We start from the raw sequence: 57,169 nt of genomic DNA, 5'->3' as shown, positions 1-57,169 counted from the left end.
TGAAGAAGCGGTGCCAGAAAAATTGGCGCCGGATGGGGTCGAAGGTCCAGTTGGATTCCTCCGTGTCCACAAAGATGATGCGCGCATCCTGGTATTTCTCATCCGTATCGCTCCAGACATAGAAATCGCCGTAGGGCCCGGTGGGGTCCTTCCGGGATTCCTGGAACCACGGGTGCTGGTCCGAGGTGTGGTTCAGGGGGAGGTCGATGATCACTCGGACGCCGCGGGCGTGCGCCTCCGCCACCAGGCGCTTGAAGTCGCTGATGGTGCCAAACTCGTCAAGCACCGAGGTGTAGTCGGCAATGTCATAGCCGCCGTCACGCAAGGGTGAATGGAAGAACGGCGGCAGCCAGAGGCAGTCAACGCCCAGCCATTGAAGATAGTCCAGTTTCTCGATCAAGCCGTGGAAGTCACCGGAGCCATCCCCGTTGGCATCCGCAAAGGCCCGCACCAGTACTTCGTAGAAGACTGCCTTGCGGTACCAGTGTGGATCATGCTGGAGACCGGGGGCATTCAGCTCGAAGGTGTTCTTCGGAGTGAAGTACTGGCTGGGGTTTTGCGGAGAAAAACTCACTAAGGCTGCCTCCGGATGCTCAGGATGTGTGCGGGCTCCACGTGTGCGTCGAGCCTGACGTAGTTGTGTTCACCCCACCACCAGCTCTGCCCGCTGATCAAGTCATCCACCAGGAACCGGCCGTCCTCGTTGAAGTCCGCAGGGTCCAGCTGAAGGGCCGCCAAGTCCAGGGAGACCGTGCTTTCGCGGGCGCTGTGCGGATCCACGTTGACCACGATGATCAAGGTGTCCTTCGTGCCGTCCGGCAGCGTCTTGTGCTTGGAGTAGACGATCGTTGCGTCATCGGTGCTGCTGTGCAACGTCAGGTTCTGCAGGTCGCCCAGGGCAAGGTGGTCCTTGCGGATGGTGTTGAGCCTGGTGATGTACGGCGCGAGCGTGCGGCCCGACGCCGCAGCGCCTTCCCAGTCCCTTGCCTTGTACTCGTACTTTTCGTTATCGATGTACTCTTCCGCACCTGGCCGTGCCACGTGTTCGTACAGCTCGTAGCCGGCGTACACGCCCCAGAGCGGGCTCGCCGTGGCAGCCAGGACAGCTCGGATGCGGAAGGCCGCGGGACCACCGTACTGGAGGTACTTCGTGAGGATGTCCGGCGTGTTTACAAAGAAGTTGGGCCGGAAGAAAGCTGCGCTCTCGTGGCTGACCTCATGGAAATACTGCTCCAGTTCAGTCTTGGTGTTCCGCCAGGTGAAGTAGGTGTAGGACTGCTGGAACCCTGCCCTGCCCAATGCGTGCATCATGGGTGGACGAGTGAAAGCCTCGGCCAGGAAAACTACCTCTGGGTTCTTTTTGTTGATCTTTCCAATCAACCATTCCCAGAACCAGACAGGCTTTGTGTGCGGATTGTCCACGCGGAAAATCTTCACGCCATGGCTGATCCACAACTGGACGATCCTCAGGATTTCCTTGGAAAGGCCTGCGGGATCGTTATCGAAGTTCAGGGGATAAATATCCTGGTATTTCTTTGGCGGGTTTTCGGCATAGGCGATCGACCCATCCACACGGGTGGTGAACCATTCCGGGTTTGACGTCACCCAGGGGTGGTCGGGGGCTGCCTGCAACGCCAAGTCCAGTGCAACTTCGAGTCCGAGCTCGCGGGCGTGGGCAACAAAAGCGTCAAAATCTTCAAAAGTGCCCAAATCCGGGTGAATGGCATCATGGCCACCGTCCTTGGAACCAATGGCCCACGGCGAACCCGGGTCCTGGGGGCCCGGTGTCAGCGTGTTGTTGCGGCCCTTGCGGTGCTGGAAACCGATCGGGTGGATCGGCGGCAGATAGATGACATCGAAGCCCATCTCCGCAACCGCCTCCAGGCGCTTGGCTGCGGTGCGGAAGTTGCCCGAGGTCCAGATACCTGAGGCGTGATCCAAAACCGCGCCCTCGGAGCGGGGAAAGAACTCGTACCAGGAACCACGACCCGCGAGGTCACGTTCCACCTGCAGCGGGAACGGCTCCGAAACCGTCACCAGCTCACGGATCGGAACGCGTCCGACGGCGGTCAGCACCTCTGGGCTGAAACCGGCGCCAAGGCGCTCCTCGGCAGATTTGGTGGTGTCGGCGAGGACGACTGAAGCGGCACGCAGGGTGCGCTTCTCCGCCGCGGTGCGGCCGGCGTCGTCGTCGGCTGCTTCCGAAAGGAGGGCGGCGCCCTCGGCGAGCATCAACTCGACGTCAATGCCGGCGCCCACTTTGACTTCAGCGTTGTGGTGCCACGTTCCGTAACGGTCGTGCCAAGCCTCAATGACGARAGAGCACGCGCCCGTGCCGGACGGCGACAGCAAACCCTCCCAGCGGTCCAGGCCTTTCCAGCGCTCATCCTTGGCCGGTGCCATGCGGACCCGCTGGCGCTCCTTGCCCTTGGGATCGAGCAGGACGGCGGAGACGCCGAGTTGATCATGTCCTTCACGAAAGACGGTCGCCCCGATGGCGAGATCCTCACCCGGAAGGGCCTTCGCGGGGAACCGGCCACCCTCAACCACCGGCTGGACGGCCGTGATGGGGAACCGGCCGAAGCGAAGTCCGGCGGTGATGTCCGTTTTCGTCTTGGATTTCAAAGCGGTCATGGTTCGCGAGGTATTCGTCACAACCACGACGTTAGCGACAAAAATCCAAGAATGCTAAGCACACGAGCCATCTTCACGACGCAAGATGACTTTTACCTAAAAGAAACCCAAACAAGTTCCGACTGCCATGTGAGTCCGTTAGTGTGGCGCTCGTGAAGGCAATTCGAAGATTTACAGTCCGTACCGTCCTCCCTGAGCCCATTCGGCCCCTGGCCCGCTTGGCGACCAACTTGCGCTGGTCCTGGCACCGGCCCACCAGGGAACTTTTTGCGAGCCTTAACCCGGCTCTCTGGGAGGCCGCGCAGCACGACCCCATCGCCCTCCTGGGGTCCATCAGCAGGGAGCAGCTGCAGGACCTGGCCAGCAACGGCGAAGTCGTAAACCGGGTGCAGGAAGCTGCAGCCGATCTGGACCGCTACCTCAGCGAGCCCCGCTGGTACCAGGGCCTGGGTGAAGAAGCCCCGGCCTGCATCGCTTACTTCTCGCCGGAATTCGGCATCACCGAGGTTCTCCCCCAGTACTCCGGTGGCCTGGGCATCCTCGCTGGTGACCACCTCAAAGCCGCATCGGACCTCGGGGTGCCGTTGATCGGCGTCGGGCTCCTTTACCAGGCCGGCTACTTCAAGCAGTCGCTCTCCCGTGACGCCTGGCAGCAGGAAACGTACCCGGTACTGGACCCGGACGGCCTGCCGCTGACGCTTCTGCGCCAGCCCTCCAAGGACGGCGTTCCCGGCAAGCCGGTGCACATTTCGCTTCCGCTCCCCAACGGCCGCGAGCTTCACGCGCATGTTTGGCGTGCCGACGTCGGACGCGTTCCGCTGCTGCTGCTGGACTCCAACGTCCCCTCCAACGACGAAGCCGCGCGCGGCATCACCGACCGCCTGTACGGCGGTGGCGGCGATCACCGCCTCCAACAGGAACTGCTGCTGGGCATGGGCGGCGTCAAGGCCCTGCGCGTCTACCAGGAACTGACGGGCACACCCGCGCCGGAAGTCTTCCACACGAACGAAGGCCACGCAGGATTCCTGGGAATCGAACGCATCCAGGAAGCGATGTCCGACGCGACTGATCCCCTCACGTGGGACGAAGCCCTCGCTGCAGGACGTGCATCCACCGTCTTCACCACGCACACCCCCGTACCGGCAGGGATCGACCGTTTCGAGACCCTCCAGATCAAGCACTTCTTCGAAGCCGGGCTCGCCCCTGCTGTGCCTGTGGACCGGATCCTGGAACTCGGCCGGGAAAACTACGACGGCGGCAACCCCTCCGTCTTCAACATGGCAGTCATGGGCCTGCGCCTCGCCCAGCGCGCCAACGGCGTGGCCAAGCTGCACGGCGTGGTCTCACGGGAAATGTTCTCCGGCCTCTGGCCCGGATTCGACCACTCCGAGATCCCCATCACGTCCGTGACCAACGGCGTCCATGTTCCCACCTGGGTGGACCCGCGGATATCGACCCTGGCACGGCAACAATTCGGCCCAGAAGCCGAAGCCCTGGGCCGTTGGGACCTCGCCTACAACGTCAGTGACGAGGACGTGTGGGGACTCCGCAAGCAACTGCGTACCCAGCTCGTCGAAGACGTCCGACGCAGGCTGCGCGCGTCATGGAAGACACGCGGCGCTGCCGACGCCGAGCTTGGCTGGACGGACAACGTACTGGATCCGGACGTGCTGACCATCGGCTTCGCCCGACGCGTGCCCACCTACAAGCGACTCACGCTCATGCTGCGCGACCCCGCGCGTCTGAAGGCCCTCCTCCTGGACCCCAAGCACCCCATCCAGTTGGTTATCGCAGGCAAATCCCACCCCGCAGACGACGCCGGCAAGAAAATGATCCAGGACCTCGTCCGGTTCACCGACGACCCCGAAGTGCGCCACCGGATCGTGTTCCTCCCGAACTACGACATCGCCATGGCCCGCACCCTCTTCCCCGGCTGCGACGTCTGGCTCAACAACCCACTGCGGCCGCTGGAAGCCTGCGGCACATCCGGGATGAAGGCAGCCATCAACGGCTCACTCAACCTCTCCGTCCTGGACGGCTGGTGGGACGAAATGTACGACGGCGAAAACGGCTGGGCGATCCCCACAGCCAACAACGGCGCATCCGCCGACGAACGCGACGACATCGAGGCTTCCGCACTCTACGAGCTGCTGGAAACCCAGGTAGCACCGCGCTTCTACGGAACCACCGTGGCCCAAGGCGCCGGCGCAGCAGGACCCTCCGAATCCAGCCGCGAAACCGTGCCCACCCACTGGGTGTCCATGATCAAGCACACCCTGGCGAACCTGGGTCCGGCAGTCTCAGCCGAACGCATGCTCCACGACTACGTCAACAACCTCTACTGCCCCGCAGCAGTAGCCGGGCGCAGGGCCACCGCAGAATCCTTCAAGGAAGCCAAGGAACTCGCGGCCTGGACCTCCAAGGTCCGCAGCGCCTGGCCCGAGGTCGTCGTGGAACACGTCGACTCCGTCGGGGTGTCCGAAGAACCCCAGGTCGGCGACACCCTGCAGGTCAACGCCTACGTGGCACTGCACAACCTGACACCCGACGACGTCTCCGTGGAAGTAGCGTTCGGACGCGCCGAGGAATCCGACGAGCTCGAGGACATCGTCGTAGCCGAACTCGAGTCCCTGGAAAACCTCGGCGGCGGACGCCACCTCTTCCACGGCGACCTGGTTATCAACCGCTCAGGCTCCTTCGGCTACACCGTCCGCGTGTTCCCGAAGCACTCGGCGCTGGCTTCCAAAGCTGAACTGGGGTTGATCGCGAACGCCTAGTCCGTCCTGTGTCCCAATCGGGTGACCCCGACCCTCCGCGTGTACCCCACCGTCTCCCTAGCCTCGCAAGCTCGGCCAGGGAACCCTGACGGTGTGGGCCCACTTTGCGCTTTTGACGCACGCTTCCGGGTCGGTGTCACCCGATTGGGTTTTGTCTGCCGTGCCGCGCGGTCAATTCCGCTTTTGTGGCGCCTCGTGTCCTTCGGGTTCTCGGAGGTCCTTGCAGGAGTGTGCGGTCTTTCGTTCTTTAATTTTCGAAGACGGCGATGACGGCGAGGTCGCGGCCTGCGTAGCGCTCTGCGTCTTGGAGGATTTCGCAGACTACGGCGAAGGAGCGGTCCGTGCGGTAGGTCGCTGGGACTTGCCAGATCATCGTGACGGGAGTTCCGCCGTCGTCGGACAGGGCGTCGGCGAAGTCATGCAGGGAGTCATTGAGGGCGTCCAGGTTCACGCCGTAGTACTCCGGGAAGTCCAGGACCTGGGCGAAGACTTCCAGGACTGACTGCTTTGTTGCTGCCGGGGGGACCATCACGGTCCTGCGCCCTGCATCTGCTACCTGGTCCTGAAGTTCTTCGAGGGTCCAGGTGTCTGCGGAATAGATCTTCATGGGTTCCTACTTGCCTTCGACGATGAATTTGAACGATTGGTAGTGGTCTGCGGTGTAGTACTTCGCCGTGTCCTTGCCAACAATGATTCGGCGGGCGCCGCGGTTGGACGCACCAGGTGTTTCGACTGTGTATTCCTTGTAGAAGCCGCTGGATTTCTTGGGCAAGAGTCCTTCGAAGTTGCCGAAGTTTCCGTCGTCTTCCCGGTACGGGTAGGGGCCGCCTTTCGCGATCAGGGCAAGCGTCTGTTGCGCTTCCTTGGGCAGCTGCGAGGCGTTGATGGTGGGCAGTGCAGAAGGGTTTGCCACGGACGGCGGCGTTGACGCGGAGCCAGGCTCCGCCGTCGTGGTTTGTGTGCTGAACGCTCCTTGAGGGGCTGTCAGCGGGCCGCCGCCCACCATTGCGACCACAAGCGCGACGACGGCAATCACCAGCGCTGCGAAGGCCAGCAGCTTGCTGCTGCTCCGTTTCATGCAGGGACTCCTAGGTGCGGTAAATGTTGATGGTGTTGGCTTGCAGGATATCCCGCTCGCCTGACGCCACCAGCGCACCCTTCCGGCGTTCATGCAGCACCGAGGTTGTGAACCGGAGTTCGAACATACGCTTGCCGATGCCCGTTTCACTGAGGATCTCGGGAAGCACCATCTTCACGTCCTGGTTGCTGCCGTTCACCACGACCAAACCGCGGATTTCGCTGTCCTCGTGCCCCATCAGGAGCTGGATGGAGCGCGCGTTGGGATCATTCCAACGCGCGGGCGTCATGCGCTTTCCCTTGTCGTCGAACCACTGCAGGCTGGAATCATTAGTGTGGGCCGGGAAGTTCTCGGGCTGGTTGCGCAGGAACCACCGGCGGAGCCTCACAAGCTCCCTGGTGGTCTGGAACATGGCGTTGGCTTCCTGGGTACGGCTCCAATCCAGCCATGCCGTGGGATTGTCCTGGCAGTAAGCGTTGTTGTTGCCGTGCTGCGTGCGGCCCATCTCATCGCCGGCGGTGATCATGGGAACGCCAATGGACAACAACAAGGTAGCCATCAGGTTCCGGACGGAAAGTGCGCGGGCCGCCACGATTTCCTCGTTCTCGCTGCGGCCTTCAACGCCATGGTTGTAGCTGCGGTTGTCTCCGTGGCCATCGCGGTTCTGCTCGCCGTTGGCTTCGTTGTGCTTGCGGTCGTAGCTCACCAAGTCCTTGAGCGTGAAGCCGTCGTGTGCGGTGATGAAGTTGACAGAGGCCAAGCGCGTGCGGCCGGACGGCGCGAACAGGCTCGCCGAACCTGCCATTAATTCAGCCAACGACGCGACTGAGCCGCCTTGGCCGCCAGCCTCCATGGCAGCGCGATCGGAGAGCCAGAAGCGCCGGACGCCGTCGCGGAAATGATCGTTCCAATCGGACCATCCCTGTGGGAACCGCCCTGTCTGCCAGCCGCCGTAACCCACATCCCAGGGCTCGGCAATGAGCTTGACCTCTGACAGCACCGGATCCTCGGCAATGGCCCGCAGGAAGGGATGGTTGGGATCGAATTGGTTGCCAGCGTCCCGGCACAAGGTCACGGCGAGGTCAAAGCGGAAGCCGTCCACGTGGAAATCATTCACCCAGTACCTCAGGGAATCCAACGCCAGGTCCACCACCACGGGATCGCTGAAATCCAAGGTGTTGCCGCATCCAGTGGTATCCAGATAGCGCCCATGTGCATCGTGCCGGTAGTAGCGCTTCTCCGCGAGGCCACGGAAACTCAACGCGGGCCCGTCCGGTCCGGCTTCCGCGGTGTGGTTATAGACCACGTCCAGAATGACCTCGATGCCGGCCGCGTGGAGCAACTTGATCATGCCCTTGAGCTCGTCCTGCACAGCATGCGGTCCGGCGTTCCGCGCAGCCTCGGTGGCGTAGTCGGAGTGAGGGGCAAAGAAGGCCGCGGTGTTGTACCCCCAGTAGTTCGTCATGCCCAGGTCCTGGAGATGGGACTCGTCCAGGTGGAAGTGGATGGGCAGGAGTTGCACGGCAGTGATTCCAAGCTCGGTCAGATGCTGGATCATCACGGGGTGTGCCATCCCGGCATAGGTGCCGCGGAGGTGCTCCGGGATGTCCGGGTGAAGCATCGTCTGGCCACGGACGTGGGCCTCGTAGATCACCGACGTACGCATGGGTGTCCGCGGCGGCGCGTCGTCTCCCCAGTCAAAATCCGATGCCATATGGACACTCGTGAGGAATTCGCCCCGCTGATCCACAGCGCGACCATAGGGATCCAGCAACAGTGACTGTTCGCCGTCGTCATCAACATCCAGTGCCGGTACTGACATCGGCAGCCCGCCCTCAGCTGGAGCGGCGCGGAAACCGTAGCGTGTGCCCGGCGGCATGCCGCTGACGATGCCAAAGTGCACACCGTCCTCCAGATTGGGAAGGGTGTGAACCCGCCAACCATCACCCGGTGCCTGGTACGCCACTTCAACGCGTTCCAGGTCCGGAGCAAACACGGCCACGTTCACGTTGTCTGTCTGCTGGGTGACGGCATCAAAGAAGTCGGGCTGGGGCTTGCTCAGTCCGAGGGGCCTGGGGCGCGACGCATCCAGGGCGGCTGCTGGGTCCAAAATAGGCATAACCATTGCTTGCAAGTTTAGTTCCATACAGGAAGAGTGCTGAGTCAGCCTCCCGTGTGACGGCGCGCACCACGTCAAATTTCCGGTACGTACCGGCCGCGGTCGTAGTTCCGGGCCGCTCACGTGCTGGAACGCTTTGCCGGGGCAACAGCACATTCGTATCGGCTCCCCCGAATGTGTCGCTGCGGCTGTAGGTTGACTGCAGCCTTGCCATACTGGGACTGACAGAACTGGAGGTTCAATCGTGCGCGTTGCACTCGCTCAAGTCATCACCGGCCGGGACCTGGCTGACAATCTGCGGCTTCTGGAAGAGTACGCCCGCCGCGCCAAGGACGGCGGCGCGGAGCTTGTTGTTTTCCCCGAAGCAATGATGCGCGCGTTCGGTAACTCCCTGCTGGACATCGCCGAACCTCTTGACGGCCCCTGGGCAAGCCGGGTGCGCGAGCTCGCCAACGAATTGCAGCTGGTGATCGTGGCCGGCATGTTCACGCCCGGCTCTGCTTCGGATTCCGGCGGGCGCCGCGTGCGGAACACTCTCATGGTCACAGGCCCCGGCGTGGAGACCAGCTACGACAAGATCCACCTCTTCGACGCGTTCGGCTTCGCGGAATCGGACACGGTTGAGGCGGGAACAGACCCAGTGACGTTCAACGTCGGCGGCGTCACCTTTGGTTTGGCCACCTGCTACGACATCCGTTTCCCGGCACTGTTCACAGCCAACGCGTTGCGCGGTGCCGTGGTGAACATCGTGGCGGCATCGTGGGGAGCCGGACCGGGCAAGGCCGATCAATGGCAGCTCCTGTCCCGCGCCCGGGCGGTGGACACCACCACGTTCGTGCTTGCCTGTGGCCAAGGAGATCCAACTACGCAAGGTGTTGAGGTCAAGGGTGCCGCGCCAACGGGAGTGGGGTACTCCGCCGTCGTGTCCCCCTTCGGACAAGTCCTGGAAGCCCTCGACGGCGAACCTGGCCTCCTCTTCGCCGACCTCGACCCCGCCGTGGTGGAAGAAGCCCGCCAGAAGCTCCCGGTCCTGGCCAACCGCCGCGACTTCTGACGTTCTCTCACATCCTGCGGCTTCTGGGCCGATCTTCTCTCACATCCTGCGGCTCCTGGCCGGACCTTCTCTCACATCCGCCCAAAGGGGACCGGACCCCCCGCGCCCGCGCCGGGTGCCGCCGTCGTCGTCATTCCTGAAGAACAGCAAAGGCTCCCCCACGATGACGACGTGAGAGAGCGCTTGCCGAAACGGTCAGGAAGTGAACGAGCATCCGTAAAAAACCCGCGGGAAGCGATAGAGCATCGGCAAAAAAGCCGCGGGATGTGAGAGAACATCCAGGGGTGGCGCAAGCGGCATCCGGAAGCGTGCGTCAAAGCGACGAAGGAGCAGCACGCGGAGGATGGCGCTTGCGGCGCCTTTGTCGCGGACTGGCGCTAGCTGGCACGCTGCCTCGACACCTCGTACAGCGAGATGCCCACGGCCATGGATGCGTTGAGCGACTCCATGGCGGAGTCGATCGGGATCGAGACGATCTGGTCGCAGTTTTCGCGGACGAGCCGGCTCAGGCCCTTGCCTTCTGAGCCGACCACGATGCAAACGGGCTCGGTGGCTACCGTGAGGTCGGGCAGTGAGACGTCGCCGTCGCCGTCCAGTCCGAGCACATAGATGCCCATGTTCTTGAACTGCTTGAGGGCGTTGTTCAGGTTGGACGCGCGGGCCACGGGTACGCGGACTGCTGCGCCGGCACTGGTCTTCCATGCCGATGCCGTGACGCCGACGGACCGGCGCTCGGGGACGATGACTCCGTGGCCACTGAACGCGGAGACTGAGCGGATAATCGCGCCGAGGTTGCGGGGATCGGTGATGCCGTCGAGGGCAACGAAGATCGGGGCGTTGGAGATGTGCCCCTTCTTCCACTTGGCGATGGTGGTCTCGGCGAGGTCGTAAGCGTCCTCGTACTCGTACGGCGGGATCTGCAGTACCAGGCCCTGGTGGACTGCGTCCTCGGTCATGCGGTCCAGTTCGGGCTTGCCGGTTTCGAGGAGCGGGATGCCGCGCTCTGCTGCAAGCTTGAGGGACTCCTTGACGCGGTCGTCCATTTCGATGCGGATCGCAACGTGGAGGGCCTTGGCGGGGATGCCGGCGCGCAGCGCTTCCACTACCGAGTTGCGCCCAGTGACCAGCTCTTCAGTTGCGCGACCCTTGGGGCCGGAGCGGGCGCCGGTACCCGGGCGTGCCGGACCGCGCTTGGCAGCCGAACGCTCGGAAAGCTGCTTGTTCTTGTAGGCCTTGTGGTAGGTCCGCTCCTCGGCCTTAGGGGTTGGCCCCTTGCCTTCGAGGGCCTTGCGACCGTGGCCTCCGGTACCCGTGGAGGGGCCCTTCTTGCTCTTGCGGATTGCACCCGGGCGACCGTGGTTGGCCATTCTGTCCACCTTGCTTGAAATTAATGAGTCTGCATTCCAGTCTACTGACCCAATGCAATTCGGCGGTGGCGGCGGTTTGTCAGTCGCGTTTCAGGCTCCAGGTAGCGCCTTCCGCACCATCTTCGACGACGACCCCGGCGGCCGCGAGCGTGTCGCGGATGGCGTCGGACGCGGCCCAGTCCTTGTTTGCTCTGGCGGCGGCGCGGGCCTCGAGTTGTGCTTCCACCAAAATCTCCAATGCCGCGTGTTCGCGGCTCTGCACGGCCTCCGGGCGCTTCACGGAATCCAAGCCAAGGACAGTTGTCATGGCGTGGACGCTGGAGAGGGCGTCTTTTACGGCGCCAAGGTCACCGGCAGCCAGGGCTGTGTTGCCAGCCCGAACGGTCTCGTGCAGGACACCGAGCGCCTGCGGGACGTTAAGGTCATCGTCCATAGCAGCTACGAAGGCAGCCGGCATCGCGGCCTGGGCACCCTCGGCGTAGCTCGTCGGCTCACTGACCTGCTGCCCCACCTTCGCCGCGGCTTTGGCAATGAAGCCATCAATGCGTTCGACGGCGGCGGCTGCTTCCTGCAGCGACGTAGGCCGGTAGTCCAGCACCGAGCGGTAGTGGGCCTGCCCAAGGTAATACCGGACCACCCGGGGCGAGGCCAACTCAAGCATTTCGGCGGGACTCACCGTGTTGCCGATGGACTTGGACATCTTTTCGCCCTCGTAGGTGACCATCCCGTTGTGCATCCAGAAATTGGCGAATTCGTCGCCTGCAGCCTGGGACTGGGCCATCTCGTTTTCGTGGTGCGGGAAGCGGAGGTCCAGTCCCCCACCGTGGATGTCGAAGCGCGTGCCCAGGTATTTGGTGACCATGGCGGAGCATTCGAGGTGCCATCCGGGTCGTCCCGCTCCCCAGGGGGATTCCCATTTGGCGGTGACGGGTTCGCCGTCCTTGTAACCCTTCCACAGCGCGAAGTCGCGCGGATCCCTCTTCCCGCGAGGGTCGGCGTCGGGAGCGCCTTGCATGTCATCAATGTTCTGCCGCGTCAGCGAACCGTACTTGCTCCAGGAACGGACGTCGAAGTAGACATCTCCGGAGTCGTCCAGCGCTGGGTAGGCATGGCCGCGGTCGATCAGTCGCTGGATCAGCGCGTGCATTTCCGGAATGTGCCCGGTGGCACGGGGCTCGTACGTCGGCCGCTGGACGCCGAGGGATTCGTAGGCGTTCTCGAATTCCTGCTCGTAGCGGTAAGCCAAAGCCCACCACTCCTCGTCTTTCCGCGCCGTCGGCTCGGCAGCCCACTCGGGGCCGAAGGATTGCTCGGACTTGGCCAGGATTTTGTCGTCGATGTCCGTGACGTTGCGGACTACTGTGACGCGAAGGCCACGGAATTCGAGCCAGCGCGTCAGCTGATCAAACGCGATTGCCGACCTGACGTGCCCAACGTGCGGCATGCCCTGGACAGTAGCCCCGCAGTAGTACACGCTGGCCTTGCCCTGTTCGAGGGGAACGAAGTCGCGGACTTCGGCGGAGGCGGTGTCATAGAAGCGCAGGGTCACCGCTCCAGATTAGCCGATGACGCGGCGTGACTTGCCTACTTGCAGTACTCGCCGATTTTGTTGAAATGCACGGTCAGCTGTTGTTGCTGTTCCTGAGTGGTTGCTCCCAGCGAGGAAGCCGCCGCTTTGTCCATGATGGCGGCCATCTCCTTGATGGGATCGCCGATTTCCGGAGCCAGCTTGTCCGCGATCTCGTGATAGTGGGCAGCGATCTGCTTGGACTGCTGCTGTTGGTTGCCGTCGGGTTTGAAGGTGTCATTGTTGAGGAACTCGCAACTGGCCTTCACATCCATCTTCGGCGTCCCTGCACAGCCGCCGAGCAGGAGCGCAGCAGCCACACTCGCGGACAAGAGTACGGCGGAACGCACGACGCCGGAACGCACCTTAGTCATTCAGCCCACCTTCAGTGGAACCGGGCTGGGTTTCTCCTTGGACGGGGTAGACGAGGGCGGTGGCAATCGCAGAAATTCCTTCACCGCGGCCAGTAAATCCCAAACCATCGCTGGTGGTGGCTGTGACGCTGACTGGTGCGTTCGCGGCTTCGGTCAGGACCCTTTGGGATTCTTCGCGGCGGGGGCCGAACTTGGGGCGGTTGGCTACAAATTGGACGGCGACATTGCCGATCTCGAACCCTGCGGCCCTGACTATCCGCGCAGCCTCACCGAGGAGTTTTACCCCGGAGGCACCAGCGAACTCGGGGCGGTCAGTGCCGAAGTGGGTGCCAAGGTCACCAATTCCACACGCGGAAAACAGGGCGTCGGCAGCCGCATGGGCGACGCAATCGCCGTCGGAATGTCCTGACAGCCCCTGCTCGCCTTCCCAAAAGAGGCCACCCAACCAGAGCGGCTGGGGATCGTCCTCCGGTGCGAATGCGTGCACGTCGACGCCGATTCCCGTACGAGGCAGGACCGGGTGTCCGGGAAGGCCTGCAGCTTGCGGAGCCGCCATCAGCCTTCCACCCAGCGCATTCCGAGGGGGCCCTCCAGGAGGCCTTCGGCAATGATGAGATCCAAGGGCGTAGTGATCTTCAGCGATTGGCTGGCCCCGCGGACTGCGTGGACCGGAACGCCCAGAAGCTCAACCAGCATGGCGTCATCCGTGACTGCGGCGGCCTGCTTGTCATCAAAGAGCTCGGCAGCGTCGTGCGCGCGGCGCAACGTTGCGAGGTCGAAGCCCTGCGGCGTCTGAACTGCCCTGAGCTGTTCCCGGGGTGCTGTTCCCGTGACAACTTCCGGGGCGATGCCGGAGTCCGAAGCGCTGGTCTGGGCCACGGTCTTGATGGTGTCCACCACAGGCATGGCCGGAATGACGGCCTTGGCGCCGGAAGCCAAAGCATCGGCTACGCGCTGGAATACGCGCTCGGGGGTCAGCGCGCGGGCTGCGTCATGGACGAGCACGGCTTCGGTGCCGTCTTCCAAAGCAGCCAAAGCAGCGCGGACGGAGTCAGCACGGGTGGACCCGCCGTCGACGACTGTTATTTCGGGGCCGCCGTCCACCAGTTCAACCGTGAACTCAGCAATCAGTTGGCGGAGTTCCGCATCCCCCTTGGGCACTGCAACGCAGATCTGACGCGCAACATCGGCAGCGACAACGCCACGAAGGGCGTGCATCAGGATAGTTTCGCCACCGAGAGGAACTTTGGCTTTGGGCATGCCGTAGCCCAGGCGCTCGCCCGAGCCGGCAGCCACCACGATCACCGCCGTAACAGCGCGTTTGGAAGGAATACTCATGCGCCCAAGGTTATGCGGAATGTGCATGGAAAACCCACATGCCGGGTAATTCCGCTGCTGCGGCTACTTTGTGGCAAAAAGAAACCCGGCGGCGCTTTCGCACCACCGGGGATCAATTCTTAGGAAGCCAAGACCTCGTCAAGAACGCTTGCTGCCTTCTCTTCGTCTGTCTTCTCAGCCAGGGCCAGTTCTGAAATCAGAATCTGCCGCGCCTTGGCCAGCATGCGCTTCTCACCTGCGGAAAGGCCGCGATCGTGATCACGACGCCAAAGATCGCGAACGACCTCCGCCACCTTGATGACATCGCCCGAAGCAAGCTTCTCCAGGTTTGCCTTGTAACGACGTGACCAGTTGGTAGGCTCTTCAGTGAACTCGGCGCGGAGAACGTCAAATACGTGCTCCAAGCCTTCTTTGCCCACTACGTCCCGGACCCCAACAAGGTCAACGTTCTCTGCTGGAACTTCAATGGTCAGATCACCCTGAGCCACCTTGAGCTTGAGATACATCTTCTCTTCGCCCTTGATGGTGCGCATCTTGATTTCCTCAATTTTTGCTGCACCGTGGTGAGGGTAAACTACTGTCTCGCCGACCTCAAAAACCATGTGGACTTTCCCCTTTCCCGCAGACTAGTCTATCACGATTAAGGCATACGACTGGCACCGGACGGGGCCTCCAGCCGCGCCAATAAAGGGAAATAGGCCCCAAACGAGCTCACGATACCCCTTGACGTGAGCCCCGAAAGATGCTTCACGGAAGCAAGCTGCGCGTCGGATCTTCCCGGTCGCGTTCGCCACAATGCCTTCTCGAATCCTTATTTCGGCCGCTTTGCCGATAGGCTATGGCTGAAAAGTGTTCCAATGACTCTTGAGGAGTAGGTGTCGTGCGCATTACTGCGATGAACCCTGTCCAGCGCGGCAAGCTGGCAATTGCGGCGGCTGCAATCGGCGTCGGTCTTCTGTCCGTTACCGGCTGCGGCTTCGTCAACGCCCAGCAGACTTCCCACCAGTACTCAGCATCGGACGGGATCAGAGCAGATCTCGGCCAGCTGCAGTTGCGCAACATGCTGATCGTCGCCTCCGGCGAGAACCAGCCCGGCCGCGTGATCGGCGCAGTGTTCAACAAGTCCAACTCGGATGCAACCCTGACCATCAGTGGTGCAAATGGGGCCCAGACGGAGATTCCCGTCAAGGCCAACTCGGAGACGTACCTGAATAGCGAATCCGACGCCGCGGTCCTTAGCTCCGCGGGCACCAAGCCCGGTGGACTGAGCCCGGTAACCATTCGCAGCGGTTCGGACACCGCAAAAATCAACGTTCCCGTCGTTGATGGCACGCTCCCTGAGTACAAGGAATACTTGCCCTCCTCGAGCGCCTCGGCAACTCCGTCTTCGACTTCCACGGCAACGTCGACTGCAACGCCGACCGCCACCGAATCTGCAGCTGCCGGCCACTAGCAGGCTGGCTACAAGCAAAGACAACAAGGAAGGGTTCCGCTTCGGCGGAACCCTTCCTTGTTGTTGTCTTGACAGTCTGCTGGCTAAATGCCGACTGACTTAGCTTTACGGCTCGAACTTGTAGCCCAGTCCACGCACCGTCACCAGGTACCTCGGAACGGACGGATCCGGCTCAATCTTGCTGCGCAGGCGCTTTACGTGGACATCAAGGGTCTTGGTATCGCCTACGTAGTCTGAACCCCACACGCGGTCGATCAGCTGGCCCCGGGTGAGCACACGCCCGGAATTGCGGAGCAGCATTTCAAGGAGTTCAAATTCCTTCAACGGCAGTGATACTTGCTCGCCGTTTACGCTCACCACGTGGCGCTCAATATCCATGCGGACGGGTCCGGCCTGCACGGTGGAGGTGATCAGCTCTTCGGGTTCACCCTGCCTGCGGAGCACTGCACGCACCCGCGCTACGAGTTCGCGTGAGGAGTACGGCTTGGTGACGTAATCGTCTGCACCCAGCTCCAGGCCAACCACTTTGTCGATCTCCGAGTCCTTGGCGGTCAGCATGATCACCGGCACGCTGGAACGCTGGCGCAGTTGACGGCACACCTCCGTGCCCGGCGTTCCAGGCAGCTGGAGATCCAGCAGGACGAGGTCGGCCCCATTCCGGTCGAATTCCACCAAGGCGTCGGTGCCGTTATCCACTACCTCGACGTCGAAACCCTCTTTGCCCAAAAGGTAGGACAGGGGGTCGCTGAAGGACTCTTCGTCCTCCACTATCAAAATCCTGCTCAAGCGCTGGCTCCTTGCTCTTGGGCGCCGCCGGCGCCCCTTATTGATTCCCGTAATGCGGTTGATTCGCGTGATGCGGTTAATTCGCGTGATGCGGTTAATTCGCGTGATGCGGTTGCTGAGTCGCGTGGTGGGTTTCGACGGCGGCACCCCCCGCTGGTAGCTCCGGGGACTCAGCAGTGGACGCAGCATGAGTCGGGAGGCCGGCGTCGTCGTCCTGGCCTTCCATCTCGGGCAACCGGATGGTGAACGTTGAGCCTTGACCAGGCTGGGACCACACGGTGACCTCGCCACCATGGTTGGACACAACATGCTTAACGATGCTGAGGCCCAGGCCGGTGCCGCCGGTATGCCGGGAGCGTGCAGCGTCCACCCGGTAGAAGCGTTCGAAGACGCGTTCCTGGTCCTCCGGGGTGAGGCCCTCGCCCTGGTCCGTGACTGAAATAGCCACGACGCCCTCCCGCGTCCGGACTCCAACACCCACCCGGGTGTTCTCCGGCGAGTAGCGGATGGCGTTGTCGATCAGGTTGCGCAGGGCGGTGACCAGCAGGTCCCTGTCACCGAACACCAGGGAATCTGAATGGCCACCCACCAGGATCTGGATATTCTTGCTCTCGGCCGGGAGCTGCGAGCGGTCCACTGCCTCGGTAATCACAGTGTTGATGTCCACCGTGTGGCCTTGCTGGGCAACATTTGCGCCCTGAAGCCGGGAAAGCTCAATGATGTCCTGGACCAGCGCTGCGAGGCGTCCGGATTCCTTATGCATGCGTTTGGCGAAGCGGCGTACCGCTTCCTCGTCATCAGGCGAGGCTTCCAATGCCTCGGCCAGGAGCGATATGGCGCCAACCGGTGTCTTGAGTTCATGGGAAACGTTGGCCACGAAGTCGTTGCGGATCTCCTCCGTGCGGGTGATCTCGGTGCGGTCGTCGGCCAGGAGCACGATGTACTCCCAACCGAGCATGGCTGCCCGGACCTGAACCACGATGGTGCCCTTGCCGAGCGGTCCGCGGGGAAGTTCGTACTGCTGCTCCAGGATCACGCCATCGCGGCGGACCTTTGCGGTCATGTCCAGGAGCTGCTTGTGAACCACGGTGTGGCCGCGGACCAGGCCGTAGGCGTACGCTGCGGGACTCGCGCGGACCACGCCATCGATTGCATCGACCACCACAAACGCGCGGCCGACGACGGCAAGCACCTCCGCTGCACCTTCCGGAAGCAGGGGCTCGGTAACATCCAGGTCCACGATCCTGCGTTGCCGCTCGCTGATCCTGAAAGCGAGCATGCCAAAGACGCCCAGCGACAGGCCAACCAAGCCTGCAACGACACCTATAAGCAACGGATCCACGTGTCCAGCTTATGCTCTTGAATCTCGCCAAAGTGTTGATCCGGTGCCAAACGGGGGCGGTTCAACTAACGTTCATCTAAAGGTGCGCAACCGTTCACTGGCTCCTGACACAGTTACTGGTTGGACTGCCAATGGTATTTGAAATCCGCGCCCCACCATGGGACAGGATTTCCAAGGAAAGGACGCCTTAGTGCGCAAGGTTTTTCAGGAGGAGCTCACCCAGGTCGGTGACGACCTCGTCGAGATTTCCAAACTGGTTCACGAAGCAATCACGAAGGCCACTACGGCCTTCGAAGGCGCCGACGTCGATCTTGCCCAGGACGTCATCGCTGCAGACGCACGCATCGACTTCCTGCAGAACAGCCTCGACGAACGTGCCATCGACATCCTGGCATTGCAGGGTCCCGTTGCCAGCGACCTCCGCATGATTGTTGGTTCGCTCCGCATGAGCGCATCGCTGGAGCGGATGGGTGACCTCGCCCGACACGTAGCGCAGCTGGCCCGCCTCCGCTACCCCGCCACCGTCATCCCGGCGTCGCTGACCCAGACCTTCAAAGCGATGGCCCAGCACGACATCGACATCACGGCCAAGGTCATCGAACTCCTCCAGACCCGCAATCTTGAGGTGGCCCGGGACATCCTCAAGATCAACATCGCCGTGGATGACCTCCACCTCAGCGTCTTCAAGGCAATCGCCTCCCCGGACTGGAACGAGACTGCTTCCACCACCGTGGATGTGGCCCTGGCCAGCCGCTACTTCGAGCGCTTCGCCGACCACGGCGTCTCCGTTGCCCGCAAGGTCACGTACCTCGTCACGGGCGAATGGCACGGGCCGCCGTCGTCGATTAAAACCGCTTCGTAGCTGGTGCCGCGGGCGAGCTGCGTCCAAGGGAGGAACGACCGAGCAGCCGCCGCGGCAGTAGCGGAGAACCTATTTCTTGCCCTGGTTGGCTACAGCCAGAATCGCATCTGCTGCTGCCTCGGGGTCCAGGTACGTGCCGCCCGGGTTGATCGGCTGGAAGTCCTCGTCCAGTTCGTAGACCAGCGGGATGCCCGTGGGGATGTTCAGTCCTGCAATGGCGTCATCGCTGATGCCATCAAGGTGCTTGACCAGGGCGCGCAGGGAGTTGCCGTGCGCGGTGACCAGGACAGTCTTGCCAGCCTTGAGGTCTTCCTTGATGTCCGATTCCCAGTACGGGAGGAGGCGGACAAGGACGTCCTTGAGGCATTCGGTGCGCGGAAGGGCGTCACCGAGGTCCTTGTAGCGGACGTCGTGTGCCTGCGAGAATTCGCTGTCGTCGGACAGGGGCGGCGGCGGGGTGTCGTAGCTGCGGCGCCATTCCATGAACTGCTCTTCGCCGAACTCGGCGAGGGTCTGGGCCTTGTCCTTGCCCTGCAGCGCACCGTAGTGGCGCTCGTTGAGTCGCCAGTCGCGCTTGACGGGGATCCAGCCGCGGTCGGCCTTGTCCAGTGCCATGTTGGCAGTGTTGATGGCCCGCTTCAGGAGCGAGGTGTACAGGATGTCCGGGAGGATGTTGTTCTCAACCAGGAGTTCCCCACCGCGCACTGCTTCTTCGCGGCCTTGGTCGTTCAGGTCTACGTCCACCCAGCCGGTGAACAGGTTCTTGGCGTTCCAGTCGCTGTGGCCGTGGCGCAGCAGAATCAGCTTGTAAGTCATGGTTTTCATCCTAGCCGAGGGGTCCCGTGCCTTGCCGGGCGTTACGTTTCTCAACGCGAGGTCACTTATGGCCCATTAGACGGCTCCGAACGGGCCATAAGTGACTCCGCGTTGCAGGATAAAGTGGGGACCGTGGTGCAAAAAGCGGAACGGGTCAGTACTTCCCGAAGTCGAAGTGGGAAGCCTGTTGGCAACGTCACCCGCGGCACCACCAATCCCAACCGTATGCGCCGCCTGGATAGGTGGCTCGCCGGTCCGCAGGCGTGGCGGCTCCGCGCCGCCGTCGACCCTTTGGTTGTGGACCTGGGCTATGGCGCTTCGCCAGCCACCGCCGTCGAACTTTTTGAGCGTCTTCAGGCCGTTCGTGCCGATGTGCGCGTCTGCGGAATCGAGATCGAGCCTGACAGGGTGCGAACCGCTAAGGCGCTGGAACGTCCCGGGCTCAGCTTCCACGTGGGTGGTTTCGAACTGCCGGTTCCCGGTGACCCCATAGTTGTGCGGGCCTTCAACGTGCTCCGTCAGTATGAGGAAGCCGACGTGGCCGGGATCTGGCGGCTGGTTCAATCCCGCTTGGCTCAGGGCGGCCTGTTCATTGATGGCACCTGCGATGAAATCGGCCGGTGCGTTACGTGGGTGGCCTTGGATCGGGAACGGCCCCGGAGCCTCAGTTTCTCAGTGCGGTTTGRCAATTTCGAGCTGCCGTCGGAAGTGGCCGAGAGGCTGCCTAAGGCCCTTATCCACCGTAATGTACCTGGCGAACCCATCCATACATTCCTGCAGGCCATGGACAAGGCCTGGCTGGAAGCGGCGCCGCTGGCATCGTTCGGCAATCGGCAGCGCTGGACAGGAATGTGCCGCTTACTGCGCGACGCCGGATGGCCGCTTCAGGATGGTCCGTCGCGGTGGCGCCTGGGTGAAGTTACGGTGGACTGGGACGCGGTTGCGCCGAAGGCTGTTTACCAGGGGCCGTAAGGACCGACGTTGCGGTTGCCGCCGCTGCCTGCTTCCCGGACTGCTGGACGGACGTCCGCAAGGTACACACAGGAAGCCGTCACCGCGGCGATGCCGAACAGGCCGAGGCCGCTTCCACCGCTCAAGAGGGTCAGCGCGCCGATGGCAAAGGCAACGCCGGTAAGGGCCAACCAGAACGTCTTGGTGCGCTTGGATGCGGCCACGAACAGCGTCGGCCGGTGGCGCAGGCAATCCACAAAAGCCCACAGTTCAAGGACAACGGCCACCAAGCCAAGGATGAAGTAGACCGCGTTGGTGACAATCGCGATCAAGAATTTTCCGTCCACGCCCCTTAGCCTAACTGTCCAACGACTTCAGTGCTTGCTCAAGGTCGGACCAGAGATCTTCCACGTTCTCGATCCCGACGCTCAAACGGACCAGGTTCTCCGGGACACTGACCGGCTCAGCTGCGTGCCGGCGTCGACGTTCGATCAGCGACTCAACCCCGCCCAAGGATGTCGCCGGGAGCCAGAGCTGAAGCGCACGGACCAAGTCGTCGGCAGCTTCGGCGCCAGTGCGCGCATCGTCTCCGGCGATTTGGATGCAGAGGATGGAACCGAAGCCCTTCATCTGGTCCTTGGCGCGCTCATGCCCCGGATCCGTCGTGAGGCCCGGATAACGGATGGACTCGACCCTCGGATGGGTGCTGAGGCGCTCGGCCAGCACTGCCGCAGACGCCTGCGAACGCTCGATCCGCAACGCGAGGGTGCGTAGTCCCCGCAGCGCCAGCCACGCTTCGAAGGGGCCGGCGATGCCGCCGTGGATGATGCGGTGGTGAAGGAGCGTGGCCCGCAGTTCCGGGTTGGAGGTCACCAAGGCGCCCAGGACGACGTCGGAATGGCCCGCCAGGTATTTGGTCACCGAGTGAAGCACGACGTCGGAGCCCAGGCTCAGCGGCTGCTGCACCAACGGCGTGGAGAAAGTATTGTCCGTGACTACGATCGCGCCTACAGCATGGGCGGCGTCGGTGAGCGTCCGGACATCGGCAATTCCGAGCATGGGGTTGGTGGGACTTTCCAGCCAGAGCAGGTCCGCGGCTTTGCCATCTGCCGGGCTGATCAAGGCCTTCACTGCGTCCGTGTCCGTAATGTCCACAATCCGGAGGTCCAGGAAGCCCTTCTCCGCGAGTTCGGTCGCCATGACCAACGAGCCCGAGTAACTGTGTGATGGCATGACAACAACGCCACCGGCAGGTACCAAGGAGAGGGCCGAGCTGACGGCAGCAAGCCCGGATGCATACAGCAAGCCGGGCAGCGCAGCGCCTTCCAGCTTGCCCAGGGCGTCCTCGAACGGGTCCCAGGTGGGGTTGGCGTAGCGACCATAGCCGCGATCGCCGTCACCCAGAGAACCAGTTCCAAAGTATGTGGAGGACAGGACGATGGGCGGATTGACCGGCTCATCGTGTTTACGCTCGGGGCGGCCCGCAGCCACCACAACGGTTTCCGGGGACAAATCGGCAGCGCGCTGATCGGAAAGGCTCATGGTTTCAGGGTAGTCGTGGGCGAGCCTGTGGATGAAAGCCGTTACGGTTTGCCCCTGATCGGTAGGCTAGACAAGTGAGTATTCAGAGCCCCGGTCTTTTCATCGCGTTCGAAGGCGGAGATGGAGCCGGCAAGTCCACCCAGGCTGCCCGGCTCTGCGACGCCCTCGAATCACGGGGCCTGTCCGTGGTGCGCACCCGTGAACCCGGCGGGACTCCCATTGGTGAAAAGCTGCGCTCCCTTGTCCTGGACCATGGCCACGGCACCATCGACGCCCGCACCGAGGCCCTGATGTTCGCGGCGGCCCGGGCAGCGCACGCCAGCCAGGTGATCCGCCCGGCGCTTGCAGCAGGGCGGGTGGTCATCACGGACCGCTACATTGATTCGTCTGTTGCCTATCAAGGTGCTGGCCGTGGGCTTGGAGCAGAGGGTGTGTTGTCCCTTAACGAATGGGCCACGGAAGGCCTGCATCCGGACCTGACTGTACTGCTCGACGTCGAGCCCTCCGACGGCCGCGAACGCCGCACCGCCGGCGCGGCTGCTGAGGATCGTTTGGAATCCGAACCCGACGCGTTCCATGCCACCATCCGCCATGCCTTCCTCGACCTCGCAGCCGCTGCTCCCTCGGGTTACCTGGTGCTGCCGGCCAAGTCCGACATTGCCTCGCTGGCCGCGCAGATCCTTGAACGGGTGGAGGCCTTGCTGGCTGAGCGCGGGCTGGGCGAGCGGGTTTCAGGGAACCATCTGTGAGCGTCTGGGACGACCTCCAAGGCCAGGCACCGGTCGTTGCCCAACTGAAGCAGGCAGCGCAGGGCGAATCCGGCCTCACTCACGCCTGGCTCTTTACCGGCCCTCCGGGATCGGGCCGTTCCAATGCCGCCAAGGCTTTCGCCGCCGCGCTGAACTGCGAGCAGGACGACATCACTTTGCGGGGCTGCGGCGAGTGCGCCGCATGCCACACGATCCTCGGCGAGACCCATTCTGATGTCACGTTCGTGCGGACCGAAAAGGTCACCATCACCATTGACGAGGCCCGCGAACTTGTTTCAAAGGCTGGTGACCGCCCCGCCACTGGCCGTTGGCGGATCATCATCGTTGAGGACGCGGACCGCATGGCGGAACGAACCACCAACGTCCTGTTGAAGGCCATCGAGGAACCGACTCCGCGTACCATCTGGATGCTGTGCGCACCATCGCCCGCGGACGTATTGGTCACCATCCGTTCGCGCTGCCGTCCCGTCAGTCTGCGCCTTCCGCCAGCCTCCGACGTCGCCGCACTGCTGGTGAGGCGCGACGGCATTGATCCCGAACTCGCGGACCGGGCAGCGCGTGCCGCGCAAAGCCACATCGGGATCGCCCGCCGCCTGGCCCGGGATGCGGACGCCCGCGAACGCCGCCTCGAAACGGTTCGCATCCCGCTCGGACTCCGCGGGGTTACGGCAGCGGTGATGATGGCGGAGAAGCTCGTCAAAATCGCCACCGATGAAGCCAACAGCTCCAATGATGAGCGCGACGCCGCCGAAAAAATCGCGCTCCTGGCAAGCCTTGGTGCCCCGGAGTCGGGCACACTGCCACCGTCCATGCGGAGCCAGGTGAGGCAGCTTGAGGACGACCAAAAGCGCCGTGCCAAGCGCTCCATCACGGACTCGCTGGACCGCACGCTGACAGATCTGTTGTCCTTCTACCGGGACGTCCTGATCATCCAATTGGGGAACGCGGTAGAGCTGGTCAACGTTGAGCTCAAGAGCGATCTTGAAGAATACGCCGCCCGCTCCACCCCGGAAGCGACCCTCGCCCGGATGGACGCGATCAACAAGGCCCGTGTCCGCATTACCACCACCAACGTTGCGCCGCTGTTGGCGGTCGAGTCCATGGCGACGAGCCTCATCCAGCAATAGGAGAATCCATGAAGTCCGCACCTCGCCGGCCCGCCGGTACCCCCTCACGGGACCGGTCTGTCCAGCCTGCTGCGGCCGGGGGTGGCCGGCGGGGTTTCGCGGCCCTCTGTTTGGCCCTTGCTTCCGTGCTGGTGCTCAGTGCCTGCTCCTTGCCGTTCCTTCCAACACCAACTGCGAAGCCGAGCACCAGCACCGTCGACCCGTCCATTGCAGCGTCCGCGCCTAAAGGCCTCGAAAAGTACTACTCACAGTCGGTGAAATGGAGCTCGTGTGAGGACGGTTTCCAGTGTGCTGAGGTCAAGGTTCCCTTGGATTACGGCAATCCGGACTCCGCCGAGATCACGCTGTCCGCCATCAAATTGCCCAGCACTGGCACCAAGAAGGGCTCCATCCTGGTCAATCCCGGAGGCCCGGGCGGCTCGGGTGTCGATTTCGTCAAGGACGCGGGAAACACCCACTTCACTGAAAAGCTCCGCGGCAACTTCGACATGGTGGGCTTCGACCCCCGCGGCGTCAAGCGGTCTGCTCCGGTCACGTGCCTGTCAGATGCAGAACGCGATGCCGCCCGTGCGAAAGTATTCCGGGAGGACACTGACGAGGGCCTGGCCGCCGCTTTGGCCTTCAACAAGTCCCTGGCTGAGAAGTGCGTAGAGAAGACCGGACCCGTGCTGGAGCACATTGATACCGTCAGTGCTGCCAAGGACCTGGACGTCCTGCGTGCCGTTGTCAACGATGCCAAGCTCAATTACCTTGGCTATTCCTACGGCACTTTCCTCGGCTCCACGTACGCGTCGCTGTTCCCAGAGAACGTCGGGCACCTGGTATTGGACGGCGCCGTTGATCCGTCCATCAGCAATGAGGAACTGACTGCGGGGCAGGCAAAAGCGTTTGAAAAGGCCCTCCGCACGTACGTTGACGACTGCCTTGGTCAAAAGGACTGCCCCCTCAGTGGGTCCGTTGACAACGGGGTCCAGGAAATCAGGGATCTCATCAACGCAGTGGACCAGAACCCCCAAACAGCCAAGGACGGGAGGCTGGTGACCGGGACGGAGTTTGTCAACGGGCTCTTCCTCCCGCTCTACGACAACCAAAGCTGGCCAGCATTAACCCAGGCCCTGGACAGTGCCTTCTCCGGTGACGTCTCGCAGATGATGCGCATCGCCGATCTCGGCGCGGACCGCGAGGCCAACGGTACGTACAGTTCAAACTCCGCATTCGCGTTCCAGGCCATCAACTGCCTCGACTACCCGATGGTCACTGACACCGCGGGGATGAGGGCCGAGGAAGCCCGGCTCAAGCAGGAATCTCCAACTTTCGGCGCATTCTTCGCCTACGGCGGGGTCACCTGCAAGGACTGGCCGTACAAGAACACCCGCACACCTGCCCCGGTGGACTACAAGGGCTCCGCCCCTATCGTCGTTATCGGCACCACTGGAGACCCGGCCACTCCCCTCGAGTGGGCACAGTCCCTGCGCAAACAGCTTGAAAACGCCGCGCTGGTCACGTGGGAAGGCGAGGGCCACACAGCCTACGGTCGCTCGAACTCCTGCGTCAGCACCGCCGTCGACGATTACTTTGTTGACGGCAAGCTGCCGCAGGACGGGCTCCAGTGCTAGGTCCGCGTTGACCTAAGCCGTGCCGTTAGAGGTGCCTGGCTTCGCGTTTCTCCAGCAGGAGCGGGAGCTGCTTGATGGAATCCACGACGACGGTGGCCCCCGCTGCGCGGAGCGTCGCCTCCGAGTGGGAGCCTGTGAGGACGCCGGCAATCAGCGACGCGCCTGAGCGAACCCCAGAGAGCATGTCCGAGCTGGTGTCTCCGATCACGGCCACCTCACGAACATCGTCCAGGTCCAAGGCCAGCAACGCCGTCAGGATCATGTCCGGGTAGGGCCGGCCACGTCCGGCATCTGCCGGGCACAAGCTGAGATCAGCCAAGCCCATCCAACCCAGGGATTCGAGGACCATGTTCTGCGTGTGGCGGCCAAAGCCCGTGGCGAGGCAAACCTGCATGCCGGACTCCCGCATCCAGATAATGGCGTCCTCCGCGCCTGGAATCGCGCGGATACCACCATCTTCAATCAACTCGTCGTAAGCCTTCTCGAAGACCTTGTTTGCGCTCTCGGCCACTGTGGGGTCGCCAAAAAGGTCCCCGAAGACGGCCATTTTCGAAAAGCCCATGGTGTCGCGTGCGTAACCGAGCATGCTCTCGAAGCGGCTGCTGCCGGGTTCTACGCCGTGCTCGGCCAAGGCACGGGACAGGGCCCGCTCCGTGCGCCCCTCGTCAGTAATGGTTGTCCCCACCATGTCCACCACGGCCAGCCTCAGCCGGGTGGGAGTGTTGTTGGTGTCCCTGGTCATTGCATCCCCGGTCATAGAGCGGCTCCTTCGGCTGGTTTGCGTGGCTGGATGTAACCGGCCATCGTTGATTTCCCAGCCTCCGGCGGCGGAGAGAAGGCCGCCTGAACCCGGCCCGACGTGCAGGTGAACATCCCCGCAACGGCCGCCACCGCCCTCGTTTTGACCCGGGCGCGGTGCCTCTATTACAGTTATGTCTTGCGTGATCGCCCGGGAAACCGGTGATGAACGCGGTGCTTCCTTAGCTCAGTCGGTAGAGCGTTTCACTCGTAATGAAAAGGTCATCAGTTCGATTCTGATAGGAAGCTCGGTAGAGAACCCCCGAAAATCACGGATTTCCGGGGGTTCTCGTTATTTTCGCTGGCGACACCCGTATTCGTGCGCGCCACACCAACGGGCCGGCGCCCCCAAAATCCAAGCGTCCTCAGTCCGTTTCCGGGTCCTCAGGGAATTTGCGTCTCATCAGCCAAGCGCACTCCGACTGTCAGATGCCTACGCAACGGTTTGTGGCAGCGAGTGGACCGGGACAAACCCCTTCCATTGGGTGGCGCGCTCATAGGCCTGGGCGATCGCGAGCACTGTGGCATCGGTGTATTCCGGTCCCAGAATGTGCAGGCCAACGGGCTGCCCGTTGGCGAAGCCACAGGGAACACTGACCCCCGGCATACCGGTCAGGTTTGCAGCTGAAAGCATGCGAAGGGCTGCCGATAGGGAACCCTCTTCTGGAGAGCCTGTGAGTTCAGAGGACATCGCCTGGGCCAAGGGGGCGATCGCCGGAAGCGTAGGTGACACCACTGCCTGCACCCCGGCCCGTGCCATGGCCCGCGGCAAAAACGACCGGAGGTGCTCCCTTACCTGCCACGCGAGATGAATGTCCTCCTCCGAAGCCAGTGCACCTGTTTCGATCATGATGCGGGTGGCAGGCAAGTATCGTTCCGCCGCGCTTTCCAGCCTGGCACGGTGATGTTGGGCAGCTTCGGATAAGGAGATTGCGACGCTGGCATGCAGGGCAAGGTCAAGCTCGGGAAGCGGAAGTTCCACGACCTCGAATTTAAGGTCCCTGAGTACGCACAGGGCTCCTTCCACAGTTTCCCTGACTTCCGCCGTAACTCCCCACTCCGACCACATTCTGCGATCAACCCCAAGCCTGACCGGAACAGTAGCTTCACGGATTTGCGCTGATACAGGTCCCCCGAGCAGGGCCATCCCGTGTGGCTCCACCATGCCGTCCAGCAGCGCCGCGCAGTCCTCGACGCTCCGGGCAATAGGTCCCACTTGATCCATGGTGTGGCTTACGTGAAGGATGCCGGAGGAAGACACGACGCCGTTGCTTGGCTTCAGCCCTACCAGACCATTGACGGCAGCCGGGTTTCGGACGGAGCCACCGGTGTCGGTTCCCAGCGCTCCGGGAATTGATCCCACAGCCACGGCAACGCCCGATCCAACCGATGAGCCGCCTGCATACCGGTCAGGACCCCAAGGGTTTCGCGACAGTGGAGTTCCTTGTCCAAAAGCGAACTCGTGTGTTTGAAGCTTTCCGAGGATCACGGCACCGTTGCCACGGAGTCGGCGTACCACTCCAGCGTCGTCCAGAGCGATATTCCCGCGGAGGCTTTCGGAGCCGGCCTCCGTCGGCATCCCCCGGACGTCGATGACGTCCTTCACTCCAAGGGGGATCCCGTGAAGGCTGCCAGCGAATTGACCTCCGACGGCCAGGTCATCTGCGACGCGGGCAGCTTCACGCGCGCCGCGTTCGTCTATATGCGCCCAGGCTTGGGCATACTGCTCTGTGGCCCGGGCCCGGTCCACAACAGAGTCGAGCAGTTCAACTGCTGACACATGACGGCGCCGGATGAGGACTGCTGCCTCCGCGATGCCCAGCTCCCATGCTTCGGTCAAGGATTAGCCTCCCGTTTCACGCCACTCTCCTTTTCCAGAAGAATTTGCTGTTCAAAGGCAGCCTTCAGGGATTCCATCCCGGTCCGGAAGTCGCGGTACGCGCTCTCCAGCGCTGGAAGGTCCTGCTGGGCAATCGAAGATCCAACCAGATCACGGAGGATGGCCAGATGGTGACTGCTTAGCGGGAGCGCCTCGTTGACTGGCCGGCTCATCGGTGGGCCTCCGGGGTAAGTTGTCCATCCCGAACCACGCAGACGCCGTCCGCCAGGACAACACGCACATCGCGGAAATCCTCGGCGCTAGCGACAACTACATCCCCGGCTCTCCCTGCCTCGAGCCGCCCACTGCCGGGTGCGATGCCCGGGACGAGATCAGCCACGGCAGAGGTTGCCATGGCAACGGCACCAGCCAAGGAACGATGTCCACGCGCCGCGATGTCCTGGACGGCAGAAATCAGCTCGTCATGATCGCCGTCGTGTCCATAATCGGTCCCGATGACTGAGATCAGCCCGGGTTCCTTGAGCAGCAAGTCCCAGTGCTCACGCGTCTTAACCGTTCGCCTGCGGTGCAGGAGATCAAAGACGGAAGCCTCGGCAGGCCAACCCATTTTGTTGCCCAGGACAGCCAGTTCGTGGGCCTCGGCCGGCGTGTGGGAAGGGTGGTTCGCGTGCGCAGCGATGAGCGTGGCTCCGGTTCCTTCAAGCTCGGGCATTAGTTCCCTTAAGACGCTGGCGGTCGCCGATGCACTGTGGACGATGGCCGGAACGCCGAACTTCGACGCCGCACGGACGCCCTCCCGGATCCCTTCTATTGCGGGGACAAATGATGGCATCACCGTGTCCCTGACGAGCTTGGCCAATTGGGTAGCTGTGAAGGCATCCGCCAGTCCTGCATCCTTGGCGGCCTCGGCCAGCGCGGCCGGATCGAAGGCACGGATGTCGATAAACCTGCCCAGGACTGCTTCCTTGATGCGGCGGGCTTGGTCGATATTGACTCGAATACCGGAGGATTTTTGGATAGCCGCCGGGATATAGACAAGGTCCTGCCCTCCCCCACCCAACGTTTGGCCACCGCCCAGCTCCCCGATGGCGATAGCACCGTCGTCGAGCATCCCCTCAACGGTGAGGTCCCCTACCTCCGCGGTAAGACCCTTCCCGTCCGCCAATTCAGCGGCCTGCAAGCAATGTGGCAAATGCGTCGTCGCTCCGCGAACGTGCACGGCATGTCGCTTGTCGGCTTCGCGGACATCGTCCATCGAAGCGAAACCACACAGGCTAAGGACAGTGGTGGTTCCGGCTAGAAGGTGCCTGTCGAGATTCGCCATCCATCGCTCGGCGGGCAGTGCCGCTGCCGCGCTCGGGAACAGCGGGCCGGGCGTCACTCCGTGGGTGTGGATATTGATGAGACCTGGCATGACGACGCAGCCGGCCGCGTCGATGACATCGCCGTCAAATGCTTGTCCTGCATCCCAGCGGCGGAGCACATCTGCAATCCGGCCATCACGGATGACTACTGCTCCGCCGTCGATGACTGTCTCGCCGGAGGCCGTAATGACCGTGCCCCCGCGAATGAGCGTAGACATTTGCGCCCCTCTCGACTAGTTTCATCATATCGAAGTTTGCTTCACTATAGCCGTAAGGCTGCGGCGCCGGAACCCCCGAACGGAGAAGCCAATGGCACAGATGCCCACGCAGCGGGATTTCATCGGATATGGCGAAACTCCGCCACAATTCCGCTGGCCGGGCAATGCCAAGGTGGCGGTTTCCTTGGTGATCAATGTTGAAGAGGGTGCTGAGCGCAGCATCGCCCGCGGCGACAAGGCCAATGATCTTGCGGCACATTGGATTCCCGCCCAGGCATCAGCGGAACGGAACATCACCTTGGAATCGGCGTTCGAATACGGCTCCAGGGCTGGGATCTGGCGCTTACTAAGGATCCTGCGGAAGCATAGCGTCCACGCCACTGCATTCTGCTGTGCCGCAGCCTTGCAGCTCAACCCTCCAATCGCTGCCGCATTGGTCCGCGACGGACATGAGATCGCAGATCACGGGCACCAGTGGGACACGCACACAGACCTCGACGACGAAGCAGAGCAGCGCATGATCGTTGCCTCCAGGAATGCGATAGAGGCCAGCACAGGCCAGGCTCCCACGAGCTGGTACTCGCGTGATGGACTCAAGCCGGGGACGCGCCAGGTGCTCGCCACTACCGGGTTCACCTACGAATCGAACAGTTTCAACGACGACCTGCCGCACTGGGGCAGCGGTCAAGGAAACCCGCGTCTTCCCGTGCTGCCATACGCAGGCGACACCAACGATTCGGGGCTGATCAAGCAATTTCCCACCGCGACTGCGTTCGGCAACCACCTGATCGCTGCCTTGGACATGCTGCTCGAAGACCCCCGCGGCGGCCCCTCCGTGATGAGCGTGGGCCTCCACCCGCGGCTCATCGGACGGCCGGCGTATGCAGTGGCGCTTGAGCGATTCATAACCTATGCACAGCAGAAAGATGTCTGGTTCGCGACCCGGCAGGACATCGTCAATGCCTGGCTGCGCGTTACGACGGCGGAGCAGACGACGGCGGGCGGACCTCCGACGTCGTAGGGTCACCTAACTGGCGAACCGCGAAGCTGGCTTCGAGGCCGCTTCTACTCCAAAGCCAGCAGCGCTCCCCATCCCGGGATCGGGCGGGCGACTCCGGCGACGCGGAGCAGATGCCATATGGTGGCGATAGCACTGTCCACCACGGGAATGCCGAACTCCTGCTCGAGACCGGACACGTAGTATCCCGAGCGAAGGTTGGTTCCAATACACACCACGGCATCCACGTCCCGAGTGAAGGCGGGCCTCATCAGGCCCACCACTCCGGACTGGTCAAGCCTGGCTATTTCCGGGTTGGTCATCACAACTTCCGGAACCGAAATACCCTTAACGTCAATGCCGTGCGCGGCATACTCCTCCTGAATCAGCGACGCGATACCTCCGGGCCCCGGAAAAACGAGGCCGATGCGTGTTGCCTGCAATGCAGCAAGGGCCTCGACGACGGCCAAGGAGGCTGTGGTGGCCGGCGCCCCGCACATGGACTTGAGCCCGGCACATAGATCCTGATCGCCGGCGATACCCGTCCAGGAGCCGGAAGTGCCGTGGAAAGCAACGCCTTGCAGTTCGGCGTCGTTCAACAAGGAAGGAGCCTCTCCAAGGACGCCCAGATCAACTGGATCATCAAGACTTGGAGGCAGACGGAAGCGTGTGTAGTGCACTCCAAGGTCGGGCTGTTCCGCAACGATCGAGGCTGTGAGCGTTTCTGCATTCGAATTGCTCGATGGGACCAGGATGCCAAGCCTGGTCGCCGGGCCAGGAACGCCCACGATCAGTGCGCTTTGCCGAGCGAGGGTGGTGTGGATATCGCGAGCATGACTGCGGCCGAATTCGTTTGGTTGCTCCACCAGTGTGGCAAGGAAGCGTCGTACGTGAGGCTATCGCCCGCTTCAAGGACAAAATCCTGGCCCCCGATGGTCGCCACCAGGGTGCCTGCTTGCAGAATGACACACTCCTCGCCCTCGTGGGAATGCGGAACGTGTGCGCCCTCGAAGTTGGCCGGAATGGTCATGCTGATGACACCCAGCTTTCGCTCTGAATCCGGAACGATCAGCTCCATGATGATGCCCTGGGAAGGAATTTCGATTCGCCGCCTGTCCGCCCGGCGTACCAGCATGTGGTCCTGGCCCTCATTGGGGTCCATGAACATGCTTGCCAGCGGAAGGTCCAGCGAGTTCGCCAAACGAAGAAGCGTCGCAAAGGAAGGATTGCCGATTCCGCGCTCGATCTGACTGATGAGCCCCGCGCTGACACCTGCGCGTTCAGCAAGCTCCTCCACCGTGAAGCGGCCGAGTCGCTGCTGCTTGATCATGGCCCCAAGATGGGCAATCCAGAAGTCGCGTTCCAGGGACTCGGTTACTTCGCCTTGTGCTGTGTCCGTACCGTCCACGACGACTCCTTCATTAGTCCTCGGTTTTGCGTCAGTATATCGAAGATGATTTGGCTTGGATGCCTTTTTAAAGACACTGGATTCAACGGCCCCAGCGGCCCTGGCAAAGTTGCTCACGCCGCCCGCAACCCGGCGTAACCGGTCAACATGGAAGCAACCTCTTTCTCCCAATAGACGGCACAACGGTCAGCGCCACGGCGAAAAACAGTCGCCGCTGCGGCCATTGCCGGCGCCGGAACTCCGATGCTGTAACCGGCCCCTGCAACAATGTCCACCACATGCTGGATGGCTTCCTGCAAGGCTTCAGGGCGCTCTTCTCCCTGTCGACGGAGGTCCGCCCCCAGGTCAGTCGGGCCCACCCAGCCTCCGCCAAACGCGTCACTGTCAACGAACTCCTTGACGCGTTCCACAGCTTCCGCTGTCTCGAACAAGACGGTGAGCAACGGAGAAGAAGAATAGTCCATGCCAAATGACGAAGCGGGTGTTACTTGGTGGGGGCGCGATCCCAGGGGCGCATACCTCGTGGCCTCGTAGGCCTGTTCGAGTTGGTCCACCGTCCGGACCTGCGGAAGGACGATCTCGGCTACACCGGTGTTGGCGAAAGCCACCAGGGTGTTCGGTTCCAAATCCGGTACCCGCACTGCCACGTGCACCCCGGAGCCAGCCAGGCGCTGCACTACATCGCGGCACTGCCCGACGGAAATCCCTGTCTGTTCAGCATCGAGGACCAGGAAGTCCACGTCGGCGTGCGCCAGGAGGGCCAGCAAAGTGGGAGTGGGATCGGCGGTAATGATGCCAACGCTGCGTTTAAGGATCGAAGACTGTTCCTGGGTCACGTGTGGATCCTCCTCACTCATCCGGGACGAATTGCCAGTCAGCAGGCTTGCTCACGCCAACAACGAGTTCCACGTTTTCGGAGCCATCGTTGGTAAGTCCGTGCGTAGTTCCGCGTGGGATGTAAATGCCATCGCCCGGTTTTGCCCGGTACGTGGTGTCGCCAAGATGGACGATCGGGGTTCCGCTAAGGACAACGTAGAACTCTGACGCGTCCGGGTGATGGTGGCATAGATGGTGCTGACCGGGAAGGATCCGACCCCAGCTGACGCACAAATCATCAGAACCACTGAGGTCCCGGGAAATGAGCGTGCTGACCAGGCCTTGGTCGCGCTGACCGTTGAGTCCTATCTTGTCCAGGGCAGTAAAGCCTTGCTCGTGGACGTTGTGCACCAGGCGATCGATGTTGACCGTGGCTGTTTGCCCGTCTCCTGTTCCCATCACGCCGCCCCCTCGAAAGCAGCCTCGGCCGAACTGGCGTTGGCCTCAACAGGCGGGTGCTCCATCCACCAGCGTGCGATCTCCTCGCGGGTGGCGAACCACACTCCCTCTTTGGAAAGGGCGTACTCCAGAAAACGGCGCACCCCGTGGGCGACGCTGGGCCGGCCGCCGATCCTCAAGTGCAGCCCTACGGACATCATCTTGGGCACGGTTTCGCCCTCAATCAGCAGGCAGTCCAGAGAGTCCTTCAGCACGTTGAAGAAGTCCTCCGCGGTCCCCAGGCTCCCGTTTCCCCAGAAGCGGGCATCGTTCGTGTCACCCGAATATGGCACCACCAAGTGATTGTGGGTGCCGGCCTTCACATAGTAGGGAAGGTCGTCTGCGTAGGAATTGGAATCGTAAAGGACGCCTTCCTCCGCCAGGATGGTCCGCGTGTTCTCGGTGATGCCCTCACGGACATACCAGCCCACCGGCCGTACTCCGGACACAGCCTCGACGGCGGCCAAGGACTTCCGTATTTCGCGCCGCTCTTCATCCGGCTCCATTCCCACGGTTCCGCGCCACTTGTAGCCGTGGGCACAGATCTCATGACCGTCCCGGACAATAGCCAGCGCCGCGTCCGGGTTCCGTTCCAGGGCAGCTCCGCAAGCCATGACAGTTGCTGGTACGTGGTACTCCCGCAACATTCCCAGGTACCGCCAAATGCCGACGCGGCTGCCGTATTCGAAGAAGGACTCCTTCATAAGGCTGCGCCGCGAGGGATCAGAGGACCACCCGCCAAAGATCGAAACGTCCTCGTCCCGCTCATCGCCGGCTTCGATGGAACTTTCAGCGCCTTCCTCGTAGTTCAGCACCAAGGAGACGGCAACCTTGGCGCCATGAGGCCAAGTGACAATCGGGGGGTTCTCCCCATATCCAATCAGGTCCCGCATTGACTCTCTCCTTGCTGATCATAGTGACGGGGGTTCATTTAGAGCCTCCGCCCTTCGTAAACCTTGCGATGGGCAGCCAGCGATGTCGTGAGCATGCCCTGGACGTCGTCAATGACGTTTCCGTGGGCAGGCCCTATCAAGCTGGTTGGGTAGTCCTCCAGGGCTTCCTCGATGCTTCGGAACGCCGTGCCCACATCAACGAACTTGGTCCAGTAGAGGGCACGGCCCGTACCATACGCCGCCTGTTCCACGGACGGCGGTTCGGGCATTTCGGTGGAGAGCAAACGGCACTGCCCGGGCAGATGCACGGGTTCATCGTCCTCATCCGGTCCTGGTATGTCGTGGATGTAGGAAAAGCCATCGGAAACGAACATGATCCCCGCACCGGAGTCGTAACCCCAGAGAGTGTTCTCCAGGTCACGAATGTAGGCCGGAAGGAAGTGGAACTCCCTGTCCCCGAGGGCGACCGACTCCCCAGCATGCTTGGCCGTCAGACGGTCTGCATACTCGGGGAAATGAAGTGCATAATCACGAACGTCCCCAACGACGACAGCCGACGGATAACGTTCCAACAGAACCGGAAGATTGCCAGCATGCGGGATTTCCGGATGCGTTGGGAAGACGTAGTCCAGTGATCTGCTTCCAAGCGCATTCTCCAGTTCGGCCAGGACGGTATCCCGATGCGCGGGATCTCCCGTGTCCACCAGGATGGATGCTTCGGAGCCCATCACCAGATAAGACGAAACGTGGTAGTGGACTTCCTGTCCCTCGGCGCTGGCGGACAGGCATCCGCCCAGCCAATACACCCCTTCTGCGATCACGCGGCCCTTGGTTGGCTCCGCGCCCGGAACGTCGGCACTCACTGAAGACCCACCTTCCTGATCGCCTCGGCCAGGGCGCCGGCCTCGGAGGCAGATTCGCCTGCGCCGACGATCGGCTCCCCGTACCCGGGGCCGATGGCCGCAACCTGTCGCCGAAGGATTACTTCTTCAACGTCCCCTGCAATGTCCCTCGTATCCGCCTGGGCAAACCATTGGAATTTCTGCAGCCCCGCCTCAGCAGTCGAGCTGCCCGGGTAACGATGGGTGAAACCGTCCGAGGTCAGGAGCACCTTGGAGACTGGATCGAAGATCCAAAGCGTCGGCAGCAGCCGCATCAACGGCGACACGAACTCCAACGTCAGGCCATCGATAACCTCCACCTCACGCGAGGTTCCAGGATTGACCATGATGCGCTGCGGTGACGCACTCATCCTCGGCACCGTAATTCCGCCCGTGTACCAGACCGATTCGACGTTGAACCGTGCTTCGATGGCCGGAAGGTTCAGGCAACATTCCATTTCTGTTCGTGTCAGCACCACAGCCAGCCGTTCGCCCTGTTCCAGGAGTGAGTCCAACTGCTGGATGATTTCAGCTTCATGTAGCCGGATACCCGTATCCACCAGCACTGAGCCGTTGTCTCCCTTAATGAGGTAGCAATTCACGGGCTGGATGGTCCGGGTCCCGGGCGGACACCAACTCACGTTTTCGTCCAGGACGATGTTTGCTCCCAAACGGTGAACTCGGTCTCCAATGAGGCGGTGCGCGTCGGTGGCCACCGCACGCTGGGCTGTGCCTGGATTCAACGGCTTCTCCTCTCCATGATTCTCGTCAGTCGAATCAGGAGCCGGCGCCGGCCGAGTCCCAAACCTCAATGGCCTGGTCCAGTGTGCAGACATCGTGGCGGGCCCTCATGACAGTCAGCGCAGCGTCGTGGACCACGGTGTCGTACGCGCCCACAGCGTCCTCGATCAGGACTGCGTAGAAATCGTTGTGAACCGCGTCCCGCAGGGTAGCCTCGACGCAACCGCCTGTGGAGACACCCACCAGAGCGACCGATTCAATGCCCTGGCTCCGGAGAAGGAGGGCCAATTCCGTGCCTACAAATGCGCTTGGGCGGCGCTTTGTGATGATGACTTCGCCCTCTTCGGGCATACATTCGGCGCAAAACTCCGTAGCCGGATCGCCCTTGAGGCTGAGCCTGCCAAGATCGATCGGCCGCCCGTTGGCAGCCGTGTACAAAGCCCGCAGCCACGCTGGAGGCGAGCTGGCGCCGTCGGGAAGGTTTTCGACCCGGATGTGGAAGATCGGAACACCGTTCTTCCGGGCCGACTCAATTGCCCTGCCGCAGCGCTTGGCCACGGAAGGCATCATGCTCAGGTCGTGGCCGGAATCGCCAATGGCACCGCCGGCGTAGACAGCCCCTTCCTGCATATCGATAACCACAAGGGCCGTAGTGGCTGGATCCAGTAACTCCTGCAGGGTGTCGCGGACCTGCTTTCCGCAAATTTCAATCATCGGAAGTCCTTCTTCTGTAAGGTGATGCCGGCCGGGTTTCGACGGCGACCGACCGGCACCACACGTAACTACTGGCGGCCTAGCGGCCCAGGGAATTGAAGTAGATTTGGCCATTGGTCAGTGGAACCGCGCCTGTGAGACCTTCCCTCGTGACCAGCACTCCCCTGGTCTCGACGAGCGACAGAATGGCTGCACCCTCATCCACCAGCCCGGCCATCTTCTTCAGGAGGCCATCGCGCTTCTCCGTTTCCTGGTCCGGAGTGGCTGCGAGTTCGCTGCGTGCCTTATCGAATTCAGGGTTGGACCACCCGGTGCTGTTGCTGGGGGCGGCACTGCCGTAGAACGCGTAGCTGTAGAAGGCGGGATCGGCAATGACGATCGGCTCCGAGTACAGCACTGCCTGGTAACGGCCGTCGATGAGCGCCGTCGAGAAGTCGGTGGAGCTGGCTACATTCTGCAACTGGACGTCGATGCCGACTTCCTTGAGCATGGACTGGATCAGGACCGCGGACTTGGCAGCTACAGGCCCAGGACGCGTAACGCTGTAGCTAAGGGTCATCGGGAAGCCATTGCCGTATCCTGCCTCACTGAGCAGTTTCTTGGCTTCGTCCTTGTTGAACTTGTAGATCGCAGACTCGTCAACATTGGGGAAGATCGATTTTGCGGGTTCACCGAAGCCTGCGTAGGCACCCTTAATCAGTGCTTCGCGGTCGATAGCCATGGAGACTGCGTGCCGAACCTTGGGATCGGCAAGTGGACCGGTCTTGGTGTTGATCATCATAGTGTCGCGGGTCTGGCTGGGGCAGTTCATGACAGTCACGCCCGGAGACTTCTCCAGTGACTTGTACTGGTCGTATTCAAAGCCATTGGCTACCTGTACTTCGCCGGTTTCGACCAGCTGGCTGCGGGTAGCGGTGCTCTGGACAGCCTTGACGGATACACGCTTCACGGTGCCGCGAGTGCCCTCCCACTGAGGATCCGCCGTCACGGTCAGGGATGCACCGGGAGTAAATTCTTCCAGCTTCCAGCCGCTGTAGTCGGCGAGGTTCTTCGAAAGCCAGGCGTTGGCCGTGGGGTCATCCGCCGTGGCATGCTTCTTTGCCTCCGTGCTGTCGTGGATGTAGAAGAGGTTGTTTTGCAATGATTCTTCTGTGTAAGAGGTAAGTCCGGTGGTGTTCAGCTGGAAAGTGTGCTCGTCGATCACCTTGACCAGGTTGTCAACATTGAAGCCGCTGCTCTTCAGCGTCCCCTTCATAACCGGCTGACGCTTCATGCCGATGTCGAAACTCCATCGGACGTCCTCGGCCGACAGGGTGTTTCCAAACTGACTCGTCAGCTTGCGAAGGGTGACAATCACGCCCGTTCCATCAGGGCTTGGTTTGGCGCTTTCGGCCAGGCGACCCGATACTTCTGTGGACGGCGCGGGGCACGACTTGCCGTCGCTTGTTCCCATCTTGTATTCGAGGAGTTGCGAGCCGAGTCCACTGAGCACTACGTGCGAGGCGCTGCCTCCCCAAGGCGCCGGCGTCAGGCTGTCAGGCAGGGCGCCCAYGGCAACAACAACGTTTTCTATGGATTTGGTAGCTGCAGTTTGCGGGGCTGGACCTCCGCAGGCAACAAGGGATGTGGTGAGGGCAATTGCAGCGCCTCCGGTGAGCAAACGCAGACTTTTCATGAAGGTGGCTCCGTTTATTGGGGGGAAGCTACGACTGTGCAGTCTCGTAGCGGTATGCCCGCTTGTGGCCCGCCCGAATGATGGGCTCCACGTCGCGGATGTTGCTGATGAAGTTGCCGTGGGTGGGGGCCACGGAGGTGACGCCGAGTTCATCAATAAGATGAAGAACGCGATCGTAAACTGCGTCTGCGTCGTTTGCGAAGCGCGCCCAATAAAGGGCGCTTCCGGTGAAGAAGGCGGCGTTCTCGACGGCGATGGGAACCTGCAGTTCGCCGGTGGTCAAACCGCATTCGCCGGGGAGGTGTACTGGGTCTTCGTCGTCGAGTTCGGGACGGTGCATGTAACAGAAGCCGTCCGCAGTGAAGAGCACGCCTGCTCCAGGGGCAAATCCCCATTGCGTGTTGGGCAGGTCCCGGATGAGGGCCTCCACAACCACAAACTCCTGCCCACCCAGATCCACTTTGTCGCCAGGCACCTTTGCGTGGAGATTCGGAACGATCTGCGGGTAGAACAAGTGGTAGTCGCGGGTGTCGCCCACCACCTGGATGTTCGGATACTTCTCCACCAGCCTGGGCAGGTTTCCGGTGTGGGGAAGCTCAGGGTGCGTGGGGAAAACGTACGTCAGCTCGCGTCCATCCAGCAGCTCGTCCAGAGTGCTTGAAATGATCGGCCAGCTGGACGGGTTGCCAGTATCGACCAGGATGGACGAGTGTTCTCCCTGGACCAAGTAGGTGGAGTTATGGCCGTGGATTACGCGGTCGGCCAAGTGGAACGGGAGGCAGGAACTCATCCACGTGACGCCCTTCGCGACGCTGCGTGGGAGGTCGCTGCTCATCGTTTCTACGAGTTGTTCTTCCATGATTCTCTCCTAAACCAACTGCGGGGTGAGGGCGTCGAGCATGAAATCCAAATGCCGCCGCACCACGTCGCGGCCCTTGAGAACGCAACCGCGGGAAGGGGCAATGATCTCGGGGTCCAAGGTTTGGAACTTTTCCTGCAGCCATTCCCTCAGGGGTTCGCATGTGGAGCGCGGGATCCACTCGTACTTCGCATACAAGTGTCCGGCCACCTGTTCCACCGTGGTGGTGTCCTCCACGGTGGAGTCGATGATGCGCTGCCCGTCGGGCCGATCCATAACACCGTGCGTGAAGGTATCCGAGGTGAACAGCGTGCCTGTCTCCTCGTCCCAGCCCCAGAATGTGGGAAGGAGGCGCAGCAGGGGCGATTCCACTTGGAGCACGCGACCGGGCGCTATCTCGATCTCGGCAGCCCGGGCAAGGGAGTCACCCTCTTCGGTCCTGTGTGCGTCGATCTGGTGGCGCCTGCCTCGAAGTGCCATCCGGCTCAGGTCATCGAAGGCATCGAAGGGGTTGATTACCCCGCCAGTGAAGAGCCGCTCGATGTCGAACCGCCCGGCGATCGGTTCGAGGTTGGACACACAATCCATCTCGCTCCGGGTGAAGAAGATGGATACTCCCCCGCCTTCACCAATAAGCTCCGCCAGGTCCTCGAGGATCTCTTCGCTGTGGACAGCCAAACCTGAATCAACCAGAAGGCGGGAAGTTCCTTCGGTCAGGAGGTAAGCGTTCGACGGCTGGAAGCCTGTTGCACCTTCTGGAACCCAGCTCACGCGGCCGTCGAGCGGGATGTTTCCGCCGAGGACCGTCAACTTGTCTGTATGCAATGAAGTGAACATATCTTCAATCTATTGAATCTGAAGGTTTTGTCAAGGATTTTCTTGGGCTAGCCCTGTTGCACAACGGGCTCCACCGCTGGCTGCGCAGCAGGGCCCAGCTTCGAGGGACGCTTTACCCCGTGGACGACGTTGTTTCGAGTCCTCGGATCGAGGAGCGTGATAAGGGTGTCCAGCAGCACGTACCCAAGGAGGCTCGTGGCACCCATGATCAGCACAAATCCTTGGATGACGGGTACATCGCCCTTAAGCACTCCGTCCAATGACCAGCCACCAACGCCTGGCCAGGAGAAGACACTTTCCACAATTGCCGCGCCGCTCAGTGCAGCAGCGAACAACAGCACCATGTAGGTCATCAAAGCCCCGCGCACGTCGCTGAGCGCGTAACGGAATACCTGCAGCGGCTTCAATCCGCACGCCCTCGCAAACTCGATCTGCGGTGAGTTGAGCACTTGAAGGAGACCTGTCCGAACGGTCTTTCCAAAAGGAGCCGCAAAAAACAACCCCATGGTAATGATCGGCAGCACCGCCCTGCTGAAAATGGACTGCAGGGTCCCCCATTGCCCGGCGAGCATGGCATCCAGCGCCAAAGATCCCGTGACTTTGGGGGGAGGGATATCGGAGCTGGACAACATACCCAAGGGTGCGGGGGCCAAATGGAGTTGTTGGTAGAAGATAAAGAGGAGAAGGAGCGCCAGGACAAACTCCGGCATGGCCATCAGGACAGAAACGCCGGCAGTGAATGCTTTGTCTGCCGGGCACCCATATCGGTAGGCCGCAAGGGTGCCCATTCCCATGCCTATGAGCAGGGCAAGCAAAAGCCCAGGCACAAGATAGACAAGCGTGTTGGGCAACCGTGTCCAGATCTCACTCGAAACGGAGCTTCCCGTGAAGAACGAATTCCCCAGGTCCCCACTCAAAGTACGGCCAATGTAGTGGAAGTAGCGTTCCCAAAATGGCTGGTCCAACCCAAGCTGGGCATTGATGCGGGCGATATCAGCTTCAGTGGCATACTCGCCGAGGAGGGCCACCGCCGGGTTGCCGGGGAGCAAGGAAACCAGGCCAAAGCTCAGGCTAATGAGCCCCAACAGGAGCAGGAACGCAATAACAAGTCGGGAGAGGATGTAGCGGATCATGCCATGGCCTCCTTGGCTCCTGGGTTATAGGGAATGGGAGGCATCGCCGCGGACATCAGGGTCTGGGTGTAGGACTCTTGGGGATTTGAAAGAACGTCATCCGTGGAACCCGTCTCGACGAACCGTCCTCGATGCATTACAGCCACGCTCGTACAAAAGTGCCGGACTGTATCGATGTCGTGGGACACGAAGACGTAGGTCAATCCCCTGGCCACTTGGAGCTTGGCCAGCATGCGCAGGATTGATGCCCGGATCGTCAGGTCCAGCGAGGACGTCGGTTCATCCAGGACTATCAACGTCGGGTCAGTCACCAGGCAGCGGGCGATTCCCACCCGTTGCTGCTGGCCACCACTGAGGTTCGCGGGACGCCTGCTGAGGAATTCCTGAGACAATCCCACTTCTTCGAGCGTTTCCGTGACACGGCGCAGACGTTCAGCCCGCGAGCCGTATGTCTTTGCAACGATCAGAGGCTCCTCGACAATCTGGCGGATCGTCAAACGGGGGTTCAGTGACGCGAAAGGCTCTTGGAAGACTATCTGCCAGCGCCGGCGTCGTTTCCTCAGCTGTGCTTTCGACAAGCCCCGGATGTCCTCGTCTTCCAGGAGGATGGTTCCGGAATCTGCTTCAATGAGCCTAAGAATCAGGCGGCCCAGCGTGGACTTGCCGGAGCCGCTTTCACCAATGATCCCCAAGGTTTCGCCCCGTTCGACGGCAAGTGAAACTCCGTCCACCGCCGTGACAAGCTGCCCTTGGGGGCTTCGGAACGTTTTCCGAACATCCTTCAGTTCGATGATGGGCATGGCTAGGCACTCCTGGACGGGGAGAGAACGGTGGGTTTCGTTATGTCGGCACTCTTCGGCTGTGTGCCGTCAGGCCTCTCGGCTCCTGGCTCTGCTGTGGGAGTCGCAGCGGCTTTCGGCTGTACAGCGGCTTTCGGCTGCACGACAGAATCAAGCAGGGACACGGTGTAAGGATCCTTTGGGTGGACAAAAACCTCGGACACAGGACCATGTTCAACAATCCGGCCGCGGTACATCACGAGGACGCGATCGCAGTAGTTGGCCACCACTCCAAGGTCGTGGGTGACGATCAACATCGATCGGCCACTCCCCTTCGTCAACCTCGTGAGCGTGTCCAGCACTTGCCGCTGCACAGTGAGGTCCAGCGCCGTCGTCGGTTCGTCGGCAATGACCAGGCGCGGGTTGAGGTACAGCGCCATGGCGATGACGACGCGCTGTGCCATGCCGCCACTGAGTTCGTGCGCATAGCCACGAATAACGCGTTCGGGTTCGTTGACGCCGGAGGAAGCCAACAATTCGAGCGCACGGCCACGTAATTCACCGTCCGCTTTCAGCCCGTGGGCCTTGGCAATGTTCGCGAACTGCTTCTCTATGCGGACAACGGGGTTCAGTGCGCTGAAGGGGTTCTGCGCCACGAAGCCGATCTCCTTGCCGCGGATATGGCGGATTTGACGCTCCGGTAAGCGGATCAGATCCTGGCCATGGAATTCGGCAGTACCTTCCATGACACGACCGGGAGGCATCAGCAGCTTGATTACCGAGCGCACCACAGTGGACTTCCCTGATCCCGACTCGCCCACGATGCCTACGACTTCGTTGGCGCCGACATCGAAGGAAATACCGTGCAGGGCCCGCGTTACGCCGCCCCGCGAGTGGAACTCGGTCACGAGGTCCTGTACGTGGAGTCCTGTCATCATCGTGCCCTTTCCACTCGCTCGATCTTGGTTTCGATTCCCCCTGCGATCACGTTGAGTGAACCAATGGCCAGGAGCATCGCAAGGGTGGGAAAGGCAGCAGCCCACCATTCCCCGCGAATCAGCATGCTGACACCGTCGTTGATCATTGCCCCCCACGTGGGTGTGGGAGGTTTCACGCCTACGCCAAGGAAGTTCAATGCGGCAATGGTTCCGAGCGCGTTGGCAGCGGTAAGCGTTGCCTGCACCAGGACCACACCATAAGCGTTGCGGAAGATGTGGTTGAAGGCGATGCGGATGGGTGAACAACCAATCGCTGCCGCAGCCTCCACATAGCGTGCGGACCGAAGTGCCAGGGCCGCAGCGCGGGAAAGTCGCACAAATCTGGGCGCAGCCACGATAGCGATCGCAAGGACCACATCCGTGGGCCCGCCGCCCATGAGCTTGATGGAGACCACGGCGATCACGATGATCGGAAGGGCTGCGAAGGCGTCAATGACGCGCATGATGACATCGCCGAGCTTGCCGCTGGTTGCGAACAGACCCAAAGGAACGCCAACCACCAGCGACAACGCTGTGGCGGCGAGCGCAACTGGCAGGTCAAGCTTCGCGGCCTCGATGGTGCGGGAGAAAATATCCATGCCGTTTCCATCAGTTCCGAACCAATGGGTTCCGTTGGGTGCAATACCAATGGCGTCTGTATCCGGACGTAGCGGGTCGTGCGGCAGCGGAGCCACTATAGCCATCAGCGGTAACCCCACAATGATGGTTACGGCGAGGGCAACCATGATGGTGCTGGACCGGTTCATCAAGAGGTTCTGGCCCCGGCGGGCCCACCCGGTGACTCGGAGGCCGGGCGATGTGCGCGGAAGACCTTGAATGCTCATGGAGCCTCCTCGCGGAGTCCGTGCGTGGTTGAGAGGCAATCCCCGGGCTTGCTCCGGTTGAGCCCACTCACAATGTATTGAAGATCGTCCTGACTGCGGACCGGTGGCTGGTGCATGTTCAGCTCCTGTTCGGACCTTGACGGGCCACAGCCTCATATCAAAGTCTCATCACTTTATTGAATTTGACTGTAGCGCCAAGTGTGACGAATTGCACTCCTTTTTTGGAAAATCCCCGGATTGGCGCAGGTTGGGAGCCCGGATGGCAGAGTCTTCGGTGATTGCGACTCCTTCGACTACGCGAGGCCAGAGGGGCGTCACAACACACGTACGGATCATTGACACCGCCGCCAACTGACTTCAATATAGTGATTAAGTGCCGCTTGAGATGAAGCTGGCTGCTGTCGACGCCGCCAGCGCAGATGAAGCCGCCAGCGCAGATGAACGAGGAACGGAACCTACAATGGACGACTTTCAAGAAGCAACAGCCGCAGTTGCCACTCGGCAGCCAGCTCCAGCCCAGCCAGTGAAGTACCTTCTCCACGACGGCGAGCTGGTGGACTATGCCGATGCCCGCCTCCATGTGCTGAGCACATCGCTGAAGTACGGCGTCGGAGTATTTGAGGGCTTCCGCGCCTATTGGAGCGAGGACGATCAGCAACTGTACGCCTTCAGGGTGGCCGACCATATGAAGCGGCTGATTGATTCCATGCGGGTTGTGGAAATTGACGGCCCGCAGGACATCCACCAGCTAGGCGATCAGCTGCTTGGACTCATTCGCGCCAACGATCTGCGGGGCAATCTCCATATGCGGGCACAGGTATTCGTCGACTCCAAGGATGGCAAGCCGGAAGACACGGGTCCCTCCACAGTCTTTATGGCAGCCATTCCCATGGGCAACTACTTCGGCGCTACCGGCCTGGATGTGCAAATCAGCAGTTGGGCCCGCCTCTCCGATCGGTCCATGCCACCCAGGGTCAAGTCCATTGCCAATTACCAGAACGGGAGACTGGCCCTGTTGGAAGCCAAGCGAAACGGCTATGACGCGGCATTGCTTCTCACCGAAAGTGGACATGTGGCTGAAGGCGCCGGTTACAACGTCTTCATGGTCCGCCAGGGGAGGCTATGCACGCCCCCTGTAACCGACAGCATCCTTGAGGGAATCACCCGGGACAGCGTCCTGCACCTTGCCCGGACCGAATTGGGCCTGGACGTTGACGTTCGACCCGTCGACCGCACAGAACTGTACTCAGCTGACGAGGTCTTTGTCTGCGGAAGTGCGGCAGAGGTTAATCACGTTGCCTCGGTTGACCGCACCACTATCGGCAACGGAACTGCCGGGGACCTCACCCGCAGCCTCCAGGATCTCTACCGGAGGGCAGTGATCGGGCAGGTCGCCCAGGACCAGAAATGGGCAACCCCCGTCTACCCGTCCTGAATGGAGGCACCAATGAATGAAACGAAGACGCTGCAAAAAGTGCCGCGCGTCGGATTTGGCAACGCCTCACTCTTCTTTGAGTCCGCAGCCAAACCAGAACTTACCGTCGACCAGGGCGAGCATTTCTGGCTGGAAGCGCGCAGCCTGCTCACTGGTGGCCTCTTCGAAGAGACCGGGGAGTACGAAAAGCTCTCTATCCCTGTCACGGGTCCGATTGCGGTTCGCGGAGTGAATCCAGGCGATATTTTGCGAATAGACATTCACGAAATCAGGATCGACCGTCGCGGTGCGATGGTGACGCTGCCAGGACGCGGCGGGTTCACTGATGGCCTCGGGCGGGCAGGCCACGTGGTGGAGATCGTGGACGGGCATGTTGTGTTCGACGAGGACACGATCATTCCTGTCCGACCCATGGTGGGCAAAATCGGAGTGGCACCTGTGGGCGCCGGCCCGAACTCCAGCACCGTGGGAATCCATGGAGGCAATATGGACTGCAAGGACGTAACAGCAGGTTCCGCCGTCGTGATCCCTGTCCAAGTAGCCGAGGCGATGCTGTATGCCGGTGACCTGCACGCCGCGCAGGGTGATGGCGAGTGCTCGCTGACTGCGGTGGAGGTCGAAGGCAGCGTCCGGCTCTCCTGCACAGTCGTTCCCCGCTCTACAGTTCCAGCTGGAGCGAAATCGGCCGCCGGCAGCCAGCGGCCAGTGGTCCTCAGCGGCGGTTCGGTCATCACAATTGGCGACGGCGACACTCTGGATGAGGCGGCGAGGCTCGCCTTGGACGACATGCTGGAACTGCTCCAAACCGACAGGCAATGGTCGCGGGAGAAGACCGCAATGCTGCTGAGCGCCGCCGCGGACGTGTCCGTTTCACAGCTGGTCAACGCCCGGGTCTCGGCCAAGGTCACGCTTGCCTCCCGCTATTTCAGCACCGAACCCTTTTCCTTGGAAACTCCCGACACTACGAATGCGCAGGTCTGATGATGTTTGATCTCCTCCTGACCAATGGACTGGTTGTCACGCCCTCGGGTGCTGAACGCCTGGACATCGGCATAGCCCAGGGCAAGATCGTGTCCCTCCGCGCCACCGGAGTCGGCACGCCCGATGAAGCCCGGCGCGTGGTGGACCTCAAGGGTCAGCTGGTGGTTCCCGGCGGAGTCGATCCGCATGTGCACACGAACTCGGTGCTTCCCACGGCGGCCGAGAGCGGCATCATGTGCTTCGGCCCTGACCGGGTGAGCGAGGGCGCCATCTATGGCGGCACAACCACGCTGGTGGACTTCGCCCACTGGAAGCCAGGCGACGAATTGTCTGAGTCGTTCGCCCGGAAATCGGCCGAGTGGGCCGGTTCCACCTACACGGACTACGCGCTGCACGGAACATTCAAGGAGCCCGAAATCCCCTTCGAGGTCCTGGAGCAGATCCCCGACGCAGTGGCTGGGGGCCATGGCAGTTACAAAGTGTGGATGACGAATACGACGCCGACGCGGCCCAAACAGAAAACTGACCTGGGCAACATGTGGGGGCTGATGGAGCAGACTGCAGCTGCCGGAGCAATGCTTGCCGTACATGCCGAGGACGATGACATCGTTATGTACTCGTACAAGAAGCTGCAGCGCGAGGGCAAGATCGGCATCGAGTACATGCACCATGCCCACAACAACTTGTCCGAGAAGCTCTCGTTCCAGCGCGCCATCACGCTGGCTCATCATGTTGGGGCCCCGATCTATTTGATGCATGTCAGTGCCCGTGAGGGCGTCGATGCAATCCGCGAGGCACGGGGACGCGGCCAAGCTGTTTATGGAGAGATCCTTCCGCACTACGCCTATTTCACCGCTGACGATTACCGGCAGAAGAACGGCGCCATCTATCACACGTATCCATCGTTGAAGTCCGAGACCGACCGGGATTCGATGTGGGAGTCGCTGCTGGAGGGCTCGCTCAGCACGCTGGCGACTGACGGCGTCTGCACAGACCTCGACGTCAAGACTCGCGGAAAGACGATTCTGGACGCAACCGGAGGTCATGCCGGTGTGGAGATGCGCATGGCAGTGGCGTACACAGAGGGCGTCTCCAAGCGTGGCTTGGACCTGACACGTTTCGTTGACATCACCTCGGCCAATGCCGCGAAGATCCTCGGCCTCTACCCACAAAAGGGCGTGATTGCCATTGGCAGCGACGCGGACCTGGCAGTTCTGGACACCACCGTGGACCGTCGGATCACCGCCTCCGACCTCCACGAGGCGGACTACACGCCGTGGGAGGGCTACCAGGTGGCGGCGTGGCCAAGCATGACCGTACTCCGCGGAACTGTCATGGTGGAAGACCGGAAGTTGCAGACCGGTCCTGATGGCTCACTGCTCAAACAACGAGTCTCCAGCGACGTGCTCAACCGGCCGGCTTGCTGACGCGGATTTGAGGTGCCGCGCGCGGCCAGGCGAGTACCGCCGTCGTGCTTTAACGGCAGGTGCCCCGCCCCAGGTAAGGGAGCGGGGCACCTGGTTCAGGCTTCGGGCTTAGGCGAAGTCGGAGACTGCGGGGTCGGGGCCGATGCGGCCTTCGGCGCCGCGGTCCAAACCATTGATTGCCTCGACGTCGGCCTCGTCCAGTTTGACGTCCAAGGCGGCGAAGTTCTCCTGGATACGGGATTCCGTAACGGACTTGGGGATCACGACGTTGCCGATGGCCAGGTGCCAAGCTATGACTACCTGGGCCGGGGTGGCGTCATGCTTGGCTGCGATTTGGGCCACCGTGGCGTTCTCCAACAATTCCCCACCTTGACCAAGCGGCGACCAAGCCTGCGTCAGGATGCCCTTGGAGGCGTTGAACGCGCGCAGTTCGGCCTGGTTGAAGAACGGGTGAAGTTCCACCTGGTTGATGGCCGGAACAACACCGGTTTCATCGATGATGCGCTGCAGTCCCTCAACCGTGAAGTTGGAAACACCGATGGACCTGACCCGGCCGCGCTTCTTCAGCTCGATCAGGGCCTTCCAGGTGTCCACGAACTTGTCCTGCTTGGGCTGCTGCCAGTGGATGAGGTAGAGATCCAGGGTCTCAAGGCCCAGGCGGTCCATGGATTCCTCGAACGCGGCCAGAGTGGACTCATAGCCTTGATCGGCGTTCCAGAGCTTAGTGGTGATGAAGATTTCTTCGGTTGAAAGGCCAGAGGAAGCAATGGCGCGGCCTACTCCGGACTCGTTCCCGTAAATCTTTGCCGTGTCAATGTGGCGGAAGCCCGCTTCGAACGCCTGGCGCACAACTTTTTCGGCTACATCGTCTTCAACTTGCCACACCCCGTAGCCGAGCTGGGGGATGGTGTTGCCGTCGTTGAAAGTAAGTGTTGGTGACGAAGTCATGTGTGCCATCCTGCCAGCAACGGGTTGCCTGAGGCACCGAATATTACAGAGATCAGCTATCCGCTTAACTGCTTGCAATCTAGAAATACAGGCGAGCGCCAGTATTTGCAAACGCTTCCTTTATTTATTGGATCCCTTGCGCCCGCAGCTGGCGTTCGGCGTCGGCCACCTGCTCGAAGACCGACTCCGCCCGGCGCCTAACGGACAATGCGCCCACCGGTACGGGTCCAACGGCGAGCCGAAGCATGGCCGCCGCTTCTGCCGTAGTGGCCAAGGAATTTCCAGCCTTGGACAGAGCGCGGTGAACACCGGCGAGTGAACCAGGAACGTCCAAGCCATCGCTCGGCGCCCTCTTTTGGGCTTCCACGCAGATGGTCCTCACACGAGGAGACAACTCAGCCAGCTCATTCGCGATCTCCACGAGCTCGTTGTAGAGCTGGTCGTCGTCGACACCCTCAAGGACCTGGTGGTACCGGTCCAATCCGCGGTGAAAGCGATCGTGGGCGCGGCGCCAGAGCCCCTTACCCAGCTCAAGATCGTCCTTCCGCCCTTGCCGGACGGCCCCAAAGAAACCCACAGTCAAGCTCAGAGGTACTGGCCCGGGCCATGGTCCGGATCTTCGGGCCGGCCCTGGGGCACGGCGCCGGGCGCGCCTGGTGCAGCGGCCCGCTGGGGTTGACCGTTTTCGCCGATGACAATACCGGGCGCAATGACAGTTCCCGGGGGAAGCTGACGCAGTTGCATCTGTGCCTTGGCGGCCTGCTGTGCCGCTACAGCAGCCTGGATGCCATGGAACAGGCCCTCCAACCAGCCGACAAGCTGGGCCTGGGCGATACGAAGCTCTGCATCCGATGGTGCCTTCTCATCGGGGAAAGGAAGACTGATGCGTTCCAGCTCTTCGATGAGCTCCGGAGCTAATCCATCCTCGAGTTCCTTGATGGAGCGCTCATGAATCTCTGCCAGCCTGCCCCGGGCGGCATCGTCCAGCGGCGCACTCTTCACCTCTTCAAGGAGCTGGCGGATCATGGTCCCGATCCTCATTACCTTGGCCGGCTCGTCAACGAGTTCCTGGAGGTTCGTGCCCTTGGGCTTGCCATCCTTGACAGGGACTCCCTTGCCAGGCTGCTGTTCGCCAGGTGCGACTGTGCCCTCCTCCAAGGTGGTTCCCTCCACGGGGGTGTCGTCCGAAGCCTCATCCGTGGGCTGAATGTCGTTCAGATCGCTCATCCGTTCATACTCTCATGCGGTTTATGGGAACCAGGGTCCAGGACCGGATTTTGGACTTCGTTCGTAGCGAAACTTCAGCAGCAGCGGCCCTGCGGATTGCTGTCCTGCCGATCCATCCGGTCCCGCCAGAACTCGCGTTCTGTCATGGCAGGACCGGAGTGGCCCGTGGACGTGAAGTGCTCAAGGTACTTCCGGTAAGCGTCAGCGCCCATGAGTGAGCTCATGTACGCGGCAAAACCTCGAAAACCCTTCAGGCCCTTTGCTATGGAAATCACTGGTGATGCCCGGCCTTTTGTGTCCGCTGCGCGGCCGGCAAGGCATTCCATTCGGCCAGCAAATCCTTCTCTGCGGAGGTCGGGAACAGCCCGGCAGGGGCAAAGACCTTGGAAGGCAAAGCCGGATCCTCGTGGTCCTTCCCGCCACCGGCACGGAGAGCCCTGATTGTCGCCACTACTGCAGTGATGATCACAATGATGCTCAATGCGACAAAGACGACCGAAAGCACGCCTTGAATCGCAGTGTTGCGGACCACCGCTTCCATGGCCGCGACTGTCTTTGCCGTCCCGAACTGCGTTTTGCCATCTGCCAGGGCTTTCGCAAATGCCTGGTTGTTTGCGAAGTAACCCACTGCCGGAACCGGCGAGAAGATTTTGTGGAAGCTGGCCGTAATGGTGACGACGGCCGCGAAGGCCAAGGGGCCCGCCACGTTCCACAGGTAACGGAAGGCCCCGCGCTTGGCCGCGATGGCCATGCACACCGCCAGGGCAATTGCGGCCAGGAGCTGGTTTGCGATGCCGAACAAGGGGAAGAACGTATTGATGCCGCCCAGTGGATCCGTCACGCCCAGCAACAGTACCGCGCCCCAGGCTCCCACCATGATGGCCGTGCACAGCCAGGCGCCCGGGCGCCAGGCGGGCTCCTTGAACTTGGGCACGAAGTTACCAATGGAGTCCTGCAGCATAAAGCGGGCAACGCGGGTTCCGGCGTCAACGGCCGTAAGGATGAAGAGTGCCTCAAACATGATGGCGAAGTGGTACCAGAAGGCCATCATTGCCGGCCCACCAATGAACTGTTGCATGATGTGGGCCAGGCCGACCGCCAAGGTAGGGGCCCCACCCGAACGCGAGATGATGCTCTCTTCTCCCACGTCCTTGGCAGTCTGCGCCAAAAGGTCAGGAGTGATGTTGACGTTGGCCAGGCCAAGGCTGTTCACCCACTGGGCAGCCGTTTCAACCGTGCCACCGGTAAGTGCCAGTGGCGCGTTCATGGCGAAATAGATGCCGCGATCGATCGAAATGGCAGCTACCAGCGCCATGATGGCCACGAAAGACTCCATCAACATGCCGCCGTAGCCGATGAAACGGGTTTGACGTTCCTTCTCGATCAGTTTGGGCGTGGTTCCCGACGAGATGAGCGCATGGAAACCGGACAGCGCTCCGCACGCAATGGTGACAAACAGGAACGGGAAGAGCGCCCCGGAGAAGACAGGCCCGTTCTCACGGCCCGCGAATTCACTGAACGCCGGGACGCTGATTTCCGGACGGACCACGATGATGGCGACGGCGAGCATCACGATCACGCCGATCTTCATGAACGTGGACAGGTAGTCGCGCGGTGCAAGGAGCAACCACACGGGCAGGATGGCCGCGATGAAACCGTAGACGATGAGGCCCCAGGCGATGGTGACCTTGTCCAGGTGGAAGAAGGCCGCGCCCCATTCGGTGCCAGCCACGGCACCGCCACCAATGATGGCTGCCATCAACAGAACGAAGCCGATGATGGAAACTTCCATGACCTTGCCCGGACGAAGATAACGCAAGTAGACGCCCATAAAGAGTGCGATGGGAATCGTCATGCCCACCGAGAACACGCCCCACGGGCTCTCGCTCAGGGCGTTGACCACCACGAGGGCAAGAATGGCCACGATGATGATCATGATGAGCAGCGTTGCCACGAGGGCCGCTGTGCCACCAATGACACCGAGTTCCTCACGCGCCATCTGGCCCAGTGAACGGCCACCGCGGCGCATGGAGAAGAACATGACCAGGTAGTCCTGCACCGCACCGGCAAGAACGACGCCGATGATGATCCAGATAGTGCCGGGGAGATAGCCCATCTGGGCTGCAATGATCGGACCCACCAAGGGTCCAGCGCCTGCGATGGCCGCGAAGTGGTGGCCAAACAAGACGTTGCGGTCAGTACGGACGTAATCCTTCCCGTCGGCCTTGTATTCGGCCGGAGTGGCGCGGCGGTCATCGGGCTTGAGGAGGTACCGCTCAATGACCTTCGAGTAGAAGCGGTAGCCGATCAGGTAGGTACACACGGCTGCAAAAACAAACCAGATGGCGTTGACGGTCTCGCCGCGGACCAATGCCAGCATGAACCAGGCCACGGCCCCCAGCAGGGAAATCGCCGCCCAGATTGCGATCCTCGCCGGAGTCCACCTCCGGTCATCGGCTTCCAGAACAGACTCGTCCACGGCGGTTGGGGGCAGCGTACGATCGGCGCCCTTCACTTCTTCTGTTCGATCAAGTTCTGTTCGGTCAAGTTCCGTTTGGTCAGGTTCTGTATGGTCAGGGGTCATGCCCGTGTCTCCTCCTTGAGAACTGCTGCGGTGGTGGCCGCGGGTGCGCTGAACAGTCAGGGCACGCTAACAAAGAGGACATACAGAACGTGCAGGTGACACCGGAACGCCCATGGTCCTGCGATAAGCGGTAGTACCCCTGCGGTGGGCGTACTAACTGAGCCCTCTGTTGCCCTGCGACTGAACCATGCGCGCCTCGCAAAGATCCAGCCAGCGCACTTCCGCCTCGGCTTGAAAGATCAGGGAATCGAGCACCAGGAGCCATGCGGTGTCTGAGGAGCGTTGGTTGGCTGAGACGGCCTTCCGCGTTTGCGTATGTTCCTGCAGGGCGCGAACGGAAACTTCGCGTTGGGACTGGATGACAGCCGAGGCGTCCACGCCCGGCAGTGTCACGGCGAGCGCAAGCTTGATCGCAATTTCATTCCTCGGCGGGTTGTCGCGGTCAACGGCTCCCTCAAACCAGGCCGCAACTTCCTCGACCCCGGCGTCAGTGATGCTGTAAACCACGTGGCCGCCGCCGTCGTCGCCGTCTTTGCTGACAAGGCCATCGCGCTCAAGCCGGTCCAGCGTGGTGTACACCTGACCGATGTTCAGTGGCCAGGCAGCACCCGTGCGGTCCTCGAATTCCACGCGCAGCTCATAGCCATACCGGGGCTGGTCCTGAAGCAGGGCAAGCAGACTGTGCCGGATGGACATGAGGCTCCTTGCTCCTGGGGAATTGGTTTGTGGGGCGTCCTGCGTGGAAAGGGCTTCTGTGACTGGTTAGAGGAGCAGGAGGACCTTTCCTACGTGCTCTCCGGAATCAAAGTACTCGTGTGCCTCGCGAACACGATCCAGCGGAAATGATTTGGCCACCAGGGGCTTGATGCGGCCATCTGCGAGCATGGGCCACACGGACTCCCGTACGGCGGACATGATGATGCCCTTTTCGGCCACCGCGCGGGGTCGAAGGGCCGTAGCGATCACGGCGGCGCGCTTGCTGAGCAGTTGCCCCAGATTTATCTCGGCTTTGGTTCCGCCCTGCAGGCCGATGACGATCAGCCGGCCGTAGTCGGCGAGCGCTTCGATGTTCTGTTGCAGGTACTTGGCGCCCACGACGTCGAGGATCACGTCCGCGCCTTTGCCTCCGTTTTGAGCCTTGAGGCTTTCTGGGAAGTCTTCCTCGTTGTAATTGATGGCGATGTCGGCACCGAGGAAGGCCTTTGCTGTGCCAACTTTTTCGTCAGAGCCGGCGGTGGTGGCTACCTTTGCCCCGTACGCCTTGGCGAGCTGGATGGCCATGGTGCCGATGCCGCCGGTGGCGCCGTGGATGAGCACAGTCTCCCCCGGTTGTAGCTGGGCCGTCATGACGAGGTTCGAGTACACGGTTGCCGCCACCTCGGGCAGTGCCGCAGCGGTGACCAGGTCTACGCCGTCGGGTAGTCGCAGTACTTGCTCTGCGGGCACGGCGACCTGCTGGGCATATCCCCCGCCCGACAACAGCGCCACTACTTTGTCTCCCACTGAGAAGGCTTTGGTGACTCCTGGCCCGAACGCGGCGATGCGGCCGGATACCTCCAGTCCGGGAATTTCCGAGGCCCCTGGCGGTGGTGGGTAGAAGCCACGGCGTTGCTGGACGTCGGCACGGTTGAGGCCAGCAGCTACGACGTCGATCAGTACTTCGCCCTCGCCCGGCACCGGTGCCGGTACGTCACGGACTTCGAGGACTTCGGGTCCGCCTGGTTCGGAAATAAAGACGGCTTTCATGACGAACTCCCGGTTTCTTGCTTGTACATCCAGGCCCGGGGCAGGGACTGGAGCACGTGATGTTTTGGAACAGCCAACTCCCTATGAAACACTACTAGGCAGGGAAGGTTGTCCGAGCGGCCTAAGGAGCTGGTCTTGAAAACCAGTGTGCGGTAACCCCGTACCAAGGGTTCAAATCCCTTACCTTCCGCCAGCAGATGCCCCGGGTTCACGAACCCGGGGCATTTTTGGCTTAAAACCGGGGCCAGATGTTGGACTCTCATCCGGATCTGAGAACTGACACCCAGAAAATCATTGAAACTGTCATAGCCCCCGCATAGTGTTCTGCTTGTCCTCACAACCGCCGACAAACAGCCGTGGCTTTCGCCGCGGAGCAAACACAGGAGCCTCACTTATGCCTACGCCTGACATCACCACCGGCGCACCGTGCTGGATTGATCTGATGACATCCGATACGGAAAAAGCCAAGTCCTTCTACAGCGCACTCTTTGGCTGGACTTACCAGACGGGCGATCAGGAGAAGTACGGCGGCTACATCACAGCTTCCAAAGATGGGCGCATGGTTGCGGGCATCATGCAGAAGCAGGAAGACATGGGTGCCATGCCGGATGTGTGGTCAACCTACTTGCGCACAGACGACATCAAAGCCACCACCGAGGCCGCTGCCGCCAACGGAGGCCAGGTCTACCTCGAGCCCATGGATGTTCCCGAACAGGGCAGCATGGCCATGTATGGCGACTCTTCAGGTGCCTCAATCGGAGCCTGGCAGTTCGGTGAAATGAAGGGCTATGAGGTCGCCGCAGAGTCCGGTGCCCCGGCATGGCACGAGCTACTCGCGAAGGACTACGAGTCGGCCGTCAGCTTCTACCAAAACGTCTTCGGTTGGGATACTGCGGTCATGAGCGATACCCCGGAGTTCCGCTACACCACTCTGGGCGCTGGTGACGATGCCAAGGCCGGCATTATGGACGCTGGCGGTTTCCTTCCGGAGCAGGTTCCGTCCATGTGGAGCGTGTATTTCGCGGTTGACGATACCGACGCCACCGTGGAACAGGCCACAGCCCTGGGCGCTACCGTTATGGAAGCTGCAGAAGATACTCCCTTTGGACGGTTGGCCACGTTGTCGGACCCTACAGGTKCCGTCTTCAAGGTGATCCAGAATATGACGCCAGCCAGCTAAACCACTGAACGCCCGGTTCCTGCCGGCTGCCTCCCGACCAGACGCAGCCGGCAGGATCCGCGCAGGGCCCGTTACTTCTTAGCCAGCTCGGGTTCCTCCGCGCGCTTGGCGTCCTTCTCGAGCCGCGCTTGGAACTCCTTATAGCGAACCAGATGTGCAGCAAAAGCAGCTAGCTTTCCAGAATGCTACGAGCGATTTCGTCCGCATCCCGCAGGGTTCGCTGGCCGCTGGCGAAGGCCTTCCCTGTCGCTGGACGCGCCTCCGCGGCAATGGCTGTTCCCCACTGGGTGGCCGACAATTGCAGGCCCAAAACATACATCCCCCGGGTCACAGAGCCGTTGGACGCCACAGGCCGATACGGGTGCGGTTCCACATCCAGTCCGGTTGTCTGCACCGGCGTACCCTCGGCGCTCATCATGATTTTGGTTCGGACAAGGCCGTCGGCCATGAGTTGTTCCAGGAGCGGAGAAATATTCATGCCCACCCGGTTGGCCGGCGACATCGCTTCAATTAAAGTGGGCGCCTCGGCTGGCTTGTCGTGGACCCACGGCGAGACCGCCCGGAAAACCTTGGCGCTTCTATCCACACTGAATTTCGGGTCCGGCCCAACGAAACCAACGACGCCGGCACGCGCCAAAGCAGCCAGCTGCTCCGAACGCAGTGCCGGCGCCCCGCTTGCAAGGCCTTCGACGAACGATTCGAACCATCCGCGCAATTCAGCGACCCACGATTCGTCCGTGATACCACCATCAGCCACAACGGACTTCAGGATCGCCCTGCCAGTGTGCAGGGCGCCAATTGCCATTTTCACGGGATCCGCTTCGCCCAGTGCGGAGCGTCGTGCATCGTCGTCAAGATATGCCGTTACGGCCAGATCCAGTTCCCGGCGGGACGCGAACGTCCGGCCGGCCAACGGCGCAGCGAGCCCGCGGACATTGAGTCGGCGGGAGGCAACCACATGCTTGTCCACCAAGGCTGCGACATCGCTTTCCCACTTGGCAGTGGTGTGGGCGTGGGGCTGCAAAGCATCCACGAGGTCTGCGAGGAACTGCGCCGCATCGCGAATAGCGGCAGGCTGCGACCTTGCCAGGGTGGAGTAATAGGCCCACAGGGCGTCGCGGTGCAGCAGTGGCCAAAGATCATGGTCGAATCCGGGCTGGATACCGGCTGCTCTGAAACGGTCCACCGCTGCCTCAGTCAGATAACGCATGGTGATGCTGCGGGGGTAATACCCTGTCAGGCCGGCCTTTGCCCGATACGGGGTGCCCCGCCGGGACGCTGCGATGATCCGGGGTTCCCTGCCAGAGGGCCGGTACTCGAGAACTCCGGCTCCCGGTACGCCGGCTTCGACGAACTTGCCCCCGCGCCCCTCAGTCAGCTGGCCCATGACATCGAAGAAATTCAGTCCCATCCCACGCACCAGGACGGGCTCGTTATCCGGCACCCGCTGCCAGTCGACGTCGGCCGGCGGTGCAGGCGGGAAATAGAGGAGGCCGTGTTCATCGGCCGCCCGTTGGAACGAACGCTGCTCGGGATTCAAACGGGACTCGATATGCCCCAGCGCGAGGACCACGGAGCCGACGGTGAGCGTAGAGCCGTCGGCGAGTTCGACGTCGAACGCTTGCCCAGTTGTGATGCCTGAGCTGGCCGGGACCGGGCGTGCCGCTACGGCCGACGTGTCATGGAAGGTGACCTCCACGCCGTCGGGTATTCGCTGAAGCAGCTCTGCCAAAGTCTGCCGCAGGTACCGTCCGTAGAGCGCCCGGCTGGGAAAATCGTGGGACTCGAGTGTGGC

At 61.7% G+C, this 57,169-nt stretch carries 56 protein-coding genes and 2 tRNA genes (2 of these 58 running past the window's edge); 15 read left to right on the top strand and 43 right to left on the bottom strand.

Features of this window, described 5'->3' with window-relative positions; genetic code table 11:
• A protein-coding gene (treS, locus tag AB4Y87_RS13255) for a maltose alpha-D-glucosyltransferase (protein ID WP_442004791.1) crosses the window boundary here: on the bottom strand, positions 1-574 show its beginning. It extends 1,223 nt beyond the left edge of the window; the window shows 574 of its 1,797 coding nt (coding positions 1-574); it begins with the start codon at positions 572-574; its stop codon lies beyond the left edge, outside the window.
• Positions 574-2,634 (bottom strand): alpha-1,4-glucan--maltose-1-phosphate maltosyltransferase, encoded by a 2,061-nt coding sequence (locus AB4Y87_RS13250; protein WP_442004802.1) that lies wholly within the window; start codon positions 2,632-2,634, stop codon positions 574-576. Before AB4Y87_RS13250 ends, treS begins: the two co-directional genes overlap by 1 nt.
• Before the next feature lie 152 nt (positions 2,635-2,786).
• On the opposite strand from AB4Y87_RS13250, the gene glgP reads away from it, so the two are divergent.
• Entirely contained in the window at positions 2,787-5,411 is a 2,625-nt protein-coding gene (glgP, locus tag AB4Y87_RS13245; RefSeq protein WP_442004790.1) for an alpha-glucan family phosphorylase, read from the top strand.
• Positions 5,412-5,658: 247 nt separating this feature from the next.
• On the opposite strand, the gene AB4Y87_RS13240 is transcribed toward glgP, so the two are convergent.
• Genes AB4Y87_RS13240 through glgX form a run of 3 tightly spaced genes read right to left on the bottom strand, consistent with a single transcriptional unit; the run spans position 5,659 to position 8,614 of the window.
• Complete coding sequence (locus AB4Y87_RS13240; RefSeq protein WP_442004789.1) at positions 5,659-6,018, bottom strand: barstar family protein; 360 nt, start codon at positions 6,016-6,018, stop codon at positions 5,659-5,661.
• A 6-nt stretch (positions 6,019-6,024) separates the two neighbouring features.
• Positions 6,025-6,489, bottom strand: a complete 465-nt coding sequence (locus AB4Y87_RS13235; RefSeq protein WP_442004788.1) for a ribonuclease domain-containing protein — start codon at positions 6,487-6,489, stop codon at positions 6,025-6,027.
• A gap of 10 nt (positions 6,490-6,499) precedes the next feature.
• Positions 6,500-8,614, bottom strand: a complete 2,115-nt coding sequence (gene glgX / locus AB4Y87_RS13230; RefSeq protein WP_442004787.1) for a glycogen debranching protein GlgX — start codon at positions 8,612-8,614, stop codon at positions 6,500-6,502.
• A 238-nt stretch (positions 8,615-8,852) separates the two neighbouring features.
• On the opposite strand from glgX, the gene AB4Y87_RS13225 reads away from it, so the two are divergent.
• A complete protein-coding gene (locus tag AB4Y87_RS13225) occupies positions 8,853-9,662 on the top strand; it encodes a carbon-nitrogen hydrolase family protein (RefSeq protein WP_442004786.1) in 810 nt (269 codons plus the stop codon).
• Positions 9,663-10,039: 377 nt separating this feature from the next.
• On the opposite strand, the gene rlmB is transcribed toward AB4Y87_RS13225, so the two are convergent.
• The 6 genes from rlmB to AB4Y87_RS13195 form a co-directional block, all read right to left on the bottom strand.
• Complete coding sequence (rlmB, locus tag AB4Y87_RS13220; protein WP_442004785.1) at positions 10,040-11,029, bottom strand: 23S rRNA (guanosine(2251)-2'-O)-methyltransferase RlmB; 990 nt, start codon at positions 11,027-11,029, stop codon at positions 10,040-10,042.
• 79 nt (positions 11,030-11,108) lie between these two features.
• Entirely contained in the window at positions 11,109-12,578 is a 1,470-nt protein-coding gene (cysS, locus tag AB4Y87_RS13215) for a cysteine--tRNA ligase (RefSeq protein ID WP_442004784.1), read from the bottom strand.
• Positions 12,579-12,613: 35 nt separating this feature from the next.
• The gene (locus AB4Y87_RS13210) at positions 12,614-12,970 is read right to left on the bottom strand and encodes a hypothetical protein (RefSeq protein WP_442004783.1); all 357 of its coding nucleotides are present in this window, start codon (positions 12,968-12,970) and stop codon (positions 12,614-12,616) included.
• Positions 12,963-13,526: a 2-C-methyl-D-erythritol 2,4-cyclodiphosphate synthase gene (ispF, locus tag AB4Y87_RS13205; protein WP_442004782.1), complete on the bottom strand. Its 564-nt coding sequence runs from the start codon at positions 13,524-13,526 to the stop codon at positions 12,963-12,965. Before ispF ends, AB4Y87_RS13210 begins: the two co-directional genes overlap by 8 nt.
• On the bottom strand, positions 13,526-14,308 hold the full coding sequence (gene ispD, locus AB4Y87_RS13200) for a 2-C-methyl-D-erythritol 4-phosphate cytidylyltransferase (protein ID WP_442004781.1): 783 nt from the start codon (positions 14,306-14,308) through the stop codon (positions 13,526-13,528). Before ispD ends, ispF begins: the two co-directional genes overlap by 1 nt.
• A 119-nt stretch (positions 14,309-14,427) precedes the next feature.
• Positions 14,428-14,910 (bottom strand): CarD family transcriptional regulator, encoded by a 483-nt coding sequence (locus AB4Y87_RS13195; RefSeq protein WP_011690592.1) that lies wholly within the window; start codon positions 14,908-14,910, stop codon positions 14,428-14,430.
• 293 nt (positions 14,911-15,203) lie between these two features.
• On the opposite strand from AB4Y87_RS13195, the gene AB4Y87_RS13190 reads away from it, so the two are divergent.
• Positions 15,204-15,761, top strand: a complete 558-nt coding sequence (locus AB4Y87_RS13190) for a hypothetical protein (protein ID WP_442004801.1) — start codon at positions 15,204-15,206, stop codon at positions 15,759-15,761.
• Between the two features lie 105 nt (positions 15,762-15,866).
• On the opposite strand, the gene AB4Y87_RS13185 is transcribed toward AB4Y87_RS13190, so the two are convergent.
• Together AB4Y87_RS13185 and AB4Y87_RS13180 are read right to left on the bottom strand one after the other, a co-directional pair.
• Positions 15,867-16,547, bottom strand: coding sequence for a response regulator transcription factor (locus tag AB4Y87_RS13185; protein ID WP_216921232.1), 681 nt, complete (start codon positions 16,545-16,547; stop codon positions 15,867-15,869).
• 94 nt (positions 16,548-16,641) lie between these two features.
• Positions 16,642-17,880, bottom strand: coding sequence for a sensor histidine kinase (locus AB4Y87_RS13180; RefSeq protein ID WP_442004800.1), 1,239 nt, complete (start codon positions 17,878-17,880; stop codon positions 16,642-16,644).
• A gap of 199 nt (positions 17,881-18,079) precedes the next feature.
• Between AB4Y87_RS13180 and phoU the strand changes: the two genes are divergently transcribed.
• Positions 18,080-18,751: a phosphate signaling complex protein PhoU gene (phoU, locus tag AB4Y87_RS13175; RefSeq protein ID WP_442004780.1), complete on the top strand. Its 672-nt coding sequence runs from the start codon at positions 18,080-18,082 to the stop codon at positions 18,749-18,751.
• A gap of 69 nt (positions 18,752-18,820) precedes the next feature.
• On the opposite strand, the gene AB4Y87_RS13170 is transcribed toward phoU, so the two are convergent.
• Positions 18,821-19,567, bottom strand: coding sequence for a phosphoglyceromutase (locus AB4Y87_RS13170; protein ID WP_431118414.1), 747 nt, complete (start codon positions 19,565-19,567; stop codon positions 18,821-18,823).
• A gap of 132 nt (positions 19,568-19,699) precedes the next feature.
• Between AB4Y87_RS13170 and AB4Y87_RS13165 the strand changes: the two genes are divergently transcribed.
• On the top strand, positions 19,700-20,539 hold the full coding sequence (locus AB4Y87_RS13165; protein WP_442004779.1) for a class I SAM-dependent methyltransferase: 840 nt from the start codon (positions 19,700-19,702) through the stop codon (positions 20,537-20,539).
• On the opposite strand, the gene AB4Y87_RS13160 is transcribed toward AB4Y87_RS13165, so the two are convergent.
• Positions 20,524-20,865 carry a DUF2516 family protein gene (locus AB4Y87_RS13160; RefSeq protein WP_216921243.1) on the bottom strand — a complete coding sequence of 114 codons (342 nt, stop codon included), beginning with the start codon at positions 20,863-20,865 and terminating at the stop codon, positions 20,524-20,526. The genes AB4Y87_RS13165 and AB4Y87_RS13160 overlap by 16 nt on opposite strands.
• A 10-nt stretch (positions 20,866-20,875) precedes the next feature.
• A complete protein-coding gene (locus AB4Y87_RS13155; RefSeq protein ID WP_442004778.1) occupies positions 20,876-22,060 on the bottom strand; it encodes a trans-sulfuration enzyme family protein in 1,185 nt (394 codons plus the stop codon).
• A gap of 74 nt (positions 22,061-22,134) precedes the next feature.
• Between AB4Y87_RS13155 and tmk the strand changes: the two genes are divergently transcribed.
• The 3 genes from tmk to AB4Y87_RS13140 are packed head-to-tail and all read left to right on the top strand — an operon-like array spanning position 22,135 to position 25,573.
• Complete coding sequence (gene tmk, locus AB4Y87_RS13150; protein WP_442004777.1) at positions 22,135-22,809, top strand: dTMP kinase; 675 nt, start codon at positions 22,135-22,137, stop codon at positions 22,807-22,809.
• Complete coding sequence (locus AB4Y87_RS13145) at positions 22,806-23,957, top strand: DNA polymerase III subunit delta' (protein WP_442004776.1); 1,152 nt, start codon at positions 22,806-22,808, stop codon at positions 23,955-23,957. Before tmk ends, AB4Y87_RS13145 begins: the two co-directional genes overlap by 4 nt.
• A gap of 8 nt (positions 23,958-23,965) precedes the next feature.
• On the top strand, positions 23,966-25,573 hold the full coding sequence (locus tag AB4Y87_RS13140) for an alpha/beta hydrolase (RefSeq protein ID WP_442004775.1): 1,608 nt from the start codon (positions 23,966-23,968) through the stop codon (positions 25,571-25,573).
• A gap of 25 nt (positions 25,574-25,598) precedes the next feature.
• On the opposite strand, the gene AB4Y87_RS13135 is transcribed toward AB4Y87_RS13140, so the two are convergent.
• Positions 25,599-26,330 (bottom strand): HAD family hydrolase, encoded by a 732-nt coding sequence (locus tag AB4Y87_RS13135; RefSeq protein ID WP_442004774.1) that lies wholly within the window; start codon positions 26,328-26,330, stop codon positions 25,599-25,601.
• A 217-nt stretch (positions 26,331-26,547) separates the two neighbouring features.
• Here AB4Y87_RS13135 and AB4Y87_RS13130 point away from each other — a divergent pair.
• Positions 26,548-26,620: transfer RNA gene (locus AB4Y87_RS13130), tRNA-Thr, on the top strand.
• A 184-nt stretch (positions 26,621-26,804) separates the two neighbouring features.
• Here AB4Y87_RS13130 and AB4Y87_RS13125 read toward each other — a convergent pair.
• Genes AB4Y87_RS13125 through AB4Y87_RS13115 form a run of 3 tightly spaced genes read right to left on the bottom strand, consistent with a single transcriptional unit; the run spans position 26,805 to position 29,793 of the window.
• Positions 26,805-28,211, bottom strand: a complete 1,407-nt coding sequence (locus AB4Y87_RS13125) for an amidase (RefSeq protein WP_442004773.1) — start codon at positions 28,209-28,211, stop codon at positions 26,805-26,807.
• On the bottom strand, positions 28,208-28,423 hold the full coding sequence (locus AB4Y87_RS13120) for a hypothetical protein (RefSeq protein WP_442004772.1): 216 nt from the start codon (positions 28,421-28,423) through the stop codon (positions 28,208-28,210). The genes AB4Y87_RS13125 and AB4Y87_RS13120 overlap by 4 nt, the downstream gene beginning before the upstream one ends.
• Entirely contained in the window at positions 28,420-29,793 is a 1,374-nt protein-coding gene (locus AB4Y87_RS13115; RefSeq protein WP_442004771.1) for an amidohydrolase family protein, read from the bottom strand. The genes AB4Y87_RS13120 and AB4Y87_RS13115 overlap by 4 nt, the downstream gene beginning before the upstream one ends.
• Positions 29,794-29,884: 91 nt before the next feature.
• Between AB4Y87_RS13115 and AB4Y87_RS13110 the strand changes: the two genes are divergently transcribed.
• The gene (locus AB4Y87_RS13110; protein WP_442004770.1) at positions 29,885-30,814 is read left to right on the top strand and encodes a polysaccharide deacetylase family protein; all 930 of its coding nucleotides are present in this window, start codon (positions 29,885-29,887) and stop codon (positions 30,812-30,814) included.
• Between the two features lie 44 nt (positions 30,815-30,858).
• Here AB4Y87_RS13110 and AB4Y87_RS13105 read toward each other — a convergent pair whose 3' ends face one another.
• The 15 genes from AB4Y87_RS13105 to AB4Y87_RS13035 all read right to left on the bottom strand — a co-directional run bounded on the left by AB4Y87_RS13105 (position 30,859) and on the right by AB4Y87_RS13035 (position 43,846).
• On the bottom strand, positions 30,859-31,578 hold the full coding sequence (locus AB4Y87_RS13105; protein ID WP_442004769.1) for a maleate cis-trans isomerase family protein: 720 nt from the start codon (positions 31,576-31,578) through the stop codon (positions 30,859-30,861).
• A gap of 2 nt (positions 31,579-31,580) precedes the next feature.
• On the bottom strand, positions 31,581-32,198 hold the full coding sequence (locus tag AB4Y87_RS13100) for a cupin domain-containing protein (RefSeq protein WP_224094454.1): 618 nt from the start codon (positions 32,196-32,198) through the stop codon (positions 31,581-31,583).
• 113 nt (positions 32,199-32,311) lie between these two features.
• On the bottom strand, positions 32,312-33,034 hold the full coding sequence (locus tag AB4Y87_RS13095; RefSeq protein WP_442004768.1) for an aldolase/citrate lyase family protein: 723 nt from the start codon (positions 33,032-33,034) through the stop codon (positions 32,312-32,314).
• Positions 33,035-33,047: 13 nt separating this feature from the next.
• The gene (locus AB4Y87_RS13090) at positions 33,048-33,473 is read right to left on the bottom strand and encodes a cupin domain-containing protein (protein WP_442004799.1); all 426 of its coding nucleotides are present in this window, start codon (positions 33,471-33,473) and stop codon (positions 33,048-33,050) included.
• Positions 33,473-34,405 (bottom strand): polysaccharide deacetylase family protein, encoded by a 933-nt coding sequence (locus AB4Y87_RS13085; RefSeq protein ID WP_442004767.1) that lies wholly within the window; start codon positions 34,403-34,405, stop codon positions 33,473-33,475. Before AB4Y87_RS13085 ends, AB4Y87_RS13090 begins: the two co-directional genes overlap by 1 nt.
• A gap of 38 nt (positions 34,406-34,443) precedes the next feature.
• Positions 34,444-35,268, bottom strand: coding sequence for an MBL fold metallo-hydrolase (locus tag AB4Y87_RS13080; RefSeq protein ID WP_442004766.1), 825 nt, complete (start codon positions 35,266-35,268; stop codon positions 34,444-34,446).
• Positions 35,265-36,029, bottom strand: coding sequence for an MBL fold metallo-hydrolase (locus AB4Y87_RS13075; protein ID WP_442004765.1), 765 nt, complete (start codon positions 36,027-36,029; stop codon positions 35,265-35,267). The genes AB4Y87_RS13080 and AB4Y87_RS13075 overlap by 4 nt, the downstream gene beginning before the upstream one ends.
• Before the next feature lie 34 nt (positions 36,030-36,063).
• On the bottom strand, positions 36,064-36,741 hold the full coding sequence (locus AB4Y87_RS13070; protein ID WP_442004764.1) for a cysteine hydrolase family protein: 678 nt from the start codon (positions 36,739-36,741) through the stop codon (positions 36,064-36,066).
• Positions 36,742-36,820: 79 nt separating this feature from the next.
• On the bottom strand, positions 36,821-38,416 hold the full coding sequence (locus AB4Y87_RS13065) for an ABC transporter substrate-binding protein (RefSeq protein ID WP_442004763.1): 1,596 nt from the start codon (positions 38,414-38,416) through the stop codon (positions 36,821-36,823).
• A 28-nt stretch (positions 38,417-38,444) separates the two neighbouring features.
• Positions 38,445-39,275, bottom strand: a complete 831-nt coding sequence (locus AB4Y87_RS13060) for an MBL fold metallo-hydrolase (protein ID WP_442004762.1) — start codon at positions 39,273-39,275, stop codon at positions 38,445-38,447.
• Positions 39,276-39,284: 9 nt separating this feature from the next.
• Positions 39,285-40,112 carry a hypothetical protein gene (locus tag AB4Y87_RS13055; protein WP_442004761.1) on the bottom strand — a complete coding sequence of 276 codons (828 nt, stop codon included), beginning with the start codon at positions 40,110-40,112 and terminating at the stop codon, positions 39,285-39,287.
• Positions 40,113-40,159: 47 nt separating this feature from the next.
• Entirely contained in the window at positions 40,160-41,245 is a 1,086-nt protein-coding gene (locus AB4Y87_RS13050; protein ID WP_442004760.1) for an ABC transporter permease, read from the bottom strand.
• Positions 41,242-42,045, bottom strand: a complete 804-nt coding sequence (locus AB4Y87_RS13045; protein WP_442004759.1) for an ABC transporter ATP-binding protein — start codon at positions 42,043-42,045, stop codon at positions 41,242-41,244. The genes AB4Y87_RS13050 and AB4Y87_RS13045 overlap by 4 nt, the downstream gene beginning before the upstream one ends.
• A gap of 2 nt (positions 42,046-42,047) precedes the next feature.
• Positions 42,048-42,962 (bottom strand): ABC transporter ATP-binding protein, encoded by a 915-nt coding sequence (locus AB4Y87_RS13040; RefSeq protein WP_442004758.1) that lies wholly within the window; start codon positions 42,960-42,962, stop codon positions 42,048-42,050.
• Positions 42,959-43,846, bottom strand: a complete 888-nt coding sequence (locus tag AB4Y87_RS13035) for an ABC transporter permease (RefSeq protein ID WP_442004757.1) — start codon at positions 43,844-43,846, stop codon at positions 42,959-42,961. The genes AB4Y87_RS13040 and AB4Y87_RS13035 overlap by 4 nt, the downstream gene beginning before the upstream one ends.
• Positions 43,847-44,219: 373 nt before the next feature.
• On the opposite strand from AB4Y87_RS13035, the gene AB4Y87_RS13030 reads away from it, so the two are divergent.
• Genes AB4Y87_RS13030 through AB4Y87_RS13020 form a run of 3 tightly spaced genes read left to right on the top strand, consistent with a single transcriptional unit; the run spans position 44,220 to position 47,689 of the window.
• Complete coding sequence (locus AB4Y87_RS13030) at positions 44,220-45,281, top strand: branched-chain amino acid transaminase (protein ID WP_442004756.1); 1,062 nt, start codon at positions 44,220-44,222, stop codon at positions 45,279-45,281.
• A 12-nt stretch (positions 45,282-45,293) separates the two neighbouring features.
• Positions 45,294-46,262 carry an acetamidase/formamidase family protein gene (locus AB4Y87_RS13025; RefSeq protein ID WP_442004755.1) on the top strand — a complete coding sequence of 323 codons (969 nt, stop codon included), beginning with the start codon at positions 45,294-45,296 and terminating at the stop codon, positions 46,260-46,262.
• Positions 46,262-47,689, top strand: a complete 1,428-nt coding sequence (locus AB4Y87_RS13020) for a dihydroorotase (RefSeq protein ID WP_442004754.1) — start codon at positions 46,262-46,264, stop codon at positions 47,687-47,689. Before AB4Y87_RS13025 ends, AB4Y87_RS13020 begins: the two co-directional genes overlap by 1 nt.
• Before the next feature lie 108 nt (positions 47,690-47,797).
• On the opposite strand, the gene AB4Y87_RS13015 is transcribed toward AB4Y87_RS13020, so the two are convergent.
• The 7 genes from AB4Y87_RS13015 to AB4Y87_RS12985 all read right to left on the bottom strand — a co-directional run bounded on the left by AB4Y87_RS13015 (position 47,798) and on the right by AB4Y87_RS12985 (position 54,194).
• Positions 47,798-48,637, bottom strand: coding sequence for an aldo/keto reductase (locus tag AB4Y87_RS13015; protein ID WP_442004753.1), 840 nt, complete (start codon positions 48,635-48,637; stop codon positions 47,798-47,800).
• A 124-nt stretch (positions 48,638-48,761) separates the two neighbouring features.
• Positions 48,762-49,214: a hypothetical protein gene (locus tag AB4Y87_RS13010; protein WP_442004798.1), complete on the bottom strand. Its 453-nt coding sequence runs from the start codon at positions 49,212-49,214 to the stop codon at positions 48,762-48,764.
• Positions 49,215-49,222: 8 nt separating this feature from the next.
• Positions 49,223-49,864: a bacterial proteasome activator family protein gene (locus tag AB4Y87_RS13005; protein WP_442004752.1), complete on the bottom strand. Its 642-nt coding sequence runs from the start codon at positions 49,862-49,864 to the stop codon at positions 49,223-49,225.
• Between the two features lie 74 nt (positions 49,865-49,938).
• Entirely contained in the window at positions 49,939-50,139 is a 201-nt protein-coding gene (locus AB4Y87_RS13000) for a YbdD/YjiX family protein (RefSeq protein WP_442004751.1), read from the bottom strand.
• Entirely contained in the window at positions 50,136-52,448 is a 2,313-nt protein-coding gene (locus tag AB4Y87_RS12995) for a carbon starvation CstA family protein (RefSeq protein ID WP_442004750.1), read from the bottom strand. Before AB4Y87_RS12995 ends, AB4Y87_RS13000 begins: the two co-directional genes overlap by 4 nt.
• Before the next feature lie 153 nt (positions 52,449-52,601).
• Complete coding sequence (locus AB4Y87_RS12990) at positions 52,602-53,144, bottom strand: PadR family transcriptional regulator (protein ID WP_442004749.1); 543 nt, start codon at positions 53,142-53,144, stop codon at positions 52,602-52,604.
• Positions 53,145-53,210: 66 nt separating this feature from the next.
• Entirely contained in the window at positions 53,211-54,194 is a 984-nt protein-coding gene (locus AB4Y87_RS12985) for an NAD(P)H-quinone oxidoreductase (protein ID WP_442004748.1), read from the bottom strand.
• Between the two features lie 102 nt (positions 54,195-54,296).
• Here AB4Y87_RS12985 and AB4Y87_RS12980 point away from each other — a divergent pair.
• A tRNA-Ser gene (locus AB4Y87_RS12980) sits at positions 54,297-54,387 on the top strand.
• Between the two features lie 201 nt (positions 54,388-54,588).
• A complete protein-coding gene (locus AB4Y87_RS12975; protein WP_442004747.1) occupies positions 54,589-55,374 on the top strand; it encodes a VOC family protein in 786 nt (261 codons plus the stop codon).
• Between the two features lie 169 nt (positions 55,375-55,543).
• Here AB4Y87_RS12975 and AB4Y87_RS12970 read toward each other — a convergent pair whose 3' ends face one another.
• Positions 55,544-57,169: the 3' portion of an FAD/NAD(P)-binding protein gene (locus AB4Y87_RS12970; RefSeq protein WP_442004746.1), read on the bottom strand. Its footprint extends 360 nt past the window's final position; 1,626 of the gene's 1,986 nt are visible here — the last part of the coding sequence; the start codon falls outside the window, past its right edge; its stop codon occupies positions 55,544-55,546.

The organism is Paenarthrobacter sp. RAF54_2 (assembly GCF_052113945.1).
Classification (GTDB): Bacteria; Actinomycetota; Actinomycetes; order Actinomycetales; family Micrococcaceae; genus Arthrobacter.
The sequence above is the reverse complement of the archived record's forward strand: the minus strand, read 5'-3'. Positions and strand labels throughout refer to the sequence as shown.

Coding starts and splice junctions, on each gene's coding strand:
- AB4Y87_RS13190 (WP_442004801.1), top strand. CDS start 15,204: ATGAACCCTGTCCAGCGCGGCAAGCTGGCAATTGCGGCGGCTGCAATC.
- ispD (WP_442004781.1), bottom strand. CDS start 14,308: ATGAGTATTCCTTCCAAACGCGCTGTTACGGCGGTGATCGTGGTGGCT.
- AB4Y87_RS13085 (WP_442004767.1), bottom strand. CDS start 34,405: ATGCGGGACCTGATTGGATATGGGGAGAACCCCCCGATTGTCACTTGG.
- AB4Y87_RS13015 (WP_442004753.1), bottom strand. CDS start 48,637: ATGACTTCGTCACCAACACTTACTTTCAACGACGGCAACACCATCCCC.
- AB4Y87_RS13110 (WP_442004770.1), top strand. CDS start 29,885: ATGGCACAGATGCCCACGCAGCGGGATTTCATCGGATATGGCGAAACT.
- ispF (WP_442004782.1), bottom strand. CDS start 13,526: ATGGCGGCTCCGCAAGCTGCAGGCCTTCCCGGACACCCGGTCCTGCCT.
- AB4Y87_RS13235 (WP_442004788.1), bottom strand. CDS start 6,489: ATGAAACGGAGCAGCAGCAAGCTGCTGGCCTTCGCAGCGCTGGTGATT.
- AB4Y87_RS13240 (WP_442004789.1), bottom strand. CDS start 6,018: ATGAAGATCTATTCCGCAGACACCTGGACCCTCGAAGAACTTCAGGAC.
- AB4Y87_RS13040 (WP_442004758.1), bottom strand. CDS start 42,962: ATGATGACAGGACTCCACGTACAGGACCTCGTGACCGAGTTCCACTCG.
- AB4Y87_RS13210 (WP_442004783.1), bottom strand. CDS start 12,970: ATGACTAAGGTGCGTTCCGGCGTCGTGCGTTCCGCCGTACTCTTGTCC.
- AB4Y87_RS13155 (WP_442004778.1), bottom strand. CDS start 22,060: ATGAGCCTTTCCGATCAGCGCGCTGCCGATTTGTCCCCGGAAACCGTT.
- AB4Y87_RS13055 (WP_442004761.1), bottom strand. CDS start 40,112: ATGTTCACTTCATTGCATACAGACAAGTTGACGGTCCTCGGCGGAAAC.
- AB4Y87_RS13060 (WP_442004762.1), bottom strand. CDS start 39,275: ATGGAAGAACAACTCGTAGAAACGATGAGCAGCGACCTCCCACGCAGC.
- AB4Y87_RS13135 (WP_442004774.1), bottom strand. CDS start 26,330: ATGACCGGGGATGCAATGACCAGGGACACCAACAACACTCCCACCCGG.
- AB4Y87_RS13005 (WP_442004752.1), bottom strand. CDS start 49,864: ATGAGCGATCTGAACGACATTCAGCCCACGGATGAGGCTTCGGACGAC.
- glgX (WP_442004787.1), bottom strand. CDS start 8,614: ATGGTTATGCCTATTTTGGACCCAGCAGCCGCCCTGGATGCGTCGCGC.
- AB4Y87_RS13050 (WP_442004760.1), bottom strand. CDS start 41,245: ATGATCCGCTACATCCTCTCCCGACTTGTTATTGCGTTCCTGCTCCTG.
- AB4Y87_RS13120 (WP_442004772.1), bottom strand. CDS start 28,423: ATGAGCCGGCCAGTCAACGAGGCGCTCCCGCTAAGCAGTCACCATCTG.
- AB4Y87_RS12990 (WP_442004749.1), bottom strand. CDS start 53,144: ATGTCCATCCGGCACAGTCTGCTTGCCCTGCTTCAGGACCAGCCCCGG.
- AB4Y87_RS13140 (WP_442004775.1), top strand. CDS start 23,966: ATGAAGTCCGCACCTCGCCGGCCCGCCGGTACCCCCTCACGGGACCGG.
- AB4Y87_RS13025 (WP_442004755.1), top strand. CDS start 45,294: ATGAATGAAACGAAGACGCTGCAAAAAGTGCCGCGCGTCGGATTTGGC.
- AB4Y87_RS13020 (WP_442004754.1), top strand. CDS start 46,262: ATGATGTTTGATCTCCTCCTGACCAATGGACTGGTTGTCACGCCCTCG.
- AB4Y87_RS13115 (WP_442004771.1), bottom strand. CDS start 29,793: ATGTCTACGCTCATTCGCGGGGGCACGGTCATTACGGCCTCCGGCGAG.
- AB4Y87_RS13045 (WP_442004759.1), bottom strand. CDS start 42,045: ATGCCCATCATCGAACTGAAGGATGTTCGGAAAACGTTCCGAAGCCCC.
- AB4Y87_RS12985 (WP_442004748.1), bottom strand. CDS start 54,194: ATGAAAGCCGTCTTTATTTCCGAACCAGGCGGACCCGAAGTCCTCGAA.
- AB4Y87_RS13090 (WP_442004799.1), bottom strand. CDS start 33,473: ATGGGAACAGGAGACGGGCAAACAGCCACGGTCAACATCGATCGCCTG.
- AB4Y87_RS13170 (WP_431118414.1), bottom strand. CDS start 19,567: ATGACTTACAAGCTGATTCTGCTGCGCCACGGCCACAGCGACTGGAAC.
- AB4Y87_RS13195 (WP_011690592.1), bottom strand. CDS start 14,910: ATGGTTTTTGAGGTCGGCGAGACAGTAGTTTACCCTCACCACGGTGCA.
- AB4Y87_RS13035 (WP_442004757.1), bottom strand. CDS start 43,846: ATGAGCATTCAAGGTCTTCCGCGCACATCGCCCGGCCTCCGAGTCACC.
- rlmB (WP_442004785.1), bottom strand. CDS start 11,029: ATGGCCAACCACGGTCGCCCGGGTGCAATCCGCAAGAGCAAGAAGGGC.
- AB4Y87_RS12995 (WP_442004750.1), bottom strand. CDS start 52,448: ATGACCCCTGACCATACAGAACCTGACCAAACGGAACTTGACCGAACA.
- AB4Y87_RS13070 (WP_442004764.1), bottom strand. CDS start 36,741: ATGATTGAAATTTGCGGAAAGCAGGTCCGCGACACCCTGCAGGAGTTA.